The sequence below is a fragment of the Isoptericola sp. MSGPD8_1_ISO-PGPR-S23-394 genome, assembly GCF_058072785.1.
This window is the reverse complement of sequence record NZ_CM176517.1, coordinates 2,326,275-2,382,203: the sequence shown is the minus strand read 5'-3', so window position 1 is coordinate 2,382,203 and position 55,929 is coordinate 2,326,275. Positions and strand designations below refer to the sequence as shown.

Genomic DNA, 55,929 nt, shown 5'->3' with positions numbered 1-55,929 from the left:
AACGGGCCCGTGCGGTCTCCGGGCGCGCCCAGGGGCTCGCGCGGGCCGCCGCCCAGGAGCGGCGCGCCCGGGAGCAGGCCGCTGCACGGGCACGGCGCCGGGCTGCCGAGGCCGACCGCGCCGCCACGGTGCGCACGCACGTCGCCACCGCGCTGGACGTGCTGTCCCGCTCGGCTGAGCGCGCGGCGGCTGAGCGTGCTGCCGCCGAGGCCGACCGCGACGCGCAGCGGGTCGAGGTCGACACGGTGCGGGGCGACGTCGACCGGCTCGCCCGCGAGCTGCGCGACCTGACCGACGTCGCCCACCGTGACGAGGTGGCCCGTGCCCAGCAGGTCGCCCGTCTGGAGCAGCTGCACGCCCGGGCGGTCGAGGAGCTGGGGACGGACCCCGAGGCGCTGGTGGACGAGTTCGGGCCCCACCGGGAGGTGCCGGTGCCGCGGCCGCCCGACGCCGCCGAGGAGGACCCGGACCCCGAGCCCGTGCCGTACGTGCGGGCGGAGCAGGAGAAGCGTCTCGCCGCGGCGGAGCGTGCGCTGAAGCGGATCGGGACGGTGAACCCCCTGGCGCTGGAGGAGTTCGCTGCCCTGGAGGAGCGGCACCGCTTCCTCACCGAGCAGCTGGCGGACCTCAAGGGCTCGCGCGAGGACCTGCTGCAGATCGTCGCGGAGATCGACGAGCGGGTCCAGCAGGTGTTCGCCGAGGCGTACCAGGACACCGCCGCACAGTTCGAGCGGGTCTTCTCTCGCCTGTTCCCCGGTGGGGAGGGCCGGCTGGTCCTCACCGAGCCCGGCGACCTGCTCACCACGGGGATCGAGGTCGAGGCCCGGCCCGCCGGCAAGAAGGTCAAGCGGCTGTCGCTGCTCTCCGGCGGCGAGCGGTCGTTGACGGCCGTGGCGTTCCTCGTGTCGATCTTCAAGGCCCGGCCCAGCCCGTTCTACGTGATGGACGAGGTGGAGGCCGCGCTGGACGACGTCAACCTCGGTCGCCTGCTGGAGATCTTCCGCGAGCTGCAGGAGGACTCCCAACTCGTGGTCATCACGCACCAGAAGCGCACCATGGAGGTCGCGGACGCGCTCTACGGCGTCACGATGCGCGGTGACGGTGTGACCACCGTCATCTCGCAACGCCTGCGCGAGGCGGCGGAGACGGGGTGACAATGGGTGCCATGGCTCTCGTCGTGTGGATTCTCGTGTCGTTGCTGGTCGCGGCGGCCGTCTTCCTCGTCGCCAACGTCATGGAGAAGCGCGACGACGACGACGTGCGTGGCGTGCGCGCCTTCCTGCGCGACTTCCGTGCGGGGCTGAGCCGGGGCCGGCGCACCGCGGCGCCCGAACCCGTGGACACCGACATGGACGCGTTCTTCGCGGGAGCGGTGGAGGACGCTCCGGCGTACGTCGACGCCGACGAGCTGTCCGACGTGCTCCAGCGGGCCCAGGACCGGATGAGCACGCCGTTCCACGGCACCCCGCGCGCCGACGGTGGCAGACCACGCGGCTGAGGCGCCCCGCACGGCCCTCGTCTGGGAGACTGGGGGACCGTGACTGACCTTCTCTGGCTCTGGATCGTCCTCGGTGTCCTGCTGCTCGCGGCCGCCGGCTCCGCGCTCGTCGTCCCCCGGCTGCGTCGCCGCGACCGCGACCGTGCTGCCGAGGGAGGCGACGCCACCACCCTCGCGCCGGAACGGGACCGACCCGACGTCCCGGAGACGGCGACCGTCGACACCGCCTCACCGCCCTCGGCCCCGGTCCTCGAGACGCCGGCACCGGTGGCCGGCCGGATGGTCCGGCTGCGTGACCGGCTGGCCCGCTCGGGGTCCCCGCTGGGCGCCCGGCTGCTCTCCGTCCTGTCGCGGGACCACCTCACCGAGGACGACTGGGACGAGCTGGAGGAGACCCTCCTGCTGGCGGACATCGGTGCCGGGCCGGCCGGCGAGCTGCTGGAGGCCCTGCGCACCCGTGTGCGGGTCGAGGGCGCGCGCGAGCCCGGGGCCGTGCGTGAGCTGCTGCGCTCGGAGCTCCTCAAGGTCGTCGACCCGACGGCCGACCGCACCCTGGCGACGACACCGCGGCAGGTCGACGGCGTGGCCCGGCCCGCCGTCGTGCTCGTCGTCGGGGTCAACGGCACGGGCAAGACGACCACGGTGGGCAAGCTGGCCCGCGTGCTCGTGGCCGAGGGTCGCAGCGTCGTGCTGGGCGCCGCCGACACCTTCCGCGCCGCGGCGGCCGAGCAGCTCACCACCTGGGGTGCGCGCGTCGGGGTCGAGACGGTGCGCGCGGACCGTGAGGGCGCCGACCCGGCCGCCGTCGCCTACGACGCGGTGGCCACCGGCGCCCGGGACGGCGTCGACGTCGTCCTGGTCGACACCGCGGGCCGCCTGCAGAACAAGGCGGGGCTCATGGACGAGCTCGGCAAGATCACCCGCGTCATCACCCGGGAGGCTCCCCTCGGCGAGGTCCTGCTCGTGCTGGACGCCACGACCGGGCAGAACGGGATGCAGCAGGCCAAGGTCTTCGGCGAGGTGGCCGGCGTCACCGGCATCGTGCTGACCAAGCTGGACGGCACCGCCAAGGGCGGCATCGTCGTGGCGGTGCAGCGCGAGCTCGGGGTGCCGGTCAAGCTCGTCGGCCTCGGCGAGGGGCCGGACGACCTGGCCCCGTTCGACCCGGAGCAGTTCGTCGACGGCCTGCTCGGCTGACCCGCCGGCCCGGGTCGGCGCGCCGCTCGTGAGCGCACTCCCGTCAGGTCACGGGAACGTCACGGCGGCCCCGATTCGTCTCGTCATCTGGACGGAAACCCGATGTTTACGCGGGTGAGAGGTCTGTCACACGGACGTAACACCACTTCACTCGGGATGAAACGCCGCGCCGCCACGGTGGTCCTCGACCGGCCACACGGGCTGGCGAGGGGAGTAAGACAATGGAGCTGGATACCGGGGCAACCGCGTGGATGCTGACGTCAGCGTCTCTCGTGCTCCTGATGACGCCGGGACTGGCGTTGTTCTACGGGGGCATGGTCCGCGGCAAGTCCGTCCTGAACATGATGATGATGTCGTTCGGCGCGATCGCCGTCACGGCCGTGATCTACGTCCTGTGGGGCTGGTCGATGTCCTACGGCAGCGACATCGGCGGCGGGATCGTCGGCAACCCGTTCGAGCAGTTCGCGCTGCAGGGGGCGATCTACGACGACGCCGGTGCCTTCCTCATCGACGACTACGGTGTCCCGGGCATCGTCGGCGTCGGCTTCCAGGCGACGTTCGCGATCATCACCGTCGCCCTCATCTCGGGTGCCATCGCGGACCGCGTGAAGTTCGGCACCTGGATGGTCTTCGTCGCCCTGTGGGTCACCTTCGCCTACTTCCCGATGGCGCACATGGTCTGGGGTGGCGGCCTGCTCTCCGGTGACGGCCCCTTCGCGTCCATCGCGGCGCCGATCGACTTCGCCGGCGGCACCGTGGTCCACATCAACGCCGGGGCTGCGGCCCTCGTGCTGGCGCTCGTCGTCGGCAAGCGCAAGGGTTTCGGCACCGAGCCGATGCGCCCGCACAACCTGACGCTCGTCATGCTCGGCGCGGCCCTGCTGTGGTTCGGCTGGTTCGGCTTCAACGGTGGCTCGGCCTTCACCGCCGACGGGTTCGCCGGTCTCGCGTGGGTCAACACCACCACCGCGACCGCGGCCGCCGTCCTCGGCTGGCTGGTCGTCGAGAAGTTCCGCGACGGCTCCGCGACCTCGCTGGGTGCGGCCTCGGGTGTCGTGGCCGGTCTGGTCGCCATCACGCCGGCCGCCGGGTCGGTCAGCCCGCTCGGCTCGATCGCGATCGGTGTGGTCGCGGGTGGTCTGAGCGCCCTCGCCGTGGGCCTGAAGTACAAGCTCGGCTACGACGACTCGCTCGACGTCGTCGGCGTCCACCTGGTCTCCGGCCTGTGGGGCACGCTCGCGATCGGCTTCCTCGCCACGGAGACGGGCCTGTTCTACGGTGGCGGCATCAACCAGCTCGCCGTGCAGGCGATCATCGCGGTGGTCGCCATCGTGTTCTCGGCAGTCGTCACCTACGTCCTGGCGATCATCCTCAAGCCCACGATGGGCTGGCGCGTCTCCGAGGAGGTCGAGGTCAACGGCATCGACCTCGCCGTCCACGGCGAGTCCGCGTACGAGGGGATCCAGCAGGGTTCCGTCATCAAGGAGGTCCGCGCATGAAGCTCGTCACCGGAGTCATCCAGCCCCACCGTCTCGACGACGTGAAGTCGGCCCTGGAGGCCGCCGGCGTCCGGGGGATGACCGTCAGCGAGGCCAGCGGCTACGGCCGGCAGAAGGGCCACACCGAGGTCTACCGCGGTGCGGAGTACACCGTGGACCTGGTCCCCAAGGTCCGTATCGAGATCCTCATCGCCGACGAGGACGCCCCCGCCATCGTCGACGTCGTGGTGGGTGCCGCCCAGACCGGCAAGATCGGTGACGGCAAGGTCTGGACGGTCCCGGTCGACGACGTCGCCCGCGTCCGGACCGGCGAGCACGGCGACGCCGCGCTCTGACGCGATGACCGACCACCCGACCACGGGCGGCGGTCCCGCGGAGCAGGCCCCGTACCCCGGCACCGGGGTGCGGGGCCCTGTCGTGGGTCTGCGCGACGACCTGCTTGCCGTCGCCACCGACCTCAGCGGCCCGCGGCGATCCGGCGTCGCCCGTCGCGCCACCCTGCAGCAGGTCGTCACCGACCGGCTCGCCGCCCTCTACGCCGAGGCGACCGCCGGCGTCGACCCCGCGGGGCTGGCGCTGGCTGCCGTCGGATCACTGGGCCGGGGCGAGCTCGGCCCCCTGTCGGACCTCGACCTGGTGCTCGTGCACGACGGCCGCTCCCACAAGCCTGCGGAGCTGGCCGAGGTGGCGGAGCGTCTCTGGTACCCGCTGTGGGACTCCGGGGTCGACATCGACCACGCCGTCCGGTCGCTCACCCAGACACGCCAGCTCGCCGGACGCGACCTGCCCGCCGCCGTCGGCTGGCTCGACGTGCGCCCGGTGGCGGGCGACGCCGTCGTCGTGCACCGCGCGGCCTCGGGGATCCTCACCGACTGGCGGTCGGCGTCGCGCCGCCGGCTGCCCGAGCTGCTGTCCAGCGTGCGGGAGCGGGCGGAGCGGTCGGGCGAGCTCGCCTACCTCATCGAGCCTGACCTCAAGGAGGCCCGGGGCGGCATCCGCGACGCCGTCGTGCTGTCCGCTCTCGCCGCGACCTGGCTGACCGACCGGCCGCACGGCCGGGTGGACACGGCCTACGCGCACCTGCTCGACGTGCGCGACGCGCTCCAGGTCGTCACCCGGCGCCGCTCGACCCGCCTGCTCCTGGCGGACCTGGACGAGGTGGCGGACCTCACCGGCTACCCGGATCCCGACGAGCTGCTGGCGAGCCTGGCCGCGGCCGGACGCGAGATCTCCTTCGCCCTCGACTCCACGGTGCGCCGGGCACGTCAGGCGCTGCAGCGCCCCGCGGTGCGCAGGCCCGTGCTCGTCCGAGGTCGGCGCCAGCCGCCGCGGCTGCGGTCGGTCGGCGAGGGGCTCGTGGAGCACGACGGCGAGCTCGTCCTGGGCGTCACGGCCCGGCCGGCGGAGGACCCGCTGCTGTCGCTGCGGGCCGCGGCCACGGCCGCTCGCACCGGCCTCGCGCTCTCGCCCGTGACCGTCCACTCCCTCGCCGAGTGCCCACCGCTGCCCGAGCCCTGGCCGCGGTCCGCCCGGAGCCACCTGCTGACACTCCTGGGTTCCGGCCCGGCGCAGGTGCACGTGTGGGAGGCCCTCGACCTGGCCGGAGCCGTCACGACGTGGATCCCCGAGTGGGCCGACGTCCGGAACAAGCCGCAACGGGCCGCCGTGCACCGGCACACCGTGGACCGGCACCTCGTCGAGACCGCCGCGCTGGCCACGGCGGTGCGCAAGCACCGGCTCGCCCGCGGCGTGGCCGCCGAGCACCTGCCCGCCGACCTGCTGCTGGTCACCGCGATCCTGCACGACATCGGCAAGCGCCGCCGCGCCGAGAGCTCCGACCACTCGGTGGAGGGAGCGCGCATCGTCCCCGGGATCGTGCGACGCATGGGGTTCGACGAGACGTTCGTCGCCGACGTCACGACGCTGGTGCGCCAGCACCTGACCCTGGCCCAGCTCGCCACGTCGGCGGACCCCGACGACCCCGGCACGGTGCAGCGACTGCTCAAGGTGCTCGACCACCGCCCGGACCTGCTGGAGGTGCTCCGGGCGCTGACCGAGAGCGACTCCGCGTCCCTGGGCCCGGCGGGGTGGACGGGATGGCGGGCCAGCCTCGTCGACCAGCTGACGGGCAACGCCCGCGCCGAGCTCGGCGGGGCGAGCGGGTCGCCCGGGTGAGCGGGGCGTCCAGGGCGACCGGAGGGGGCCGGTAGGCTAGGGGACCGCACGTCATCCACCCCGCGAAGAGGACCACCTGGTGTTCAACTCCCTGTCGGACCGGCTCACCGCGACCTTCAAGAACCTGCGCGGCCGGGGACGCCTCTCCGAGGCCGACATCGACGCCACCGTGCGCGAGATCCGTCGCGCCCTGCTCGACGCGGACGTCGCGGTCCCCGTCGTGCGCCACTTCACGGCGGCCGTGCGCGAGCGCGCGCTCGGCGCCGAGGTCTCGGGAGCGCTCAACCCGGCCCAACAGATCGTCAAGATCGTCAACGACGAGCTGGTGACGATCCTCGGGGGGCAGACGCGCGCGCTCCAGCTCGCCAAGAACCCGCCGACCGTCATCATGCTCGCCGGCCTCCAGGGCGCGGGCAAGACGACCCTGGCGGGCAAGCTCGCCTTGGCCCTGCGCGAGCAGGGGCACACGCCTCTGCTGGTCGCGGCGGACCTGCAGCGACCGAACGCGGTCACCCAGCTGTCGGTGGTGGCCCAGCGTGCCGGGGTGCCGGTCTACGCGCCGCACCCCGGCAACACCTCCGACCAGGACACGGCCGACGACGCGCTCGTGGGCGACCCGGTCGGGGTCGCGCGCGACGGCGTCGCCGAGGCGCGCACCAAGCAGCACGACGTCGTGATCGTCGACACCGCGGGTCGTCTCGGTGTCGACCAGGTCCTCATGCAGCAGGCCGCGGACATCCGGGCCGCGATCACCCCCGACGAGGTCCTGTTCGTCATCGACGCGATGATCGGCCAGGACGCCGTCAACACCGCGCAGGCCTTCGCCGAGGGCGTCGACTTCACAGGCGTCGTGCTCTCGAAGCTCGACGGCGACGCCCGCGGTGGCGCCGCCCTCTCGGTCGCGCAGGTCACCGGGCGGCCGATCATGTTCGCCTCCACCGGTGAGAAGCTCACCGACTTCGAGGTCTTCCACCCGGACCGGATGGCGTCGCGCATCCTCGACATGGGCGACGTGCTGACGCTTATCGAGCAGGCCGAGAAGGCGTTCGACGCCGAAGAGGCCGAGAAGATGGCGGCGAAGGTCGCCGGCGGCGAGGACTTCACCCTCAGCGACTTCCTGGTGCAGATGCAGCAGATGAAGAAGCTCGGCTCGATGAAGAAGATGCTCGGCATGATGCCGGGCATGGCGCAGATGCGCGAGCAGCTCGAGAACTTCGACGAGCGTGAGGTCGACCGGGTCCAGGCGCTCATCCAGTCCATGACCCCGGCCGAGCGGGAGAACCCGAAGATCATCAACGGCTCGCGGCGGGCACGGATCGCCCGCGGCGCGGGCCAGACCACCGCCGCCGTCAACGGGTTGCTCGACCGGTTCTCCCAGGCCCAGAAGATGATGCGCCAGATGTCGCAGGGCGGGGGCGGTGTGCCGGGGATGCCCGGAGGCATGCCGGGCATGCCGGGGATGCCGGGCGGCGGCAAGAAGTCGCGCGGCAAGCAGCAGCCGAAGAAGAAGGTCAAGGGCAAGTCCGGGAACCCCGCCAAGCGGGCCCAGCAGGAGCGCGAGGCCATGCAGCGGGCGCTGGGCGGCGGGGCGAAGAAGTCGGCGCCCGCCGGCTCGGCGTTCGGGATGGGCGCCGCCGACGGCGAGCAGCCGACCGCGGCCGACCTCGAGAACCTCGAGCTGCCCGGCAACCTCGGCAAGCTGCTCGGCGGCGGACGCTGACGCCCCGGTAGGCTGCCGTCATGTCGGTGCCTCACGTCCCCCTGCACGTCACGGGTCACATCCTGCTCGACGGGGACCGCGAGGTCGGCGAGATGTGGGTGCGCGACGGGCGGCTGAGCCTTCTGCGGCCGACGCCGCAGGGCAGCGCCGCCACGGAGGTCGAGGGCTGGGTGCTGCCCGGGCTGGTGGACGTCCACTGCCACGTCGGTCTCGACGCCGGGGGCGCGGTCGACGAGGCCGCCGCGACCAGGCAGGCGCTCGCGGACCGCGACACCGGGGTCCTGCTGATCCGGGACGCGGGCTCCCCGCTGGACACCTCGTGGGTGGCCCAGCGGACCGAGCTGCCGAGACTGGTGCGGTCCGGGGCACACCTGGCCCGCCCCAAGCGGTACCTGCGCCACTACGGAATCGAGCTCGACGACGTGGCCGACCTGCCGCGCGTCGTCGCCGAGCAGGCACGGGCCGGGGACGGCTGGGTCAAGCTGGTCGGCGACTGGATCGACCGGGACCTGGGCGCCGACGGCGACCTGCGACCGCTGTGGCCCGTCGACGTGCTCACCGAGGCGGTCGAGGCCGCCCACGCCGAGGCCGCCCGCGTCACGGTGCACGCCTTCTCCACGGAGGTGATCGAGGACCTGCTCACCGCCGGGGTCGACGGTATCGAGCACGGTACGGGCATCACCGCGGACCTGATGCCGGAGATCGCCCAGCGAGGCATCCGCGTCACCCCGACGCTGCTCCAGGTGAACCAGTTCGAGGCCATCGCGCAGCAGGCCGACGGCAGGTACCCGGTGTACGCGGCGCGCATGCGACGCATGCACGAGCGTCGCCACGAACAGGTGCGGGCGATGTACGACGCCGGCATCCCGCTCCTGGTGGGGACGGACGCCGGCGGCACGATCGATCACGGCAGGATCGCCGACGAGTGCTCCGAGCTCGTGGCGGCCGGGCTCCCGGACGCCGAGGTGGTGGCGATGGCGACCTGGCAGGCGCGCGCCTACCTCGGCCACGGCGCGATGGTCGAGGGTTCCAGCGCCGACTTCGTCGTCTACCCGTCCGACCCGCGCGAGGACGTCGAGGTCCTGCGCCACCCGAGCGCCGTCGTCCTGCGCGGACGTGTGGTCGCGCCCTGAGGGCTGTGACGCGGTCGGGGGTTGGGGCACCGGCGCGCGTCTGGCACAATAGCGGGGTACTCGGCGTGCCCAGGCCCCTCTCACCTGCGCAGGCCCAGTCCTGACCCGCCCACCCGCAGGACCCCACCCGCAGGTGTCCCGGGTCGCACCCACAGAACCAGGAGAGTCCACACCAGTGGCCGTCAAGATTCGTCTGAAGCGCCTCGGCAAGATCCGGGCACCGTACTACCGCGTCGTCGTCGCCGACTCGCGCACCAAGCGCGACGGTCGGGTGATCGAGGAGATCGGCAAGTACCACCCCACCGAGGAGCCGTCGCTCATCGAGATCAGCTCGGAGCGCGCCCAGTACTGGCTCGGTGTCGGCGCCCAGCCGACCGAGCAGGTCGCCGCCCTGCTGAAGGTCACGGGCGACTGGCAGAAGTTCAAGGGTCTGCCGGGTGCCGAGGGCACGCTGCGGACCAAGCAGGCCGCGGGCGACAGCGCCGCCGCCATCGAGGCCGTCCACGCCGAGGCCGAGAAGGCCAAGGCGAAGGCCGCCGAGAAGAAGTCCGCCGAGAAGGCCGACGAGGCTGAGGCCGAGGCCTGATGCTCGCGGACGCTCTCGAGCACCTGGTGCGGGGCATCGTGGACAACCCGGACGACGTCCGGGTCACGGCACGCACCCAGCGGCGCGGTGACCTGCTGGAGGTCCGGGTGCACCCCGAGGACCTCGGGCGGGTGATCGGCCGTAGTGGCCGCACGGCCAAGGCGCTGCGCACCGTCGTCGGCTCGCTGGCCACCGACGGTCCGGTGCGGGTCGACGTCGTGGACGTCGACCGCCGCTGACACCGAGAGCGACGAGCAGCACCGACGAGGCCCGGTCCCGCCACGGGACCGGGCCTCGTCGCGCTTGCCGGGCGATGCTCGGCCGGACACCGGGGCGACCGGCCCCAGGAACGAGGAGGAGACATGGAGCTCGTGGTGGCTCGCATCGGCAAGGCCCACGGACTGCGGGGCGAGGTCGCCCTCGACGTCCGCACGGACGTGCCCGAGGAGCGGTTCACCGTCGGCGCGGAGCTCAGGACCGTACCGGCCGACGCCGGGCCCCTGACCGTCACCGCGACGCGCGTCCACCAGGGCCGCTGGCTCGTCGCGTTCGCCGAGTCGCCGGACCGCACGACGGCGGAGGGCCTGCGAGGCGTCGAGCTGGTCGTCGAGGCCGGCGACTCGCAGGACGACGACGCCTGGTACCCCCACGAGCTGGCCGGACTGCGCGCGGAGCTCACCGACGGCACGGTCGTCGGCGAGGTCGTCGGGCTCGAGCACCTTCCCGCGCACGACGTCCTGGTGCTGCGCGAGACCGGCGGCGAGCGCACCCTCGTGCCGTTCGTGCACGCGATCGTGCCCGAGGTCGACGTGCCCGGCGGGCGGGTCCGGCTCAGTCCTCCGGGCGGGCTGCTGGCGCGCGACGCCGACGCCGCCGTCGTCGACCGGCCCGAGGACGAGGCCTGACGTGCGCATCGACGTCGTCACGATCTTCCCGGACTACCTCGCCGCGCTCGACCTGTCGCTCGTCGGCAAGGCCCGCCGTGCCGGTCTGCTCGACCTGCGCGTCCACGACCTGCGGGACTGGACGCTCGACCGCCACCGCACCGTCGACGACACCCCGTTCGGCGGCGGAGCGGGCATGGTCATGCGTCCCGACGTGTGGGGCCGTGCCCTGGACGACCTCCTGCCGGAGCCGTCGCCCGACGTCGGTGGCCCGGGTCCCGCGGCGGTGCCGGCCGGTGCGCACCTGGTCGTCCCGACGCCCTCGGGCGAGGTGTTCACGCAGCGCCGCGCCGAGGAGCTCGCGACCGAGGACGGGATGGTGCTCGCCTGCGGCCGCTACGAGGGCATCGACGCCCGGGTCGTGGAGCGGTACCGTGCGGCCGGTCACCGGGTGAGCGAGCTCTCCATCGGCGACTACGTGCTCAACGGCGGAGAGGTCGCCGCCCTGGTCATGGTCGAGGCCGTGGCGAGGCTGCTGCCCGGTGTCGTCGGCAACCCGCAGTCGTTGGTGGAGGAGTCGCACGGGGCGGCCGGGCTCCTGGAGTACCCCGTCTACACCAAGCCGCCGCGGTGGGGCGACGCGGAGGTGCCCGAGGTGCTCCTGTCGGGGCACCACGCGCGGATCGACCGGTGGCGGCGCGACCGTGCCCTCGAGCGGACCGCCGCCCGACGTCCGGACATGATCGCCGCGCTGGACCCCGAGATGCTCGACGCTCACGACCTCGAGGTGCTCGCCGGTCTCGGCTGGCGGGTGACGCGTGACCCTCGCCACCTCGCGGGCTCTCGGCACGCTGCGCGCTGGGAGCATGTGGCAGAATAGCTGGTCGGTGTGCCGCAGCCCGGACTCTGCCACAGGGGAGACCGTCGGGCCGAGGACGGTGCACCACCTCTACACGACTTCGGTCCGCCGCGTGCGGGCCCCAGAGCTTGCTCTGACCTGTGGCAGGGTGGGGAGACAACCATGAAGACGCTCGACTTCGTCGACGCGGCAGCGATGCGCGACGACATCCCGGACTTCCGCGCCGGCGACACCGTGAAGGTCAACGTGAAGGTCGTCGAGGGCAGCCGCTCGCGTGTCCAGGCCTTCCAGGGCGTGGTCATCGCCCGGCGCAACAGCGGCGTGGGCTCGACGTTCACCGTCCGCAAGGTCAGCTTCGGCGTCGGCGTGGAGCGCACCTTCCCGGTGCACGCCCCGACCGTGGACTCCGTCGAGGTCGTCACCCGTGGTGACGTCCGCCGTGCCAAGCTCTACTACCTGCGCGCCCTGCGCGGCAAGAAGGCGAAGATCCGCGAGAAGCGCGAGACCCCGGCCAAGTGAGCCGTGCCGGACGGTCCCTCCAGCGGGGGACCGCCGGCCCTGACGGGCGGTCCCTCCTGCGAGAGGGGCCGCCCGTCGGCGTTTCGCGGGGTACCGGTGCGTCTGGCAGGGTGAGGACGTGGCAGACTCCGACCCTGTGACATCCGCAGAGCGCCGCCCTGACCCCGAGGGCACCCCGGACCCCGAGACCGTCGAGGGTCCGTCGGTCGACGCCCCACGGTCCGCAGGAGCGCCTGCGCACGCCGCGGGCCCGCGGGCCCGGTCGGGAGGCGGCCTCGGTCTGCTGCGCGAGACGGCGATCATCGTGGTCAGCGCGCTGGTCCTGTCGTGGCTCATCAAGACGTTCCTCGTCCAGGCCTTCTACATCCCGAGCGCGTCGATGGAGGAGACCCTCCAGGTCGGCGACCGGGTGATGGTGTCCCGGCTCGTGCCGGACGCCCTCGACGTGCACCGCGGCGACATCGTGGTCTTCAAGGACCCCGGCGGCTGGCTGCCGCCCACCGAGGAGCCGGACGACGGCCCGGTGGGCAACGCCCTGCGGGATGCTGCCACCTTCGTGGGGCTGCTGCCCCAGGACACCGGCGAGCACCTCATCAAACGGGTCGTCGGGACGCCGGGGGACACGGTCGTGTGCTGCGACGCCGAAGGCCGAGTCAGCGTCAACGGGGTCGCGATCGACGAGACCGACTACATCGCGCCGGGGTCGCAGCCCAGCGAGAAGGAGTTCGAGGAGGTCGTCCCCGACGACATGCTCTTCGTCATGGGCGACAACCGCCAGAACTCGCGGGACTCGCGGTACAACACCGGCAACCCGGGCGGCGGCTTCGTGCCGATGGACAACGTCGTGGGTTCCGCCTTCGTGATCGTGTGGCCGTTCGGGGACGCGCGCGTGCTGCGCAACCCGGGCGACGTCTTCGCCGAGGTGCCGGAGCCGTGACCGCGCGCGGCGCCCGGCGCAGCCCCACCCTGCGGACCGAACGCTCCCTGCTGGGCGACGGCGCGCTGCTCGTCGGCGGCATGGACGAGGTCGGGCGGGGCGCGCTCGCCGGGCCGGTCAGCGTGGGTCTCGTCGTCGTCGACGCGAGCACCCGCACCGCCCCCCGCGGGTTGACCGACTCCAAGCTGCTCTCGCCGGCGGCCCGCGAGAACATGATCGACCCGCTGCGGCGCTGGGCCGTCGCCTGGGCGGTCGGCCACGCGGGACCGGCAGAGATCGACGCGCACGGCATCGTGGCGGCGCTGCGGCTCGCGGGCCGGCGCGCGCTGGCGCAGGTTCGCCGGTCCGCCGGCGACGTCGACGTGGTCCTGCTGGACGGCTCGCACGACTGGCTCAGCCGTCCGGCCGCCGATCTGTTCGAGGCCACGGACCACGACCCGAGCCGGACGCTGGACGCACCCGAGCCGGGCGTGCGCACGCTCGTCAAGGCCGACCTGCAGTGCTCGTCCGTCGCGGCGGCCAGCGTGCTCGCCAAGGTCGAGCGCGACGGGCTGCTGCGACGGCTCGCCGCCCAGTACCCGGCCTTCGCCTGGGAGCAGAACAAGGGCTACTCCGCGCCGGCCCACCTCGAAGCACTCCGGCGGCACGGCCCGACGCCGCAGCACCGCCGGTCGTGGAACCTGCGGGTCCTCGACGAGACCCCGGCGGGGCCGGGCGCCGGCGCGGCGGGCGACGGTGCCGTGCCGGGTGACGGCGCGGCGGAGCCGACCCTGCCCACCCTGGCCGAGGTGAGCGTCGGCTCGGGCGTGCCCCTGCGCTCCCGGGTGGGATGATGTCCGCGTGAGTGCCGAGGATCTCGAGAACTACGAGAACGACATGGAGCTCGCGCTGTACCGCGAGTACCGCGACGTCGTCGGGCTCTTCTCCTACGTGGTGGAGACCGAACGGCGCTTCTACCTGGCGAACCAGGTCGACCTGCAGGTGCGGTCGGCTGCGGGCGAGGTCTACTTCGAGCTGCGGCTGGCCGACGCCTGGGTGTGGGACGTGTACCGGTCCGCGCGGTTCGTGAAGTCGGTGCGGGTGGTGACGTTCAAGGACGTCAACGTCGAGGAGCTCGCCAAGGCGGACATCGCGTTGTAGGGGTCACGGTGCGCCGCCGCAGGGTCGCGTGGCCCCGAGCCCGTCCACAGGCGAGGGACGTCCACGGGTCGGCTCCGGGCCGTGGACCGCGTGTCGCCGCGGCCCGCAGGCTGGGCGCGGAGGTGGTTCCGTGCAGGCAAAGGACGCCGTCGGGCGATACGGAGAACGGGTGGCGACGCGCTACCTGAGCGACCGCGGGTACGAGGTGCTCGACCGCAACTGGCGCGGGACGCGCGGCGAGCTGGACCTCGTGGTCCGCCGGGGCGGCACGCTCGTGGTCGTCGAGGTCAAGACGCGTCGGGGCGAGGCCTTCGGCCACCCGGCCGAGGCGGTGAACCACGCCAAGCTGGCCCGGATCAGACGGCTGACCGGCGAATGGTTGCACACCCATGACATGCCACGGTGCGAGGTCCGCATCGACGTCGTCGCGGTCGTGGTTCCACGCTCCGGTGCGGCCCGTGTGGAGCATCTGCAGGGGGTCGTCTGATGGGGCTGGGGACCACCGCCGCGGTCGCGCTCAGCGGGATGGAGGGCCACGTCGTCGAGGTCCAGGCCCAGCTCGCGGCGTCGGTGCCCGGGTTCACGCTGGTGGGCCTGCCGGACGCCGCCCTGGCGGAGTCGCGCGACCGGGTCCGGGCCGCGGTGCTCTCGAGCGGGGTGCGGTGGCCGCAGCGCAAGATCACCGTGAACCTGTCGCCCGCGTCCTTGCGCAAGTCGGGCACGGGGTTCGACCTGGCGGTGGCGGTCGCCGTGCTGGCCGGTGCCGGGGTGGTGCCGCACCAGGGTCTCGAACGGGTGGTGCACCTCGCCGAGCTCGGGCTGGACGGCCGCCTCCAGCCGGTCCGCGGGGTGCTCCCGGCGGTCGCGTCCGCCGTCGCCGGCGGGTGCACCGACGTCGTGGTGTCGGCCGCCGACGCGGCCGAGGCCCGTCTCGTCCCCGGCGCCACCGTGCACGAGGCGACCCATCTCGGTGACGTCGTCCGTCTCCACGGCGGCGAGCTGCAGGGCGGTGGCGCCGTCGTGGCGGTGCCGCGCACGACGACGGTGGTCGCCCGGCGGCCGGAGGGCGACCTGCAGGACGTCGTCGGGCAGAGCGAGGCGCGCATGGCGCTGGAGGTGGCCGCCGCGGGCGGCCACCACCTGTTGATGATCGGCCCACCGGGAGCGGGCAAGACCATGCTCGCGGCGCGGTTGCCGGGCATCCTGCCCGACCTCACGGAGGCCGAGGCCGTGGAGGTGACGGGCGTGCACTCGGTCGCCGGGACGTTCGACCCCGGGGGAGGGCTGCTGCGGCGACCGCCGTTCGAGGACCCGCATCACACCGCCACCCCGAGCGCGATCGTGGGGGGCGGTACCGGCCTGGCGCGGCCGGGCGCGGTCTCCCGGGCGCACCGTGGGGTTCTGTTCCTGGACGAGGCACCCGAATTCGCACCCCGGGTGCTGCAGACGTTGCGCCAGCCCCTGGAGGCCGGTGAGCTCGTCCTGCACCGCACCGGTGGGGCGACCCGCTACCCGGCCCGGTTCCAGCTCGTGCTCGCCGCGAACCCGTGCCCGTGCGGGATGGCGAGCACGAACGCCGGGCTGGAGTGCACGTGCACCCCGGTGGCCCGCCGGCGCTACGTGGGCCGCCTGTCCGGACCGCTGTTGGACCGGGTGGACCTGCAGGTCCACCTGGCCGGGCTGACCCGGGCCGAACGGGTGCTCGGAGGCACGGGCGAGTCGAGCGCGGCCGTGGCCGAACGCGTGCGCCAGGCGCGGGCTGCGGCCCGGGAACGGTGGACCGGGACCCGCTGGAGCACCAACGTCGAGCTGCCCGGACCGTGGTTGCGTGAACGCCTGCGCGGACAGCCGGGCGTGCTGGCGCAGGTCGAGCGGCAGATCGACGCCGGCGACCTGTCGATGCGCGGGGCCGACCGGCTGCTGCGGGTCGCCTGGACCGTGGCGGACCTCGACGGGCGGGAGATCCCGACGACGACCGACGTGGACGCCGCCATGCTCTTCAGGACGGGGGAGCGTCGTGGCTGACGGACTCTTCGATGTCGACCCGCCGCGCCGACCCGTGCGCCTCCGCTTCGACGTCGACGACCCCCGGCTCGCGGCCGCCGCGTGGAGCCGGCTGGCGGAGCCCGGGGACACGGTGGCAGGCGCACTGGTGGCGCACCTGGGGGCTCCCGGCGCCCTCGCCTGGCTCGTGGAGGTCGCCTCCGAACCCGCTCGGACCTTGCGCGGCGAGGAGCTCGAGCGTCTCGAGGCGGCTGTCCGGCAGAGCACGCTGCGGCGGCTCGCCGACGCCGTGGGGCGCTGGTCGCAGCGGTTGGCGAGTCTCGACCCGCGGCGGGAGCTGCGCGTGCTGGACCGCTGCGGTGGGGTGCTGCTGACGCCCTCGGACGCCCGGTGGCCGGTCGCGCTGACCGACCTGGGCGCGGCCGCACCGTTCGCCCTGTGGGTGCGAGGAGACCCGGAGCCCGCGCTCACGGCACCGCGATCGGTCGCGCTCGTCGGAGCCCGTGCCTCGACCTCGTACGGCGAGCGGGTCGCCGAGGAGCTCGCGTCCGGACTGGTCGACCGCGGCTTCGTCGTGGTGTCCGGAGGGGCCTACGGGATCGACGCGGCCGCGCACCGCGGTGCGCTGGCGGCGGCGGGCGTGACGTGCGCCGTGCTCGCCGGCGGGGTCGACCGGTTCTACCCGCAGGGCAACGACGCGCTGCTGCGCCGCGTCCTCGACCGCGGCGGTGCGGTGGTCAGCGAGGTCCCGCCGGGCTCGGCACCGTTCCGCCAGCGCTTCCTGTCCCGCAACCGCCTGATCGCTGCGACCACCGGCGCCACGGTGGTGGTCGAGGCCGCCCGGCGGTCGGGTGCCCTGTCCACGGCGCGACGTGCCGCCGAGCTCCTGCGACCGGTCGGCGCGGTCCCCGGGCCGGTGACCTCGATGGCCTCGACGGGCTGCCACGCGCTGCTCCGTGACGGCGCGGCGGTGTGCGTCACCGATGCGAGCGAGGTCGCCGAGCTGGCGGGGGACATCGGCCCCGACGCGGTGCCCTCGCGGTCCGAGAGCGACGCGCCGTCCGACGCCGACGCGGGGGGCGTCGACCCGCGCCGCGGCCTCGGCCCGGACGACCTGCTCGTGCTGGACGCGTTGCCGGCGCGCGCCGCAGCGACCGTCGACGCGCTGGCGAGGACGGCCGGTCTGCCGCCCCGGCAGGTCATGGGCGTCCTCGGTGGGCTGGAGCGGCGCCGGCTCGCCCGTCGTGACGGCGCCCGGTGGCGCGGCGCCCCGCGGTGAGCCGAGCAGCGAAACGCCGCGTCACCTGCGCAGTCGTCCTCTCGTGACGCGGCAGACTGAGGGAGATGACCAGCCCGGACGTCCCGCCGCTCCCCGCCGCGCTCGCCGACGCGGTGGACGGCTTCACGCGGTACCTGGCCGCACGGCGTGGCCACTCGGCGCACACCCGGCGCGCCTACCGCGCCGACGTCACCGGGTTGCTGCGGCACGCGGTGCGCCACGGGACGACCGACCTCGCGGACGTCGACCTGGGAGTGCTGCGGGCCTGGCTCGGGACACAGGCGGACCGAGGGCTGTCACGGGCGACGCTCGCGCGCCGGAGCGCCGCCGCGAGGGCCTTCCTGCGGTGGGCGCACCGCGAGGGGCTGATCGACGCCGACCCCTCCGTCCGGCTCGCCAGCCCACGCGTCCCGCGATCGTTGCCGACCGTGCTCACGGCGGAGGCTGCGGGCCGGTTGCTCGACACCGCACGGCAGCAGGCCGACGAGTCGGACCTGCCACGACGTCCCGGGGCGCTGCGGGTCTGGGCCGCCGCCGAGCTGCTGTACGGCTCGGGTGTGCGCGTGGGCGAGCTCGTCGCCTGCGACGTGCGGGACGTGGACACCCGCGAACGACTCCTCCGCGTGCTCGGCAAGGGCGGCAAGGAACGGGTCGTGCCGTTCGGTGTGCCCGCGGCCCGTGCCGTGGAGCGGTGGCTCGCCGAGGGGAGGCCGGAGCTGGACCGGGCGGACTCCCCGGCAGCGCTGTTCCTGGGCGACCGCGGCGGGCGGTGGGGGCAGCGTCAGGCCCGTGAGTCCGTGCACCGGCTGGCGGCCGGGGCCGGGGTCGACGACGTGGCCCCGCACGCGCTGCGGCACTCGGCGGCCACCCACCTCCTGGCGGGCGGGTCCGACCTGCGCTCGGTGCAGGAGGTGCTGGGGCACGCCGACCTGGGGACGACACAGCGGTACACCCACGTGGACGCCGCACGACTGCAGAAGGTCTTCCGGCAGGCCTTCCCGCGGGCCTGACCACGCGACCGCGCGACCGACCCTGGTGACCCGGGCGACCGACTCGGCCGGTCACCCCGCCGGCTGCGGCAGCAGCACGACGGGCACCGCGCGACCGAGCAGGACGAGCGGGTCGAGGTACGCCTCACCGCGGCGGACGCCCCAGTGGAGACAGGCGGTGGCGACGCAGTGGTGCGCCACGGTGTCGTCGGTCGTCACCCCCACCACGTCGCCGCGCGCCACCCGGTCGCCGACCGTTCGCCGGGCCTCGACCGGTTCGAGGGTCGAGCGGAGGTCGCCGTGGGACACGACGACGACCGGCTTGCCCCCGACCTGGCCGGCGAAGGTCACCGTCCCGTCGGCAGGGGCCGTGACCGGCGTGCCCCGCGGCGCGGTGAGATCGACCCCTCGGTGCCCGGGCAACCAGGGCTGCGCCGGCGGGTCGAACGTTCGCACGACCGCGCCGCCGACGGGGGCGTGCCAGGGTGCGTCCCGGGGCACGTCGAGTGCGCGGCCCGCGCCGGCTCCCGTGACGACCAGCGCGGTCGTGGCGAGGAGGACGCTCCAGGCCGTCGCGACCGCGGGACGGGGCGGACGCCGGGGCGTGCGGTGACGTGGGTGCGAGAGCATCGCCCCACCGTGGCATCGGTCACCGGGCGCGGCGCCCTGCGCCGGTCGGGCCGTGGACGGCGGGCACGGTGGACGAGCACCGAGGCGTCCGTCGCCGCGCCGGCGACCGGCGCTCGACCGCCGGCGCCCCGTGGCCCGACGCCCGCTGCGCGGTGGCTGGTGCTCGGTGGCTGGTGCTCGGTGGCCGCGCCGCCGCCCCCCGTCGGGTAGACTCACCTCTGCGACCACCCCTGTCTGCCCGGACCCGTCACCTGCTGGTGCCCGGCCGGGCGTCGGACGTGGTCGACATCGCGCGTCACGGACGTGCCCTCGCGAACCGGACCGGTGGTCGAGGGTGCGGTCGAACCGGCAGCGGTCCGTACGCCCCTGAGGGGCGACGGTGCCGGCTCGGCGTGACGCCAGGGGTGCCGGGTCAGATGCCCGTCGCCGACAACCGAAGCACTGCGACCGCCCGCACCGCGCGCGGTCGCCTGATGCGCGCGGACGCCGGGAGGATCCCGTGCCCGCGCGGCGAAAGGACCAGTCATGGCCGTCGTGACCATGCGCCAGCTCCTCGAGAGCGGTGTCCACTTCGGGCACCAGACCCGCCGTTGGAACCCGAAGATGAAGCGGTTCATCTTCACCGAGCGCAACGGCATCTACATCGTCGACCTGCAGCAGTCGCTGTCGTACATCGACCGCGCCTACGAGTTCGTCAAGGAGACCGTCGCCCACGGCGGCACCATCCTGTTCGTCGGCACGAAGAAGCAGGCGCAGGAGCCGGTCGCCGAGCAGGCCGCCCGTGTCGGCATGCCGTACGTCAACCACCGCTGGCTCGGTGGCATGCTCACCAACTTCACCACCGTGCACAAGCGTCTCCAGCGCCTCAAGGAGCTCGAGGAGATCGACTTCGACGACGTCGCCTCCTCGTCCCTGACGAAGAAGGAGCTGCTCGTCCTGCGTCGCGAGAAGGACAAGCTCGCCCGCACGCTCGGCGGCATCCGCGACATGGCCAAGACGCCGTCGGCCGTGTGGATCGTGGACACCAACAAGGAGCACCTCGCCGTCGACGAGGCCCGCAAGCTGGGCATCCCCGTCGTGGCGATCCTCGACACGAACTGCGACCCCGACATGGTCGACTACGCCATCCCGGGCAACGACGACGCGATCCGCTCCGTCACGCTGCTCACCCGCGTGGTCGCCGACGCCGCCGCCGAGGGTCTGATGCAGCGCGCCTCCGGCAAGAAGGGCGACGCCCCCGCGGCCGAGGCCGAGCCGCTGGCCGAGTGGGAGCGCGAGCTCCTCGCCGGCGCCGAGGCCGAGGCGGAGAAGACCGAGGACGCCGTGGAGGCTGCTGAGCAGGCTCCGGACGCCGCTGCGACCGAGGGCGCCTCCGGAGCCGAGGACGCCGTCGCGCCGGGCGCCGACGCGGCACCGGCCGCCGACGCCACCGCCGTGGCGGAGCCCGAGGCCGAGGCCAAGACCGAGAAGTCCGAGTGATCGGCGGCGGGCCGGGCGCTCGCCGCCCGGCCCGCCGGTCCACCACACCGACACCAGCACGGAGGACATCCCCCATGGCGAACTACACCGCCGCTGACATCAAGGCCCTGCGCGAGCGCACCGGCGCCGGCATGCTCGACGTCAAGAAGGCGCTCGACGAGGCTGACGGCAACACCGACAAGGCCGTCGAGATCATCCGCAAGAAGGGCCTCGCCCGCGCGGCCAAGCGTGAGGGCAACGCGACCTCCGAGGGGCTCGTCGCCGTGAAGGTCGCCGACGGCGACGCCGGCCAGACCGCCACCATGATCGAGCTCAACTCGGAGACGGACTTCGTCGCGAAGAACGACCAGTTCATCGCGCTCGCCGACGCCGTGCTCGAGGCCGCCGCCGCGGCCGGGGCGGCCGACCTCGACGCCGCGCTCGCCGCACCCGCCGAGGGCGGGACCGTCGCCGACCTCGTCGCCGCCCAGGGCGCGACCATGGGCGAGAAGATCGTCCTGCGCCGCGTCGCGCGTGCCGAGGGCCCGAAGGTCACGGCCTACCTCCACAAGACCGCCAAGGACCTGCCGCCGTCGATCGGCGTCCTCGTGGTCACCGACGAGGCCGCCGAGCCCGTCGCGAAGGACGTCGCCCAGCACGTCGCCGCCATCGCGCCGACGTTCCTGACGCGTGACGACGTCCCGGCCGACACGGTCGCCAAGGAGCGCGAGATCGCGCTCGAGACCTCGAAGAACGAGGGCAAGCCCGAGGCGGCGCTGCCCAAGATCGTCGAGGGCCGGCTGAACGGCTTCTTCAAGGAGGTCGTCCTGCTGGACCAGCCGCTCGCGAAGGACCCGAAGACGACGGTCGCCAAGCACGTCGCCGCCACCGGTGGCGAGCTGCAGGGCTTCGTCCGCTTCCGCGTCGGCAACTGACGCGCCCTCGGCCCGGCCGTACCTCCGTGGTGCGGCCGGGCCGTCGCATGCTCGCTCGCGGACCGGTGCAGGACGGCCGGGAGAGCGGGTGGGTGCATCCGGTGCCAGGATGCGCGAGGAGACCGGACCCGGGCGGACGCCCGGGCCATGCAGAGAGACGGACGGTGGCATGACCCAGATCGACCAGAACCAGCGTGTCCAGACCGAGGTCCCGCTCAAGGAGTCCGGGACCCGGCGGGTGCTGCTCAAGCTGTCGGGGGAGACCTTCGGCGGGGGGAACGTCGGTCTGGAGACCGGTGTCGTGCGTCGCGTCGCCCAGGAGATCGGCGACGCCGTGCGCCAGGGCGTCCAGGTGGCCATCGTCGTCGGCGGTGGCAACTTCTTCCGCGGTGCGGAGCTCTCGCGCGCCGGCCTGGACCGGGCACGGGCCGACTACATGGGGATGCTGGGCACGGTCATGAACTGCCTGGCGCTGCAGGACTTCCTCGAGCAGGACGGCGTCAAGACCCGCGTGCAGACCGCCATCACGATGGGCCAGGTCGCCGAGCCGTACATCCCGTTGCGTGCGATCCGCCACCTGGAGAAGGGCCGCGTGGTCATCTTCGGCGCGGGCGCCGGCATGCCGTACTTCTCGACCGACACCGTCTCCGTGCAGCGTGCGCTCGAGACCCACTGCGACGAGGTGCTGATGGGCAAGAACGGTGTGGACGGGGTCTACACCGCCGACCCGCGCACCGACCCCGGCGCGGAGCGGCTCGAGCACCTCACCTACACCGACGCCCTGGTACGCGGGCTGAACGTCATGGACGCCACCGCCCTGTCGCTGTGCCGGGACAACGACGTGCGGATGCGCGTCTTCGGGCTCGAGGAGACCGGTAACGTGACCCGTGCACTGCTCGGCGACCAGATCGGGACCTCGGTCACGACCCGCTGAGACGTCCTGACGAAGCCACACCACACGAACAAGGAGCACCGGGTGATCGACGACACCCTCCTCGAGGCCGAGGAGAAGATGGACACGGCGATCGAGTTCGCCAAGGAGCAGTTCGCGGGCATCCGCACCGGCCGCGCGAACGCCGGGATGTTCTCCTCGATCGAGGTGGACTACTACGGGGCGCCCACGCCGCTGCAGCAGCTCGCCTCCTTCAACATCCCGGACGCCCGCACCGTGCTGATCTCCCCGTTCGACAAGGGGTCGATGGCCGCGATCGAGAAGTCGTTGCGCGAATCTGACCTCGGGGTCAACCCGTCGAACGATGGCAACGCGATCCGCATCATCATGCCGACGCTGACCGAGGAGCGCCGCCGCGACTACGTGAAGCTCGCCAAGACCAAGGCGGAGGACGCCCGGATCTCGGTGCGTGGCGTGCGGCGCAAGGCCAAGGAGCAGATCGACCGGCTCGTCAAGGACGGCGACGTCGGTGAGGACGAGGGAGCCCGGGCCGAGAAGGAGCTCGAGTCGTTGACGAAGAAGCACGTCGACCTCGTGGACCAGCTCCTCGCCGGCAAGGAGAGCGAGCTGCTCGAGGTCTGATGTCACCCGTCGACGCGCAGCGCGGTCCGTCCCGCGCCGGGCGCAACCTCCCGGCGGCCGTCGCGGTCGGTGTCGGTCTGCTCGTGGCCCTGGGGGCGTCGCTGTGGTTCCGCCCGGAACCGTTCGTCGCGTTCGTCGTCGTGGCGCAGAGCGCCGCCCTGTGGGAGCTGCGGACGGCGTTCGCGCGACGCGACATCATCATCCCGCTGACGCCGTTGCTGCTCGGCGGCGCCGGGATGGCGGTGTCGGCCTATGCCGCGGGCGCGGAGGCGCTGCTGGTGGCCTTCGTGCTGACGGTGGGTGCCGTCGTCGTCTGGCGGGTGCTGGACGGGTCGGGGCCGCGAGCGCTGCGCGACGCCGCCGCGGGGGTGTTCGCGGCGACCTACCTGCCGTTCCTGGCGGGCTTCGTGCTCCTCATCCTCGACGAGCCCGACGGTGAGCTGCGGGTGGTGCTGTTCGTGCTGCTGGCCGTGGCGAACGACGTCGGCGGCTACGTCGCGGGCGTATTCTTCGGCCGTCACCCGCTGGCTCCGTCGGTGAGCCCGAAGAAGAGCTGGGAGGGCCTCGGGGGATCGGTCGCGCTCGCCGTCGTCGTCGGCGTCGCGGGTGCCCTGTTCGTCCTGGACGCTCCCTGGTGGGTCGGTGCGGGTCTCGGTGTGCTCACCGCGGTGACGGCGACCGCCGGCGACCTGGCCGAGTCCCTCATCAAGCGGGACCTAGACTTGAAGGACATGGGTTCGCTGCTCCCGGGTCACGGGGGCGTGCTGGACCGACTCGACTCGCTCGTCGTCACCGCGCCGTTCGTCTATCTCGTCCTGCAGGCGACCGTCTGAGCCCCGAAGGAACCGTCATGGCCACACCCCCCGCCCGCACCTCGACCGCGCTCGGCGTCCCCGCCGTCCGGCCGTCGGACGAGACGAAGCCCCTGCCGTTGCAGATGGCGCCCAAGCGCCGCGGCAAGCCGCCGAAGCACTTCGCGGACCTGACCCCCGAGGAGCGGGTCGCCTCCGTGGTGGAGATGGGGGAGAAGCCGTTCCGCGCGAAGCAGCTCGCGGCGCACTACTTCACGCACTTCACCTCGGACCCTGCCGAGATGACGGATCTGCCGAAGGCGACCCGTGAGTCGCTCGCCACGACCATGTTCCCGCCGCTGATCCGGCCCACCCGGCGCATGGAGGCCGACGGCGGCACGACGGTCAAGACGCTCTGGCACCTGTTCGACGACGCGAAGGTCGAGTCGGTGCTGATGCGCTACCCGAACCGGACGACGTTGTGCGTGTCCTCGCAGGCGGGCTGCGGGATGGCCTGCCCGTTCTGCGCCACCGGTCAGCTCGGTCTGACGCGCAACCTGTCCACGGCCGAGATCCTGGAGCAGGTGCGGGCGGCCTTCCGGTCGCTGGACCGGGGTGAGATCCCGGGCGGGCCGGCCCGCCTGAACAACCTGGTGTTCATGGGCATGGGCGAGCCGCTGGCGAACTACAAGGCGGTCATCGAGACGGTCCGCGCGCTCGTGGCGCCGGCGCCGCAGGGCCTGGGCATGTCGGCCCGCAACGTGACGGTCTCGACGGTCGGCCTCGTGCCCGCGATGCGCCGGCTCACGGACGAGGGGATCCCGGTCACGCTGGCCCTGAGCCTGCACGCCCCGGACGACGACCTCCGTTCGGAGCTGGTGCCGATCAACACCCGCTGGAGCGTCGACGAGACGCTCGACACGGCCCGCCGGTACTTCGAGGTGACGGGTCGTCGGGTCTCCATGGAGTACGCCCTGATCAAGGACATGAACGACCACGCGTGGCGTGCCGACCTGCTCGGCGAGAAGCTCAACGCGCGCGGCAAGGGCTGGGTGCACGTCAACCCGATCCCGCTCAACCCGACGCCCGGCTCCATCTGGACCGCGAGCGAGCGTTCCGTCGAGGACGAGTTCGTGGCACGATTGCGCGGGCACGGGATCCCCACCACGATCCGTGACACCCGCGGGAGCGACATCGACGGCGCTTGCGGGCAGCTGGCCGCCGAGGAGGACGACGAGTGAGCAGCACCCTCTTTTCCACCGTGTCTAAGATGCGCTCGGGCTACGACCCGGACGAGGTCGACGAGTTCTTCGACCACGCCCGTCAGGCGTACGAGGGACGCACACCCGAACCGATGACGAACGCCGACATCGCGACGTCGACGTTCGAGCTGGTGCGGGGCGGGTACAACACCCACGAGGTGGATGCCGCGCTCGACCGGCTGGAGGGTGCCTTCATCGCCCGCCAGCGGGCCGACTTCGTCAACCAGCACGGTCAGGAGGCGTGGATGGGGGCGCTAGCCGAGCGTGCCCGCACTCTCTACGGCCGGCTCGGGCGCCCCGACGGCGCGAAGTTCGCGCCGGCCGAGCGTGGCCAGCAGGGCTATGACATCGACGACGTGGACGCCCTGTGCGACCGGCTGGTGGGGTACTTCGACCGTCAAGAGCCGTTGACGGCGGCCGACGTGCGGTCGGCCACCTTCGGCCGGGCCAAGGGTGCGGACGCCTACGCCGAGGCCTCGGTGGACAAGTTCCTCGCCCGGGCGATCGAGGTGCTGCTCGGCGTCGAGTGACCCCGGGCGGTGCGGGATGATGTCGCCCATGCGTTCAGTCACACTGCTCGGCTCCACCGGCTCCATCGGCACACAGGCGATCGACGTCGTCCGGTCCCATCCGGGCCGGTACCGGGTCGAAGCCCTCAGCGCGGGCGGCTCGGACGTCGCGGCGCTGGCCGACCAGGCTGCCCTCCTCGAGGTGCGGGCGGTCGCCGTCGCGGACGCGACGCGCGCCGGGGACCTGCGGGCGGCCCTGTCCGACCGTCTCGGGGAACGCGCCCGGGAGGTCGAGGTCCTGGCCGGTCCGGATGCGGCGACCGAGCTGGCCGGCCGCGGGAGCGATGTCGTGCTCAACGGCATCACCGGCTCGGTGGGCCTGCGGCCCACGCTGGCCGCGCTGGAGGCGGGCTCGACGCTCGCGCTCGCGAACAAGGAGTCGCTCGTCGTCGGGGGGCCGCTGGTCAAGGCCGCCGCGCGGCCCGGTCAGATCGTGCCCGTCGACTCCGAGCACTCGGCGATCGCCCAGGCGTTGCGCGGTGGCGCCCACACGGCCGAACGCAGCGAGGTCCGCCGGCTGGTGCTGACGGCCTCGGGCGGGCCGTTCCGCGGGCGTACGCGCGACGAGATCAAGGCCGTGACGGCCGACCAGGCGCTCGCGCACCCCACCTGGGCCATGGGTCCCGTGGTCACCGTGAACTCGGCGAGCCTGATGAACAAGGGGCTCGAGCTCATCGAGGCGCACCTGCTGTTCGACGTGCCGACGCAGGACATCACCGTGGTGGTGCACCCGCAGTCGGTGGTGCACTCCATGGTCGAGTTCCGCGACGGCTCCACGATCGCCCAGGCCTCCCCGCCGGACATGCGCCTGCCCATCGCGCTGGGGCTGTCCTGGCCCGACCGGCTCGACGCCGTCAGCCCGCCCTGCGACTGGACCCGGGCGGCGAGCTGGACCTTCGAGCCGCTCGACGACGCCACCTTCCCGGCCGTGCGGCTGGCGCGGGCCGCGGCCGCGGCGTCGGGTACCCACCCGGCGGTCTACAACGCGGCCAACGAGCAGGGCGTCGCGGCGTTCCTGAGCGGTCGGGTCGGCTTCACCGACATCGTGGACACGGTGGAGAGGGTGCTGGGCGAGCACGACGGCGTCGCCCCGGCGGACGTGACGCTCGCGGGCGTCGAGGACGTGGAGCGCTGGGCCCGCGCCCGCGCGGACGAGCTGCTCGCCCGGCGCTGACCGGTTCCCAGGCTCGTCGCCTACCCTGCTGGTGTGGACATCCTTCCCGTCGTCGTCGGCATCGTCGTCATCGTGCTCGGCATCCTCGTGTCGATCGCCCTGCACGAGGTGGGTCACATGGTGCCCGCCAAGAAGTTCGGCGTGCGCGTCAGCGAGTACATGGTCGGGTTCGGCCCGACCCTGTGGTCACGGAAGCGGGGCGAGACCGAGTACGGGCTGAAGGCGATCCCGCTCGGCGGGTACGTCCGCCTGGTCGGCATGATGCCGCCGGCGCGGCCGGGGACCCGCACCCGGGGCGGCATGTTCGGCCAGGTGATCGCCGACGCCCGCGACGCCAGCGTCAGCGAGATCCGGCCGGGGGAGGAGCACCGCGCCTTCTACCACCTTTCGACGCCCAAGAAACTGGTGGTGATGCTCGGCGGGCCGGTGATGAACCTCGTCATCGCCGTGGTCCTGCTGGCGGTGGTGTTCCTCGGCATCGGGATGCCTGCGGCGACGACGACGGTCGCGGAGGTCGGCGAGGACTCGGCGGCCGCCACGGCGGGCGTGCAGGCCGGTGACGAGGTCGTGGCGTTCGACGGCGTGCCGGTCGAGGCGTGGCCGCAGCTCGTCGGGATGGTCAACGACTCCGCGGGCGAGGAGGTCCCACTCACGGTGCTGCGCGGCGGTGAGGAGCTCACGCTGCCGGTGACACCTACGCCGGCGGAGCGACCGCTCACCGACGACGAGGGCTATCCCGTGACGGACGACGCCGGCGAACCGGTCCTCGTCGACGGCGCGCTGCTGGGCGTCTCCTCGAGCGTGGAGCGGCAGCCGCTGCCCGTCTCCAGCGTGCCGGAGGCGGTGTGGATGCAGGTCTCCGGCACCGCGCACGCGATCGTCACGTTGCCGGTGCGCATCTACGACGCGGCCTACCAGGCCTTCTCCGACGAGCCGCGCGCCCAGGACTCCGTGATGTCGGTGGTCGGCGTCGGTCGGGTCGCGGTGGACGCCGCCGGTGCGGAGGACTACTCGGTGCTGGCCCGCGTCCAGCTCATGCTGAGCCTGCTCGCGGCGCTGAACATCGCGTTGTTCATGTTCAACCTGATCCCGCTGCTGCCGCTGGACGGCGGCCACGTCGTCAACGCGCTGTACGAAGGCGCGCGGCGCACCGTCGCGCGTGTCCGAGGCGCGGCCCTGCCGGGCCCCGCCGACGTCGCCAAGATGATGCCGGTGGCCTACGTCGTGTTCGTGGTGCTCATCGGCGTCGGCGTCGTGCTCATGGTGGCGGACGTGGTGGATCCCGTCCGGCTGCTGTGAAGTTCGTGTGACCACCCGGGCCTGGCAGGGTGAGGTCCCTCTCCCGCGTGCGAACCACACCCCGGGACGCGCGATACTGGGCAGGTGACTGCAGTGAACCTCGGCATCCCTGCCGCTCCCGCCCCCGTGCTCGCCCCTCGCCGCAAGACCCGGAAGATCCGGGTGGGCAAGGTCGAGGTCGGCGGTGACGCGCCCGTCAGCGTCCAGTCGATGACGACGACGAAGACGACGGACATCAACGGCACGCTCCAGCAGATCGCCGAGCTGACGGCGGCCGGGTGCGACATCGTCCGCGTCGCCTGCCCGACGCAGGACGACGCGGACGCCCTGCCGATCATCGCCAAGAAGTCCCAGATCCCCGTCATCGCGGACATCCACTTCCAGCCGAAGTACGTCTTCGCGGCGATCGAGGCGGGATGTGCGGCGGTCCGGGTCAACCCGGGCAACATCAAGAAGTTCGACGACCAGGTCAAGGAGATCGCGCAGGCCGCGAAGGACCACGGCACCTCGCTGCGCATCGGCGTCAACGCCGGGTCGCTCGACAAGCGGCTGCTCGAGAAGCACGGCAAGCCGACGCCGGAGGCTCTGGTCGAGTCGGCCGTCTGGGAGGCCAGCCTGTTCGAGGAGCACGACTTCCACGACTTCAAGATCTCGGTCAAGCACAACGACCCCGTGGTGATGGTGCGTGCCTACGAGCTGCTCTCCCAGGCGGGGGACTGGCCGCTGCACCTCGGTGTCACCGAGGCCGGGCCGGCGTTCCAGGGCACGATCAAGTCAGCGACGGCCTTCGGCGCCCTGCTCAGCCAGGGGATCGGCGACACGATCCGGGTCTCGCTCTCGGCGCCGCCGGTGGAGGAGGTCAAGGTCGGTACGCAGATCCTCCAGGCGCTCAACCTGCGACCGCGCAAGCTCGAGATCGTGTCGTGCCCGTCGTGCGGGCGCGCGCAGGTCGACGTCTACACGCTCGCCGAGAAGGTCACCGCGGGCCTCGAGGGCATGGAGGTCCCGCTGCGGGTGGCCGTCATGGGGTGCGTGGTCAACGGTCCGGGGGAGGCTCGCGAGGCCGACCTCGGTGTCGCCTCCGGCAACGGCAAGGGCCAGATCTTCGTCAAGGGCGAGGTCATCAAGACCGTCCCCGAGGCGATGATCGTGGAGACGCTCATCGAGGAGGCCATGCGCATCGCGGAGTCGATGCCGGCACCCGAGAACGACGCGCAGGCCGGCGCACCGGTCGTTTCGGTGTCCTGACGCGTCGTCGAGGACGGACGAAGGAGGCGGGGCGGATGGGCTGGCGACCGGCGTTGCGGGACGCTCACGCCACGTCGCCCGTCGGCCGCCGCGGTCCGACGGCCCGTCTGCTCGGTCCCGCGGACCTCGCCGCCGCCCGTCGCGTGTGCGCCGCCGAGCCCGTCGGCTCCGTGCTCGCCGCGGCTCGTGTCGACGTCGCCGACCGCGCGGGTCTCGCCGCGGCCGGCGGCGAGCTCTGGGGCTACCCGGCGTCCGGGGCGCCGGTGGCGGTGTGCTGGGCCGGAGCGAACCTGGTTCCCGTGGTGCCGGCCGGGCTGGGGCGCGAGACGGCCGCGGAGGCGGTCGAGGCCTTCGCGGCGACGGCCCGTGCCCGGGGCCGGCGCTCCAGCTCGATCGTGGGGGACCGGGGCGTCGTGGAGCGGCTGTGGGGGCTGCTGTCGCGGACGTGGCCGGCCCCGCGCGAGGTGCGGGTGGACCAGCCCTCGATGGCCATCGACCGCGACCCGGACGTCGACCCCGACCCGTCGGTGCGCAGGTCGCGCACCGACGAGCTCGGCCTCGTCCTGCCGGCCTGCGTGCGGATGTTCACCGAGGAGGTCGGCTACTCGCCGGTCTCCGGCGGGGGAGCGGCGTACGCGGCGCGCGTGCGGTCGCTCATCGCCGAGGGGCGGTCCTACGTCCGCGTCGCGCCGAGCACGCACGACGACGGCCCGTCCGTGGAGTTCAAGGCCGAGCTCGGTGCGGTCGCCGGTGGCGTCGCCCAGGTGCAGGGCGTGTGGGTCGACCCGCGTCGCCGTGGCGAAGGGCTCTCCGTCACGGGGATGGCCGCCGTCGTCGCGCTGACGCGACGTGACGTCGCCCCGACGGTGTCGCTGTACGTCAACGCGTACAACGCTCCCGCGCTGGCCGCGTACCGCCGCGTCGGCTTCGAACGGGTCGGTACCTTCTCGACCGTCCTGTTCTGAGCGGGGTCGGGTCAGCGGGTGCCGGCGCACCCGTCCGGCGTCAGCGCAGGAACTTCGACGTGCGCCGGTCGGCCAGCACCTGCCCGTCGGTCTGGCAGCTCGCGCAGTACTGCAGGGAGCTGTCCGCGAAGCTCACCTCGCGCACGACGTCGCCGCACACCGGGCAGGAGTCGCCGGTGCGGCCGTGCACCCGCATCTGCGCCCGTTTGGCGTCCTTGAGCTGGGTCGCGGGCCTGCCCACGGCGGCGGCCACGGCGTCGTGCAGCGTCGTCACGACGGCGTGGTGCAGGGCCGCGACCTCGTCGTCGGAGAACGACCGGGTCAGCCGGAAGGGCGACACGCCTGCGACGTGCAGAATCTCGTCGGAGTACGCGTTGCCGATGCCGGCGATCGCGTGCTGGTCGCGCAGCAGGCCCTTGACCTGCTGGTTGCGCGCGCGCATGAGGTCGGCGAGCGCGGCCGGGTCGAACTCCGGCGACAGCGGGTCGACGCCGAGGGTGCGCACCTGCTCGACGTCGAGGGGATCGCGGACCACGTGGACCGCGAGCCGTTTGCGGGTTCCCGCCTCGGTGAGGTCGATGCCGGAGCCGTCGTCGAACCGCAGCCGCAGCGCGAGCGCCGCACCCCGGGACGAGCCTCCCATCCGTGGCCGTACCGGCGCGGTGGGCGCGGAGTCGTGCCGGCGCACCCACCCGCCGCGAGCCAGGTGGAAGACCAGGTGGAGCACGGCCTCGTCGTCGGCGCCGGAACGGCCTTCCCCGGCCACGGCGAGGTCGATCCACTTGCCGTACCGGACGACCCGGCGCACCGTGCCGCCGACCAGGTCCGACACCGGCGGGTCGTGCGTCTTGAGCGCGGCGATCGCCGCGACGTCGGCCGCCACCAGGGTGCGGCCCGACGTCCGATCGTCGAGGAAGCGGGTCAACGCCTCGACCTCGGGCAGCTCGGGCATGCACCCAGTGTCGCCGAAGCATCCCGTGCGCGCCGCTAGGCTGGGCCGCATGTCGATCGTGTTCGCCCGCACCGCCGCTCGCCGCGGTGACCTGCTGAGGCTCTCCTCCCTGTTCGTCCGCACCCTGCGCGAGGACCCTGCCGACGCCGAGGTGGCGAGCCACCGGTTGCTCGTGCGTGCGGGCTACATCCGCCGCGCCGCTCCCGGCGTGTACTCCTGGCTGCCGCTGGGCCTGCGGGTCCTCGCGAAGGTCGAGGCCATCGTCCGCGAGGAGATGGACGCGATCGGCGCGCAGGAGGTGCACTTCCCGGCGCTGCTGCCGCGCGAGCCGTACGAGGCGACCGGCCGGTGGAGCGAGTACGGCCCCAACCTCTTCCGGCTGCAGGACCGCAAGCAGACGGACTACCTGCTCGCCCCGACGCACGAGGAGATGTTCACCCTCCTCGTCAAGGACCTGTACTCCTCGTACAAGGACCTCCCGCTGGCGCTGTACCAGGTGCAGACCAAGTACCGCGACGAGGCGCGGCCCCGGGCGGGGCTGATCCGCGGCCGCGAGTTCATCATGAAGGACGCGTACTCGTTCGACATCGACGACGAGGGACTGGCCGCGGCGTACGAGCGTCAGCGCGGCGCCTACCAGCGCATCTTCGACCGCCTGGGGCTGGACCACGTCATCGTGTCGGCGACGTCCGGCGCCATGGGCGGCTCCCGCTCGGAGGAGTTCCTCTCGCCGTCCCCCATCGGCGAGGACACGTTCGTGCGGTCCGCGGGTGGCTATGCGGCCAACGTGGAGGCGGTCGTGACCCCCGTGCCCGCGGACCTGCCGTACGACGACGCCCCGGCTGCGCACGTCGAGGACACCCCGGACACACCGACGATCGCCACGCTGGTCGAGGTCGCCAACGCGAAGCACCCGCGGCCGGACCGGCCCTGGACGGCGGCCGACACGCTGAAGAACGTCGTGCTGGCCGCGACGCAGCCCGACGGGACCCGCGACCTCCTGGTCGTGGGCGTGCCCGGCGACCGGGACGTCGACGTCAAGCGCCTGGAGGCCGGCCTCGCGCCTGCCGAGGCGGAACCGGCGACGGACGCCGACTTCGCCGCGCACCCCGAGCTGGTCAAGGGCTACATCGGGCCGGGCGTGCTGGGTCCGCAGGGCAAGCAGGTCCTCGACGAGTCCCGCGCCGACGGCGCGCCCGGTGACGGCGCCCCGACCCGTCCGGCGATCCGCTACCTCCTCGACCCGCGCGTGGTCCCCGGCACCCGCTGGATCACCGGCGCGAACGAGGAGGGCAAGCACGTCTTCGACCTCGTGGCCGGCCGCGACTTCACCGCCGACGGCACGATCGAGGCCGCGGAGGTGCGCGCGGGTGACCCCGCGCCGGACGGGTCTGGTCCGCTCGAGCTGGCTCGCGGCATCGAGATCGGCCACATCTTCCAGCTGGGACGCAAGTACGCCGAGGCCCTGGGGCTGAACGTGCTCGACCCGCACGGCAAGCAGACCACCGTGACCATGGGTTCTTACGGGATCGGGGTCACGCGCGTGCTCGCCGCGCTCGCCGAGGCGCACCACGACGACCGCGGGCTGGCCTGGCCGGCCCAGGTCGCGCCCGCCCACGTGCACGTCGTCGCGACCGGCAAGGGCGCCGAGGTGTTCGAGGCCGCCGCCGGCCTCGCCGAGGCGCTGGCTGATCAGGGCGTGGAGGTCCTCTACGACGACCGGCCGAAGGTGTCGCCCGGCGTCAAGTTCAAGGACGCCGAGCTGTTCGGCGTCCCGCTGCTGGTGGTGGTCGGTCGGGGGCTGGCCGACGGTCTGGTCGAGGTCCGCCCGCGCAGCGGCGAGGCCGTGCAGGTGCCCGTGGACGACGCCGTGACGACGGTGGTCGAGCGCGTCGAGGAGCTCCTGGCCGGGTAGGGCTGCTCGCCGCCCGCTCGCCGCCCGCTCGGCGGCCGCTCGGCGGCCGCGACCTCGGCCCGGCGGCTCCGGCCGCCGGGCCTCAGTCCTCCAGCTGCTCGGGCAGGCCGGGGAACGGCACCGGCTCGGCGCCCCACTCGTCGCGCGTGATCGCCGACTCGACGAGGAGGTCCACGAGGACCGCACGGGTGTCCGGGGCGGTGGTGCCGATCAGGCTGGCGTAGCCGGTGGCCAGGCTCTCCTCCACCGACCGCACCAGGGCGGCGTCGCCGGGTCCGCGAGGCACGGCGTAGGCGACCTGCCGGGGGTCCTGGTCCGTGCGGCTCGTCCCCGCCACGAGCGCCCAGGCCTCGCCGCGGGCCCCGTGCTGGTCGGCACGGTCGACCAGGCGCTCGCGCAGGTCGCCGGAGGCGAGCGCGGCCCGGAGCCGGAGCGCGTACCCGGCCGAGTCCTCCGACTCGACGAGCGTGCGCAGGTCGGCGGCCGTGAGCCCGCGGGGGATGACGGCCGGTTCGTCGGAGTCGGGGACGGTGCTGGAGACGCCGTCCTCCTCGGCCTCGTCGTCGGCGGGCTCCTGCGACGGGTCCTCCTCGGCAGGGGCGGCGAGCAGCGACAGCGCGGACCCGGCGTCGTCGGCCGGTGGGTCGTCGACGCCCTCCGTGCCGTCGGCGTCGTCCTCGCCCCCGCCGTCGGCGACGGCGTCCGGTGCGGGGACCACCGGGACGACCGGCGCGGGCAGGTCGCCGTCGGTGTAGTCCACGACCCGCCGTGCCGAGACCGCCTGGGCGGCGCCGACGGAGGCGAGCAGTCGTGCCAACGGGCCGTCGATCGTCGTGCCGGCAGCGGTGCGGCTGCGACCCGAGGCGTCGACGAGCGCCACGACGACGTCCTGCGGGGACACCTGCTCCTCGCTCGGCGAGGCCTCCGGGGACCCGTCGGGGCCCTCCTCCGGCTCCAGGCCGGAGTCGTACTCGCCCCCGAGCTCCTCCGCCTGCGCGCGGGACTCCGCGGCGACCCGTCCCAGCTCGTCGGTGAGCCTCGGCCGCCGGCCGTCGAGCCCTTCGACGGCGGCCTCGGCCTGCTCGGCGACGTAGAGGGCGTCGGACACGGCGGTCCGGCGCACGATCTCGACGGTGTCCGGGACCGGCTCGGCGGGCGGTGGTGTCTCCAGCCGCAGCCCGCACCCTGTCAGCAACGCGGCGGCGACCACGCCGACGACGACGGCCCGGGAGCGACGTCGGAAGACCGGGGCAGGGACAGGATGCGGTTCCATCGTGCCTGATCTTGCCATGTCGCGGTGTGACGTTCCTCCACCCGCCCGCGCGGGTCGTTCGGCACGCGAGCGGTGCGGCGTTCGTTACGCTGGACGACGCACCACGCACGACGTACAACGACACACCGGCCGCGGGACGTCCCGGCGCGGGAGAACCCACGGGAGGCATCCATGCCAGCAGAGCGGAGCCATACCTCGGACGACCGTGTCCGGTCGGTGGTCGCGCCGGTCGTCGAGTCGGCCGGACTGCACCTGGAGGACGTGCGGGTGGCGCGCGCGGGCAGCCGGTCGACGGTGCGGGTCACCCTCGACCTGCCCGACGACGAGATCGGCAGCCTCGACTCCGACCGGCTCGGCGACGCCTCGAGAGCCGTCTCGGCCGCCCTCGACGACGCCGACGTCGTCCGTGGCCAGTACACCCTCGAGGTGTCGACGCCGGGGGTGTCCCGGCCGCTGACGGCGCCCCGGCACTTCCGCCGCGCGCGGACGCGGCTCGTGGGTCTCGCCCTCGTGGACGGCGGGACGACGACGGGTCGACTGGTCGACGTGGTCGACGGGCCGGATGGCGAGGTGCTCGTGCTCGACGACGGGACGCACGTCGCGCTGTCGCGGGTGCGCGAGGGCAAGGTCGAGGTCGAGCTGAAGCGGCTCGAGGACGACGAGGCGGGCTCCGCCCGCCACGGTGACGACGAAGCGGGCTCCGCCCGCCATGGTGAGGAGGGCTGACGATGGACATCGACATGAGCACGCTGAGGCTGTTGGAGCGCGAGAAGGAGATCAGCCTGGACGTCCTGGTCGAGGCCATCGAGCAGGCGCTGCTGTCCGCCTACCACCGGACGCCGGACGCGTACCAGAACGCCCGGGTCGAGCTCGACCGCCGGTCGGGGCACGTGACGGTCTTCGCCCGCGAGGAGATCCGGACCCCGGACGCCGAGGACCCGGAGGGTCGCGACCTGGTGGAGCTCGGCCCCGAGTTCGACGACACGCCGGCCAACTTCGGTCGCATCGCCACCGCGACGGCGCGCCAGGTGATCGTCCAGCGCCTGCGGGACGCCGAGGACGACCAGGTCCTGGGGATGTTCCGCGGCAAGGAGGGCGAGGTGCTGGCGGGGGTGATCCAGCAGGGCCGGGACCCCCGGGTCGTCCTGGTCGACCTGGGCGGCACGGAGGCGGTCCTGCCTCCGCACGAGCAGGTCCCCGGTGAGGACTACTCCCACGGCGAGCGGCTGCGCGGGTACGTCGTGGAGGTGTCGCGCGGCATGAAGGGGGCGCAGGTCACGCTGAGCCGCACGCACCCCGGGCTCGTGCGGAAGCTCTTCGAGCTCGAGGTGCCGGAGATCGCCGACGGGTCGGTGGAGATCACCGCCGTCGCGCGCGAGGCGGGGCACCGCACGAAGGTCGCGGTGCGTTCGCGGGTGGCCGGGCTCAACGCCAAGGGCGCCTGCATCGGGCCGATGGGTTCGCGGGTGCGGGCGGTGATGGCCGAGCTGCACGGGGAGAAGATCGACCTGGTCGACCACCACGACGACCCCGCCCGCTTCGTGGCCAACGCCCTGTCACCGGCCCGTGTGAGCTCCGTCACGGTCGTGGACGCCGATGCGCGGGCCGCGCGCGCCGTCGTCCCCGACTACCAGCTGTCCCTGGCGATCGGCAAGGAAGGGCAGAACGCCCGGCTTGCCGCGAAGCTGACGGGATGGCGGATCGACATCCGGTCGGACGAGGAGACCACCCGGCCCGTCACCGAGGCCGTGCCGGGCGGGGACGCCTGAGCTGGTCGAGAGCCGTGAGCAGTCACGTTAGACTGACAGGGACCGGGCCACGCGCCCAGTACTCGGCACGCTCGCACCCCACCCCGCCCTCGTCGGCGGGACCGGTGCGTACCTGCGTCGGGTGCCGGGCCCGTGACCTGCGGTCGGACCTCCTGCGGCTCGTGATCGCGGCGGCCGACGGCGTACCTGCGGGCGAGCCCCAGGTGGTCGTGGACCCCCGTGGGAACCTGCCGGGGCGAGGAGCCTGGATCCATCCGGACCTCGCCTGCCTGGATCTCGCCGTCCGACGGCGGGCCGTGCCGCGCGCACTGCGTGTCGCGGGCCCGCTCGACCTGGCGGGCGTCCGGGCATATCTGGAGCAGCAGGACAGTTGAGCCCCTGGGCGGCACCGTCGGTGCCGCCCACGACACGACCGGACGTCTTCGTCCGGCCGCACCACGCGTACATCGACAAGGAAGCGGGTCAGAAGCCGATGGGCACCCGATGAGTCCCCAGCGATGAGTACTCGGTACTAACGACGGTCCTGCCTGTCTCGGTGGGGCCGAGACAGGAGAGATGTGGCGAAGATCCGCGTCCACGAGCTCGCGAAGCAGCTCGGAGTGGAAAGCAAGACCCTGATGGCCGAGCTGAAGGCGTCAGGAGAGTTCGTCCGTTCGGCGTCCTCGACGCTCGAGGCACCGGTCGAGCGCACGATGCGCAGCAAGTTCCAGGGCGCCGGTGGCGAGCAGGGTGCGAAGAGCTCCCAGCCCACGCCGAAGAAGCCGGGAGCGCCCAAGCCGGGTGCTCGGAACGCACCGGCCAAGCCGGCACCGGCCGAGCCCGCGTCCCCGCCGGCCCCGACGCCGGACGCCGCTCCGCAGCAGGAGTCGGCGCCCGTGGCGGAGGCCCCCAAGCCGGACGCCGCCCCCAAGCCGGGTGCGGCGCCGAAGCCCGGTGCCGCCCCCAAGCCTGGTGCGGCCCCGAAGCCCGGTGCGGCGCCCAAGCCCGGTGGCAAGTCCGGTGGTCAGCAGCGTTCCGGCGGACGCGGCGGCTCGCCGCGTCCGGGCAACAACCCGTACGCCTCCCAGCAGGGGATGCAGCGCTCGGGTGGCCCTCGTCCCGGCAACAACCCGTACGCCTCCCAGCAGGGGATGCAGCGTCCGCAGCGCGGCGAGGGCGCCCCGGCCCAGGGTGAGCGCCCCGGCGGTCCGCGTCCGGGCGGTCCCCGTCCGGCGGCGCCGCGTCCCGGTGGCCCGCGTCCCAACCCGGGCATGATGCCGGGCAAGACGAGCATGCCGCGTCCGGGCGAGCGCCCGGCGGCCGGTGGTCGCGGTGGCGGCGGCGGTCGTGGTCGTGGTGGCCAGGGCGGCGGTCCGGGTGGACCCGGTGGCGCCCCCGGTGGCGGCGGTCGCGGTGGTTTCCGCCCCGGCGGTGGCGGCGGTTTCCGCGGCCGCGGTGGCGCGGGTCGTGGCAGCACCCAGGGTGCGTTCGGTCGCGCCGGCGGTCGTCCCGTCCGCGGGCGCAAGTCCAAGCGGGCGAAGCGCCAGGAGTTCGAGCAGATGCAGGCGCCGTCGCTCGGCGGCGTCAGCGTCCCCCGCGGCAACGGCAGCACCACGGTGCGCCTGCGCCACGGGGCCTCGCTCAACGACTTCGCGGACAAGATCGATGCGAACCCGGCCTCCCTCGTCACGGTGCTGATGCACCTCGGCGAGATGGCCACGGCCACGCAGTCGCTCGACGAGGACACGTTCGCTACGCTGGGCGTCGAGCTCGGCTACCGGATCGAGATGGTCTCGGCCGAGGAGGAGGACCGCGAGCTGCTCGGGTCCTTCGACATCGACCTCGAGGCGGAGGAGGCCGGCGAGGACGACGAGGACCTGATGCCTCGTCCGCCGGTCGTGACCGTCATGGGTCACGTCGACCACGGTAAGACCAAGCTGCTCGACGCGATCCGGTCCACGGACGTCGTCGCCGGCGAGGCCGGCGGGATCACCCAGCACATCGGTGCGTACCAGGTGCACACCGAGCACGAGGGTGCCGACCGTGCGGTCACGTTCATCGACACCCCGGGTCACGAGGCGTTCACCGCCATGCGTGCGCGTGGTGCGAAGGTCACGGACATCGCGATCCTCGTGGTGGCCGCGGACGACGGCGTGATGCCGCAGACGATCGAGGCGCTGAACCACGCCCAGGCGGCCGACGTGCCGATCGTGGTCGCGGTGAACAAGGTGGACAAGGAGGGCGCGAACCCGGACAAGATCCGCCAGCAGCTCACCGAGTACAACCTGGTCGCCGAGGAGTACGGCGGCGAGACCATGTTCGTCGACGTCTCCGCGCTGCGGCGCCAGGGCATCGACAACCTCCTCGAGGCGGTGCTGCTCACGGCGGACGCCGCGCTGGACCTGCGGGCCAACCCGGAGAAGGACGCCCGTGGTGTGGCGATCGAGGCGCACCTGGACAAGGGCCGCGGTTCCGTCGCGACGGTGCTCGTGCAGTCCGGCACGCTGAACGTCGGCGACGCGATCGTCGCCGGCACGGCGCACGGCCGGGTGCGTGCGATGTTCGACGAGCACGGCGAGTCCGTCCGGCAGGCAGGTCCGGCACGTCCGGTCCTGGTGCTGGGTCTGGCGTCCGTGCCGGGCGCCGGTGACACCTTCCTGGTGGCACCGGACGAGCGCACGGCCCGCCAGATCGCCGAGAAGCGGGAGGCCGCCGAGCGTGCCGCCCTCCTGGCGAAGCGCCGCAAGCGCATCAGCCTCGAGGACTTCACCAAGGCGCTCGAGCAGGGCAAGGTCGAGACTCTCAACCTGGTCCTCAAGGGCGACGTCTCCGGTGCCGTCGAGGCGCTCGAGGACGCGCTGCTCAAGATCGACGTGGGCGACGAGGTGGACCTGCGGGTCATCCACCGCGGCGTCGGCGACATCACGCAGAACGACGTGAACCTGGCCACGGTCGACAACGCCGTGATCATCGGGTTCAACGTCCGCTACGGCGAGCGTGTCGAGGACCTGGCGGAGCGCGAGGGCGTGGACGTCAAGTTCTACTCGGTCATCTACCAGGCGATCGACGACATCGAGGCAGCCCTCAAGGGCATGCTCAAGCCGGAGTACGAGGAGGCGACCCTCGGTTCCGCCGAGATCCGCCAGGTCTTCCGCTCCTCGAAGTTCGGCAACATCGCCGGTTCGATCGTCCGGTCCGGCACCATCCGACGGAACTCCAAGGCGCGCGTGCTGCGCGACGGCAAGGTCGTCGGGGACAACCTCACGGTGGAGTCGCTGCGGCGCGAGAAGGATGACGTCACGGAGGTCCGCGAGGGCTTCGAGTGCGGTATCGGCCTCGGGTCCTACAACGACGTCACCGAGGGTGACATCATCGAGACCTTCGAGATGCGCGAGATCCCGCGCGACTGAGGTCGACATCGCCGACGGCGTCCCGCCCGTCCCGCTGTTCCAGCGGTGGTGGCGGGGCGCCGTCGGCGTCAGGAGAGGGAGCACGGATGAGTGAGAACCCACGGGCCCGCAAGCTGGCGGACCGCATCAAGGAGATCGTCGCGCAGCTGCTCGACACCCGGATCAAGGACCCGCGCCTCGGGTTCGTCACGATCACCGACGTCCGTGTCACGGGCGACCTGCAGCAGGCGTCGGTGTTCTACACGGTCTACGGCAGCGAGGAGGAGCACGTCGGCACGGCCGCGGCGCTGGAGAGCGCGAAGGGCATGATTCGCTCGGAGGTCGGCAAGCAGACCCAGATGCGGCTGACCCCGACGGTCGAGTTCCACCTGGACTCGGTGCCGGAGACGGCGGCGCACCTCGACGCCGCCCTCCTCGAGGCCCGGCGGCGCGACGCCGAGCTGGCGGCGCTGCGCGAGGGCAAGCAGCCCGCCGGCGACGCGGACCCGTACCGCACCGACGACGAGTGACACCGGCAGACCGGTCGGGCGCGGGGGAGCAGCGGGCCGCGCGGCCCCCGCGCCGGCCGACCGCGCCCGACGGTCTCCTCGTGGTCGACAAGCCCGCGGGTCTGACCAGCCACGACGTCGTCGCGCGCTGCCGACGTCTGGCAGGGACCCGCAAGGTCGGCCACGCCGGCACGCTGGACCCCATGGCGACCGGCGTCCTCGTCGTCGGCGTGGGCCGGGCGACGCGCCTGCTGACCTACGTCGTCGGCGCGGACAAGGCGTACGACGCCACGATCCGGCTGGGCGTCGGCACGACGACGGACGACGCCGAGGGCGTGGTCACGACGACGCCGGGCGTCGGGGCCGGCGTGGAGCGCGCGGCCCTCGACCGCGAGGTCGTGGCACTCACCGGAGAGATCCAGCAGGTGCCCACGACCGTCAGCGCGATCAAGGTCGACGGCCGCCGCGCCTACGACCGTGCCCGCGCGGGCGAGGACGTCGAGCTGGCGGCCCGGCGCGTCACGGTCAGCAGCTTCGAGGTGCTCGCGACCCGTCCCGGGACGGCCGACGACGGCACGCCCGTGCTGGACGTCGACGCCCGGGTGGTCGTCTCGTCCGGGACGTACGTCCGCGCGCTCGCGCGCGACCTCGGCGCGGCCCTCGGGACCGCCGGTCACCTGACCGCGTTGCGCCGCACGCGCGTCGGCGGGTACGAGCTGGCCGGGGCCCGGACGCTCGAGGCGATGGAGGCCCAGGCGGACGGCGACGGCGTGCTGTCCACGATGCCGCTCGCCGACGCGGCCCGGGCGACCTTCACGGTGCGCGAGCTCACCGAGGCGGAGGCGCGCGCGCTCGGCTACGGGCAGTGGGTGCCGCCGTCGGGCAGCGGCGGCACGGTCGCGGGGATCGGGCCGGACGGTGCGCTCGTCGCGCTCCTGGAGGACACCTCGCGGCGGGGCGAGCGCCTGGCCAAGCCGGTGCTCGTGCTCGCCCCGGCCGGCTGACGAGAGGATCGGACGGCCGCCGCGAGGCGTACCTCACGGTGCGCGGCGGCGTCGTCGTCGCCGCTGCCGGTCCCACCCGGACTATCCTGGTCCGTCGGTGCCGGTGACGGCGCCGTCCCGACGAGCGAGGAGCACGAGCGGCGTGCAGGTGTTCACGGACCTGGAGCAGGTCCCCGACGGCTTCGGCCCGTCCGCCGTGACGATCGGCAACTTCGACGGCGTGCACCGGGGGCACCAGGCGGTCCTCGGCCGGCTGGTCCGGCTGGCCCGGGCCGACGGCCTCGCGGCCGTCGCCGTGACGTTCGACCCGCACCCCGCGGTGGTGCACCGGCCGGAGGCCGCGCCCGAGCTGCTGACAGGGCCGGCCGACCGCCTGGAGCTGCTCGCTGCCACGGGGCTGGACGCCGTCCTCGTGATCCCGTACTCGCTCGGCTTCGCTGGCCAGGGTCCCGAGGAGTTCGTCACGCGGTACCTCACGCGCGCGCTGGGCGCGCGCAGCGTGGTGGTGGGCCACGACGTCCGGTTCGGCCGCGACAACTCCGGCACGCTCGCGACGATGGTCGAGCTCGGTGGCGAGCACGGGTTCGAGGTCGTGGCGATCGACGACGTCGGCGAGTGCCTCGTGGAGTCGGCCGGTGCGCGGCAGCGCTGGTCGAGCTCGGCGGCCCGTGCGCTCCTCGCGGAGGGTGACGTCGCCCAGGCGGCCGACGTCCTCGGCCGCCCGCACAGGGTGCGCGGCACCGTCGTCCACGGCGACGCGCGCGGCCGCGAGCTGGGCTTCCCCACGGCGAACCTCGGCCGGATCGCCGGCATGGTCCCCGCCGACGGCGTGTACGCGGGCTGGCTGCGCCGTCCGGCGCTGGCGGCACGCGAGCCCGGGCACGCGGACGTGCGGTTGCCGGCCGCGATCTCGATCGGGACGAACCCGACGTTCGACGGCGTCGAACGTCGCGTCGAGGCCTACGTGCTCGACCGCACGGACCTCGACCTGTACGACGAGGAGGTCGTCCTCGAGCTCGTGGAGCACCTGCGCCCCACCCTGCGCTTCGACGGGATCGAGCCCCTGGTCCGCCAGATGCACGACGACGTCGCCCGCGCGCGGGAGATCCTCGCCTGAGCAGGTGGCCGGCGGGCGACGGACCGGTCTGCGGGTGAGGAGCGTCTCGCGGGAGCGACCAGGTGCGCTGGTAGCATGGGCGGTGCCGTAGTTCGGCCGCGGACCCAGAGCGCCCGGTGAAGAAGTCCCGGAGCACCGCGCAACGACACCAGAAGGAGAGCCATGCCGCTCGACGCTGCCACCAAGCAGTCCATCATCACCGAGTACGCGACTCACGAGGGTGACACCGGCTCGCCGGAGGTGCAGATCGCGCTGCTGACGCAGCGCATCAACGACCTCAACGAGCACCTCAAGGAGCACAAGCACGACCACCACTCGCGTCGTGGCCTGCTGCTGCTCGTCGGCCAGCGCCGACGCCTGCAGGGCTACCTGCAGAAGGTCGACATCGTGCGCTACCGCGCGCTCATCGAGCGCCTCGGCCTGCGCCGCTGACATCCCCGGACCGCCCGGCCCCCTCGCAGGGGCCGGGCCGGTCTGATGTGATGTCCTGGTAAGAACACCATCGCGCCGCCGGACCGTCGTCCGGTCCTCGGTAGTGGCCCCCCGAACCGCCCGGTCCGTCCGGTGCGCGGCTCCGTGGGCCTCGATCGAAGACCGTCGAGCGGAGGAGCGGCGCCTTCGAGAATCAGGAGGGCACCCGTGGAGGGTCCCGAGATCCAGTTCGCCGAGGCCGTCATCGACAACGGTCGGTTCGGCACCCGCACCATCCGCTTCGAGACGGGCCGACTCGCCCGCCAGGCCGCCGGCTCCGTCGCGGCCTACCTCGACGGCGACACCATGCTGCTGTCGACCACCGCGGTCGGCAAGCACCCCAAGGACCAGTTTGACTTCTTCCCGCTGACGGTGGATGTCGAGGAGCGCATGTACGCCGCGGGACGCATCCCCGGCTCGTTCTTCCGTCGCGAGGGCCGCCCCTCGACCGAGGCGATCCTCACCTGCCGCCTCACGGACCGCCCGCTGCGCCCGCTGTTCGTCAAGGGGCTGCGCAACGAGGTCCAGATCGTCATCACCGTCATGGCCCAGCACCCCGACGACGCCTACGACGTCCTGGCGATGAACGCCGCGTCCGCGTCGACGCAGATCTCCGGCCTGCCGTTCTCCGGCCCGGCCGGTGCGGTGCGCATCGCCCTGGTCGACGGCCAGTGGGTCGCGTTCCCGAAGCACTCCGACAAGGAGCGCGCCGTCTTCGAGATGGTCGTCGCGGGTCGCAAGGTCACGGCCGCCGACGGTTCCGCCGACGTCGCCATCGCGATGATCGAGGCCGAGGCCACGGACGACGCCTGGAACCTCATCACGACCGAGGGCGCCACGGCTCCCACGGAGCAGGTCGTCGCGGAGGGTATCGAGGCGGCCAAGCCGTTCATCGCCGCGCTGTGCGACGCGCAGCTCTCCCTGGCCCAGCAGTCGGCCAAGGAGGTGCGGGAGTTCCCGCTGTTCCCGGACTACGCCGACGACGCCTACGCGGCCGTCGAGTCCGCGGTGTCCGCGCCGGCGACCGAGGCGCTGGCCATCGCCGACAAGCAGGAGCGCGAGAACCGCCTCGACGCGATCAAGGCCGACCTGCTCGACCAGCTCGGTGCCCGGTTCGAGGGCCGTGAGAAGGAGCTGTCGGCCGCGTACCGCTCGTTGCAGAAGCAGCTCGTGCGCCAGCGTGTGCTCACCGAGGGCGTGCGCATCGACGGCCGCGGGCTCGCGGACATCCGCACCCTGTCGGCCGAGGTCGAGGTGCTGCCACGCGTGCACGGCTCGGCGCTGTTCGAGCGCGGCGAGACCCAGATCCTGGGTGTCACCACGCTGAACATGCTGCGCATGGAGCAGCAGATCGACTCGCTCGGGCCGGTCACGCGCAAGCGCTACATGCACAACTACAACTTCCCGCCGTACTCGACGGGCGAGACGGGCCGCGTCGGCAGCCCCAAGCGCCGCGAGATCGGCCACGGAGCGCTCGCCGAGCGTGCCCTGGTGCCGGTCCTGCCGAGCCGCGAGGAGTTCCCCTACGCGATCCGCCAGGTGTCCGAGGCGCTCGGCTCCAACGGGTCGACGTCGATGGGCTCGGTCTGCGCCTCGACGCTGTCGCTGCTCAACGCCGGTGTGCCCCTCAAGGCCCCGGTCGCGGGCATCGCGATGGGTCTGGTCTCGGACACGGTCGACGGGGACACCCGCTACGCCGCGATGACCGACATCCTGGGCGCCGAGGACGCGTTCGGCGACATGGACTTCAAGGTCGCCGGTACCCGCGAGTTCGTCACGGCCATCCAGCTCGACACCAAGCTCGACGGCATCCCCGCCTCGGTGCTGACGGCCGCGCTCGGCCAGGCGCGCGACGCCCGTCTGACGATCCTCGACGTGCTCGCCGAGGCGATCGACACCCCGGACGAGATGTCGGTGAACGCTCCGCGCGTCATCGCGGTGAAGGTCCCCGTGGACAAGATCGGCGAGGTCATCGGGCCCAAGGGCAAGATGATCAACCAGATCCAGGAGGAGACCGGCGCCGACATCTCCATCGAGGACGACGGCACCGTCTACATCGGCGCGACGGACGGCCCGTCCGCCGAGGCCGCGCGCGCGGCGATCAACGCGATCGCCAACCCGCACGTGCCGGAGGTCGGCGAGCGCTTCGTCGGCACGGTCGTCAAGACGACGTCGTTCGGTGCCTTCATCTCGCTCTCCCCGGGCAAGGACGGGCTGCTGCACATCAGCCAGCTCCGCAAGCTCGTGGGCGGCAAGCGGGTGGAGAACGTGGACGACGTGCTCTCCATCGGCCAGAAAATCCAGGTCGAGATCGGTGAGATCGACCCGCGCGGCAAGCTCTCGCTCGTCGCGGTCACCGAGGACGAGGAGTCGGTCGAGACCGCCGACGCAGGCTCCGAGCAGCCGAGCGAGGCCTGACCGACCGTATGAGCCAGCACCTCCCGCTCGTCGGAGCGGGCCAACCGGGTGCCGAGCTGACCGCCGGGCAGGACGGTGCGACGATCCGTCGCAGCGTCCTGCCCGGCGGTGTGCGTGTGCTCACCGAGCACATGCCCGGCCTGCGCTCCGCCACCGTCGGGGCGTGGGTCGGCGTCGGGTCCCGGGACGAGACCGACGGCCACCACGGCTCCACCCACTTCCTCGAGCACCTGCTGTTCAAGGGCACGCACCGGCGCACCGCGCTCGACATCGCCGAGGCCTTCGACGCCGTCGGTGGCGAGGCCAACGCCGCCACCGGCAAGGAGCACACGTGCTACTACGCACGGGTGCTCGACGAGGACGTGCCGATGGCCATCGAGGTCATCGCGGACATGGTGACGTCGGCGCGCCTGGACGCCGACGAGCTCGAGACCGAACGTGGCGTGATCCTCGAGGAGATCGCCATGACGGACGACGACCCCGGGGAGGTCGTCCACGAGGAGTTCGCCGCCGCCGTGCTCGGGGCGCACCCTCTCGGTCGCCCCATCGGGGGCACTCCCGACACGATCCGCGCCGTCCCGCGCGAGGCGGTGCTGGAGCACTACCGGTGGCACTACCGGCCGGAGACGCTCGTGATCGCGGCGGCCGGGGGCGTGGACCACGACGAGATCGTCCAGCAGGTGGGCGACGCCCTCGTCGCCGGCGGATGGGACCTCGACCCGGCGGCGGTCCCGCGAGACCGTCGTTCGAGCGCCGCGGAGTCGGACGGCGTCCCGACGGCGGGCGTCGAGCTGAGCGTCCGGCGGCAGGTCGAGCAGGCCAACGTGATCGTCGGCGGGACGGGCCTCAGCGCGTCCGACGACCGCAGGTTCGCCTCGACCGTCCTGCACGCCGTCCTGGGCGGGGGGATGTCGTCCCGGCTGTTCCAGGAGGTCCGCGAGAAGCGCGGCCTGGCGTACGCGACGTACTCCTTCGCCCAGGGTCACGGCGGGCTCGGCCTCTTCGGGCTCTACGCCGGGTGCACCCCGGCGAAGATCGACCAGGTCATCACCCTGATGGTCGCCGAGCTCGAGCGGCTCGCCACCGACGGCATCACCGGGGCGGAGCTCGAGCGTTCGGTGGGCCAGCTCTCGGGAGGGCTGGTGCTGGGCCTGGAGGACTCCGGCTCGCGCATGAGCCGCCTGGGACGCGCGGAGCTGGTGCTCGGTGAGCTCCTGACGGTCGACGAGTCCCTGGAACGTGTCCGTGCCGTCACCGCCGCCGACGTCCGCGAGCTGGCCGCCGACCTCGCGTCGCGGCCCCGCTCGGTCGTGCGGGTCGGCCCCTTCGGAGAGTGAGGTAGTGCCAGTGAGCACCAGCAGCATCATCAGGGTGGCCGTGGTCGGCGCCGCCGGGCGCATGGGAGCCCAGACCTGCGACGCCGTCGAGGCGGCGCAGGGTGTCGAGCTCGTCGCGCGGCTCGACGCCGGTGACGACGTCGCGGCGGGGATCCGAGACGCCGGCGCACAGGTCGCGGTCGACTTCACGGTGCCGGCCGTCACCGAGGACAACGTGCACGCGGCCCTCGACGCCGGTGCCCACGTGGTCGTGGGCACCACCGGCTGGGACGACGCGTCCCGGGGGCGCGTCGTGGAGCACCTCGGACGTCTCAACGCCGGGAGGCCGGACGGCCAGGGGGTGCTCATCGCCCCCAACTTCGGGCTCTCGGCGGTCCTGGCGATGACGTTCGCCGCGAAGGCGGCGCGCTACTTCGAGTCGGCCGAGGTCGTCGAGCTGCACCATCCGAACAAGGTCGACGCCCCGTCCGGGACCGCCCGTCACACGGCCGCGGCGATCGCGGCGGCGCGCGCGGAGGCCGGCCTCGCACCGTCCCCGGACGCGACGCAGGACGGCTGGGACGCCCGGGGGGCCGACGTCGACGGCGTGCGGGTGCACGCGGTGCGGTTGCGGGGGCTCGTGGCGCACGAGGAGATCCTCTTCGGCAACGAGGGCGAGCAGCTCACGATCCGCCAGGACTCGTTCGACCGGGCCAGCTTCATGCCGGGCGTGCTGCTGGCCGTGCGCGAGGTCGGATCGCGGCCGGGGCTCACGGTGGGTCTCGAGAACGTGCTGGACCTGTCGTGACCGACGGCGCACCCGCCTCGCCCGCCCGGCGGCGGGTGCCCCGCGGGCTCGTGGGAGCCCTGGCCGTCACCGCGCTGCTCGCCCTGTACGTGTGGGCCATCGCCGGCCGGGGCGCGGCCATGCTGGCCAGCGGTGAGCCGGTCCTCATCGGCATCGGGGTCGCCGTGCTCATCATCCCGCTGCTGGTCCTCGGCCTCGTCGCCCGCGAGTTCTGGCTGGCCGCACGGGTGCAGCGGATGGCGGACGAGCTCGCCGCGGCGGGGGAGCTGCCGGTGGACGACCTGCCCCGGTCGCCGGGAGGTCGGATCGACCGCACGGCGGCGGACGAGGCGTTCGCCGCGTACCGGGACGCGGCCGACGCGGCGCCCGAGGACTGGCGGTCCTGGTACCGCCTGGCGTTCGCCTACGACGCCGCGGGGGACCGCCGTCGGGCTCGCGCAGCACTGCGTCGGGCGTCGGCGCTCTTCACACCGCGCGGCTGAGGGCGCCCGGCAGGGCGGCCCAGCAGTACAGGGCGTGCCGGACGGCGTGGGCTCGTCCGGCCAGGTCGCCGAGGTCGCGCAGCGCGGCGGCGAGCTCCTGAGCCCCGGTGCCGACGGGGCCGGACGGACGCGCCGCACGGGCGGCGACGGCTGCCAGGTGATCCGGCGCCGCCGCGGCGAGCTCCGCGGCGACGACGTCCGAGACGGTGACCACCCATGGCCCCTCGGCCCCGCCGGTGAGCAGCCTGCCGTGCCGGGGGTTCTCGGTGATCTCGCCGTAGGAGCGCCCGCAGAGCAGGCCGCCCAGCCTGCCCAGCGTCACGAACGGTTCGACGGACGGCATCCGGACGGTGTCGAACAGCGCTTCGCCGGAGCCACGGGCTGAGCTCGACGGCCCGTCCGGCTGCTGGGCGACGGTCGCGGCCAGGGCGTCCGTCGGCGCAGCGAAGTACTCGGTGACGATCGACCCGGCATCCCCGCCCACGTGGCCCATGGGGGCAGGCTGGCACGCCCGTGCTACGGCGCGGTCACGCGGCGGTTACCGCACCGGGTCGGCGTCCGCCCGAGCCGCGTCACGCGGGAAGGCGCCGCGTGCCACGACGACGGCGACGCACGCCACCGCGACGACACCCGCACCCGTCAGGGCCAGCGCCTGCATGCCCGGTCCGGCCACGACGGTGGCCCCCAGGGCCGCGCCGAGGCCGATGCCGAGGTTGGAGGTCGCGTTGACGAACGCCCCGGCGACGTCCGCCGTCGCGCCCTGCGTGCGCAACGCCGCCGCCTGGAACGTCGCGGGGATCGCGCCGAACGCCGCGAGCCACACGCCGCCGGCGACGAGGACGCCCGCGGGGTGGGGCAGGACGAGCGCGAGGACCGCCAACGCGCCGACGATCGTGGCCATGGCGGTGATCGTTAGGGCGCGGGGCGTGCGGTCCAGGTAGCGGGCCGCGGCCCACAGCCCGACGAGACCCAGGGCACCGAAGAGCAGGAGCACCGGACCGACCGCGGCCTCGGACAGCCCGGTCGCCAGGAGCAGCACCGAGACGTAGGTGTAGACGGCGTAGTGCCCGCCGAACAGCACGGTGTTGGTGCCGACCACCACCCCGAGCCGCCGGCGTCCCTGGCGGGCGGCCGAACGGTCGCGTGGTGGCGGCGGGTCGACGGCCACGGCGGGCAGCAGCCGGGCCACCAGGAGCGCCGTCAGGGCGCAGACGCCACCGAGCAGGGCGAAGGACCACCGCCAGCCGACGGCGGCTCCCAGGGACGTCGACAGAGGCACCCCCAGGACGAACCCCATGGTCCCGCCCGCCGTGACGAGCGTCAGCGCCCGGCCCGTGTAGAGGGGGCCGACGAGGCGTGCGGCGTACGCGATCGACACCGAGAAGAAGACGGCGTGTCCGATCCCGCCGAGGGTGCGCCCGGCGGCCATGACGGCGAACGACGGCGCCACCGCGACGAGCAGGTTGCCGGCCACGTAGGCAGCCAGCGTGACGAGGAGCAGGGGCTTGCGGGGGAACCGTTGCGTGGCCAGCGTGAGCGGCACGGCGCAGGCCGCGACGACCAGGGCGTAGACGGTGACGAGCAGACCGGCCGTCGACTCCGGGACACCGACACCGCGGGCCAGCTGCGGCAGGAGGCCGACGGGCAGCACCTCGGTGGTGATGGCGACGAAGTTCGCGACCGCGAGGACCGCGATCCCTCCGGCCGCGTCGCGCACGGTGCGGGTGGTGGGGGCTGACGGTGGCACCGCCTCATCCTGCCATCCCGCGGCGTGGGCGCCGTCCGTCGTCGGCCCGTCGTGCACGAGGGTGGCCACGCTCGTAGCCTGACCGCAGGTCAGCAGCCGACGACGAGAGGACCACGCATGGCCACCGACGACGTGGACGCCACCGACGACGTGGACGCCACCGACGACGCCGCTGTCGGCGCGTTCCGCAACCCCTTCCGGCGGGTCTGGTGGCTGCCCGTCGTGCGGGGGGTCGCCCTCGTGGTGCTCGGCCTGCTGCTGATGATCGAACCGCTGGGCGAGCTGGAGGTGCTGCGGCTGCTCGTCGGCGCGTTCCTCGTGCTCGACGCGGTGCTGGTCGTGGTCCAGTGGTTCGTGCACCGCCGACAGGTGGGCTCCGCCTGGTGGCTCGCCCAGGCGGCCGTCAACGTGCTCTTCGGCGTCGCCGTCGCGTTCTGGCCGGACCTGGAGCCGACGCCGCTCTACTACGTCCTCGCCAGCTGGGCGATCGTGCTCGGGATCGTCGCCGTCGTCGGCGGCGCCGCGCTGGCCCGCAACCGCGACCTCGGCTGGCCGTGGATGATCACGTTCGGCATCACGGCGGGCCTGTTCGGCCTGCTGCTGGTCACGCGTCCGCTCGACTCCCTGGACGTGCTGCGCCTCGTGACGATCGTCTTCGCCCTGTTCGCCTTCGTCGCGGGCTCGATCCACCTGGTGTCCGGGTTCGCCGTCCGCTCGGTCTCCCGTGAGCTGTGGGGGCTGCGCGAGCAGGCGGAGAAGATGGGCGTCGTGGTCACGGGCGGTTCGGTGCTGGGCTCGGCGAACCCGCAGGCGGCGCCGGCGGCGGCGGCCGGGCCGTCGGTGCGTCCCGCCGCCCCGGGCACGGCGTCGTCGCCGGGCTCCGTGGGCGGCCCGCCGTCGGTCTCGACCCCGGTGGACGGCCCGGCCGGGGGTGACGCGCCAGAGCACCGCGGTCCGGAGCGCGAGGGGACCGACGACGTCAGATGACGGCCGACCAGCGGCGCTCGACGACGTCCCGTGCGCCGGTGGCGAGCGCCCGCTCGACGCCGTCCGGGCCGAGACCGGACGAGGACAGAAAGCGCTCGCGGCCCTCGTCACCGTCGAGCACCCAGGTGACCACCTCCGTGGCGCCGTCGGTGCGCAGGCGGTCGACGGCGGCGGCCAGCAGCCGGGACCCGTGCCCGGCGAGGCGGTGGTCCGGCGCGACCTCGAGCGCCATCACCTGACCGGGACCGACGGCGGCGAAGCCGACGACCCGCGGGCCGTCGAGGGCGACGAGGACCGCGAAGCCCGGACCGGGTGGGCGGACGATCGCGTCCGTCCACCGTTCCTGCATCCGCGGCACGTCCAGGGCGTCGACGGCGTCACCGAGCGTCTCGGCGTGCGTGGCACGCCAGGCGTCGACCTGGACCCGGGTCACCGCCTCCTCGTCGCCGGGGACGGCCGGGCGGACGGAGACGTCGGCGGTCTCGCGGAACAGTGCCATGGCTCACACCCTAGGCGCTCGTCAGCGGGTCCCGGGACGTCGTGGGGACGTCCCGCGGTGGCCGGACCTGCCCGGCCACCGCGAGACTGAGGACCACGGCGCCGCAGATGACGAGCAGCGCCGAGCGCACCCCGACCTGGTCGGCCAGCAGCCCGAGCAAAGGTGGCGCGGCGAGCATCGACACCGTCGAGAACGAGGTCGCGACGGCGACGCGGGGCGCGGCGTGGACCGGTTCGTCCGACGCCGCCGAGATGGCGATCGGGTTCGCCAGCGCGGCGCCGCACCCCCACAGGACGACACCGCACCAGGCCAGGGCCAGCGTCGGTGCCAGACCGAACAGGAGCAGCCCGGCCAGCGCGGCGAACCCCGAGACGCGCAGGACGGTCACCCGCCCCCACCGGTCGATCAGGCCGGTGCCGGCGAGCCGCACGGCGGTCATCGAGGCCACGAACGTCCCGTAGGCGACGGCGCCGACCGCCTCCCGGGCGGCGAACCCGTCGACGACGGCGAGGGACAGCCACGTCCCGGCCGCCCCCTCGGAGAGGGAGGCGGCCAGCAGCACCAGGCCGACGAGCAGCGTGCGGGGCTCGCGCCAGGCAGCCAGCGCGGCGCGCACCCCGCTGCCGCGCCGGGCGGAGGCCCCGTCGGAGGTCGCGCGCCCGTGGGCGGGAGCCAGCGTCGTCGACGGCACGACGAGCAGGGCGCGCACGAGGGTGACGACGGCGGTGACCACGACGAGCTGGACGGCGACGTGCGCGCCGGACCAGGCGAAGGCAGCCCCGACGAGCGCGCCCAGGGCGGCTCCGACGGAGAACGCCGCGTGGAAGTGGGGCAGGATGGCTCGCCCGACGGCGCGCTCCACCCCGGCCGCGCTGATGTTGATCGGGATGTTGGTCAGGGCGCCGCACATCCCGTTCACGCACGCCCCCAGCGCGAACAGCGGGACGCTGGCCGTGGCGGTCGCGACGGCGAGCACCCCGAAACCGGCGGCGTTGCCCGCCGTGGCCGCGACGAGCGTCCGCCGACTGCCGAAGCGGGCGACGACGGCGCCGGTGACGAGGACCGCGAGCAGCGTGCCGACGCCGCCCACGACCAGGAGCGACCCGAGCTGTCCGGCGCTGAGTCCCAGCTCCGACCGGATCGAGGGCAGGCGGCTCATCCACGACGTGCCCAGCACGCCGAACAGCGAGAACTGCACCAGGAGCGTCCACCGTGCCCGGGTGACCTCGAGGCGCGGGGAGGCGGGGCGCGGCGCAGGGCCGGAAGGGGGCATCGGGCCAGCCTAGGCCCGTCTCAGCCCCACCCGAGAGCCCGCAGACCGGCTGCCGAGGCCGCCGCGAGCACCACGACCACGATGAACGGGGCGCGCAGCGCCAGGGCCACGGCGGCCACCGCGAGGGCGGGGACCCGGGCGTCGACGACGACGGACGTGCCGTCGGCGAAGGTCTGCACGACGACGAGGGAGACGAGCAGCGCGACCGTCACGAGGGTGGAGGTGCGCTGCACCCGCTCGGTGGCCAGCCAGTGCTCGGGGACCCGGTGCCCGGCGAGCTTGAGCGCGAGGCTCGCCAGCGAGGCGACGACGACCGTCACCCAGAGCACGGTGATGGTCATCGCCCACCTCCCGCGTCCGGCGTCGGCCGTGCGGTTGCCACGAGGCCGACGACGATCGCCGCAGCCGCCGCGGCGAGCACCGGGACGCCCGACGGGGTCACCGGGACCAGGGCGAGCGTGACCAGCACGGCCAGTCCGGCGACGAGCTGGGCACGGCGGTCGGCGAGCCGCGGCCACACGAGCGCGAGGAACGCCGCCCCGGCCGCCGCGTCGAGACCCCAGGCGCGCGGGTCACCGAGCGCGTCGCCGGCGAGCGCACCCACCAGGGTGAACGCGTTCCACAGCACGAAGACCCCGAGCCCTGCCGTCCAGAACCCGGCTCGCACCGCCGCGGGCGTGCGCTGGCCGACCGCCACCGCCGTCGACTCGTCGATCGTGACCTGGGCGGCGGCGAGCCGACGCCAGCCGGTCAGGGACAGCAGCGGCGACACGACCGCCCCGTAGAGCATGTTCCGTACCCCGAGCAGCGTCGACGTCGCGATCGCCGCGACCGGCGACCCGCCCGCCGCGACGACGCCGATGAGCGCGAACTGCGAGCCCCCGGAGAACAGCAGCAGGCTCAGCGCGGCGGTCTGCGCCACCGAGAGCCCGGCGACGACGGCCAGGGCTCCGAAGGAGATGCCGTACAGGCCGGTCGCGACGGCGACGCTCGCGCCCTGCCGGACGGCGGCGGCGACCTCGGGGGAGGCTCTTGGTGAGAACTGTCGGTCCACGAGCCACAGGAAACCACGCGCGCCCGTGAGGGCTCACATCGCGACGTACACCGTCTCGAGGTACTCCTCCAGGCCGGCAGCGCCGCCCTCGCGTCCCAGGCCCGACTGCTTGACACCGCCGAACGGGGCGCTGGCGTCCGAGACCATGCCGCGGTTGACCCCGATCATGCCGGCGTCGATCTCGTGGGCCGCCCGCATCGCCAGGTCGAGGTCCCGGGTGTAGGCGTAGGCGGCGAGCCCGTACTCGGTGCCGTTGGCCAGCGCGAACGCCTCGTCGGCGTCGTCGAAGGCCACCACGGGTGCGACGGGGCCGAAGATCTCCTCGGTGACGCAGCGCGCGTCGGCGGGGGTGCCTGCGAGCACGGTGGGGGAGTAGAAGTAGCCCCTGCCCTCGGGCCGCGACCCGCCGACGAGCGCACGTGCGCCGCGACGGGTGGCGTCGGTGACGAGCTCGTCGACCTTGTCGACGGCGCTCGCACCGATCAGGGGGCCGACGTCGTGGCCCTCGGCACCGGGGCCGACGGACAGTGCGCTGAACCGCTCGGCGAGCCGCTCGGCGAACTCCTGCGCGAGCGACCCGTGGACGAGGAACCGGTTGGCCGCGACGCACGACTGCCCGCCGTTGCGGAGCTTGGCGACCATCGCGCCCTCGACGGCGGCGTCGAGGTCGGCGTCGGCGAACACCACGAACGGGGCGTTGCCCCCCAGCTCCATCGAGCAGTTGAGCACCTGCTCGGCGGCCTGGCCCAGCAGCACGCGCCCCACGCCCGTCGACCCGGTGAAGGAGAGCTTGCGCAGGCGACCGTCCGCGATCACGGGTCCCGTCACGGTCTTCGCCGACGACGTCGGCACGACGTTGACCGCTCCGGTCGGCAGGTCGCGCTCGGCCAGCTCGGCGCGCAGGATCTCCGCGACGGCCATCGTCGTCAGCGGCGTGAGCTGGGCGGGCTTGATCACCACGGGGCAGCCGGCGGCCAGTGCGGGGCCGATCTTGCGCGTCGCCATCGCGATGGGGAAGTTCCAGGGGGTGATGAGCAGCGCGGGGCCGACGGGCCGGCGGTGCACGAGCTGGCGGTTGGCCCCGGCCGGGGCGGTGCGCATCAGGCCCGGCGCCCGGACCGCCTCCTCGGCGAACCAGCGGAAGAACTCCGCCCCGTAGGCGACCTCGGCCCGGGACTCGGCGAGCGGCTTGCCGCCCTCCGCCGTGATGAGGGCGGCCAGCTCGTCGGTGCGTTCGACGATCGCCTCGAAGCACGCCCGGAGGAGCTCGGAGCGGTCCCGGGGGGCGACGGCCGCCCAGGCGGGGGCGGCGTCGTGGGCGGCGGCGAGCGCCGCGGTCCCGTCCTCTCCGGTGCCGTCGGCGACGCTGGTGAGCACCTCCTCGGTGGCGGGGTCGACCACGTCGAAGGTGGCGCCGCCGGTCGCCGGACGCCACTCGCCGCCGACGAGCACCTGGGTGGGGACGTCGCGGGCGGTGGAGGGAGTCGTCGGAGTCATACCGTCCAGTATGTGTCGGTGCCGTGCCGACGCAACAGCCCCGGCCGGCGACGTGCGCACCCTGGGACGACGTCTCACGACACCGGCCCGGGAACGGCTGGACGACGGCGCCCCGAAGCACCCGAGAACGGTACGGTGACCCTATGACGCTGCCCGGTACCCCTGCGCGCCCGTTCGGCGCCGTCCTCACCGCGATGGTCACGCCCATGACGGGCTCGGGGGAGATCGATCTCGATGCCGCGGCGGCGCTCGCCCGCCGCCTGGTCGACGACGGGAACGACGGCCTCGTGCTGTCGGGGACGACGGGCGAGGCGCCGGCCACGCACGCCCCGGAGAAGGCGGCGCTCGTGCGGACCGTCGTCGACGCCGTCGGGGACCGCGCCGCGGTGCTGACCGGGGCCGGATCGAACGACACGGCGCACGCCGTCCGCATGGCCGAGCAAGCGGCCGAGGCCGGTGCGGACGGGCTCCTGGTCGTCTCACCGTACTACTCCCGCCCCACCCAGGAGGGGCTCTACCGGCACTTCGCCACCGTCGCGGACGCGACCGAGCTGCCGGTCATGCTGTACGACATCCCGGGCCGGGCCGGCGTGCGGATCGCGCCGTCGACGTACGAGCGCATCGCCGCGCACCCCCGCGTCGTCGCCACGAAGGACGCCACCGGCGATCTCACCGACGTGCCCGCGCTGCGCGCCGCCACCGGGCTGGCCTGGTACTCCGGCGACGACACCCTGCTGCTGCCCTTCCTCGCCCACGGGGCCGCCGGGATCGTCTCGGTGTCCGCGCACCTGGTGGGTCGTGCCTTCGCCGAGGTCGTGCGCCGCTTCGACGCCGGCGACCACGCCGGCGCGCTGGAGGTCTTCACCACGACGCTGCCCGTGGTCGCGGCCATCAACGGCGCCGGTGCGCAGGCCGTCATGACCAAGGCCGCGCTCGAGGTGCTCGGCGTCCTCGACAACCGCGAGCTGCGCCTGCCGAACGTCGCCGCCACGGACGACGACGTCGCGGCCGTGCGCGCAGCCCTCGTCGCCGGCGGTGTCCTGGACGCCGCCCCCGCTCTCCCGTGACACCCCCAGGCCAGGAGGCCCCGTGAGCCACCCTCACCCCGATCTTCCCCTTCCTCCCGAGCTGCCGGCCGGTGGCCTGCGCATCGTGGCGCTCGGCGGGCTCGGCGAGGTCGGTCGCA

57 protein-coding genes (2 of these 57 running past the window's edge) are annotated in these 55,929 nt (G+C 73.6%); 47 read left to right on the top strand and 10 right to left on the bottom strand.

Translation table 11 applies throughout. The features are described 5' to 3' along the window. From smc to AC3RJ8_RS10850, 20 genes are all read left to right on the top strand, one after another. A protein-coding gene (gene smc / locus AC3RJ8_RS10945) for a chromosome segregation protein SMC (protein WP_489712658.1) crosses the window boundary here: on the top strand, positions 1 to 1,154 show its 3' portion. It extends 2,422 nt beyond the left edge of the window; only the last 1,154 of its 3,576 coding nucleotides appear in the window; the start codon falls outside the window, past its left edge; its stop codon occupies positions 1,152 to 1,154. Positions 1,155 to 1,165: 11 nt separating this feature from the next. Further along, a complete protein-coding gene (locus AC3RJ8_RS10940; protein WP_489712657.1) occupies positions 1,166 to 1,498 on the top strand; it encodes a hypothetical protein in 333 nt (110 codons plus the stop codon). Between the two features lie 39 nt (positions 1,499 to 1,537). Then, complete coding sequence (gene ftsY, locus AC3RJ8_RS10935; protein ID WP_489712656.1) at positions 1,538 to 2,695, top strand: signal recognition particle-docking protein FtsY; 1,158 nt, start codon at positions 1,538 to 1,540, stop codon at positions 2,693 to 2,695. 221 nt (positions 2,696 to 2,916) lie between these two features. Beyond that, a complete protein-coding gene (locus tag AC3RJ8_RS10930; RefSeq protein ID WP_489712655.1) occupies positions 2,917 to 4,194 on the top strand; it encodes an ammonium transporter in 1,278 nt (425 codons plus the stop codon). After that, the gene (locus AC3RJ8_RS10925; protein WP_407318326.1) at positions 4,191 to 4,529 is read left to right on the top strand and encodes a P-II family nitrogen regulator; all 339 of its coding nucleotides are present in this window, start codon (positions 4,191 to 4,193) and stop codon (positions 4,527 to 4,529) included. Before AC3RJ8_RS10930 ends, AC3RJ8_RS10925 begins: the two co-directional genes overlap by 4 nt. Positions 4,530 to 4,533: 4 nt before the next feature. Then, positions 4,534 to 6,369 (top strand): [protein-PII] uridylyltransferase family protein, encoded by a 1,836-nt coding sequence (locus AC3RJ8_RS10920; RefSeq protein WP_489712654.1) that lies wholly within the window; start codon positions 4,534 to 4,536, stop codon positions 6,367 to 6,369. A gap of 79 nt (positions 6,370 to 6,448) precedes the next feature. After that, complete coding sequence (gene ffh / locus AC3RJ8_RS10915; RefSeq protein ID WP_489712653.1) at positions 6,449 to 8,089, top strand: signal recognition particle protein; 1,641 nt, start codon at positions 6,449 to 6,451, stop codon at positions 8,087 to 8,089. A 20-nt stretch (positions 8,090 to 8,109) separates the two neighbouring features. Continuing rightward, positions 8,110 to 9,222, top strand: coding sequence for an amidohydrolase family protein (locus AC3RJ8_RS10910; RefSeq protein ID WP_489712652.1), 1,113 nt, complete (start codon positions 8,110 to 8,112; stop codon positions 9,220 to 9,222). Positions 9,223 to 9,397: 175 nt separating this feature from the next. Next, entirely contained in the window at positions 9,398 to 9,808 is a 411-nt protein-coding gene (gene rpsP, locus AC3RJ8_RS10905; protein ID WP_489712651.1) for a 30S ribosomal protein S16, read from the top strand. Further along, positions 9,808 to 10,047 (top strand): RNA-binding protein, encoded by a 240-nt coding sequence (locus tag AC3RJ8_RS10900; protein ID WP_489712650.1) that lies wholly within the window; start codon positions 9,808 to 9,810, stop codon positions 10,045 to 10,047. Before rpsP ends, AC3RJ8_RS10900 begins: the two co-directional genes overlap by 1 nt. A gap of 123 nt (positions 10,048 to 10,170) precedes the next feature. After that, the gene (gene rimM / locus AC3RJ8_RS10895) at positions 10,171 to 10,713 is read left to right on the top strand and encodes a ribosome maturation factor RimM (RefSeq protein ID WP_489712649.1); all 543 of its coding nucleotides are present in this window, start codon (positions 10,171 to 10,173) and stop codon (positions 10,711 to 10,713) included. 1 nt (position 10,714) lies between these two features. After that, positions 10,715 to 11,572, top strand: coding sequence for a tRNA (guanosine(37)-N1)-methyltransferase TrmD (gene trmD / locus AC3RJ8_RS10890; protein WP_489712648.1), 858 nt, complete (start codon positions 10,715 to 10,717; stop codon positions 11,570 to 11,572). 141 nt (positions 11,573 to 11,713) lie between these two features. Continuing rightward, positions 11,714 to 12,070: a 50S ribosomal protein L19 gene (gene rplS, locus AC3RJ8_RS10885; RefSeq protein ID WP_407318317.1), complete on the top strand. Its 357-nt coding sequence runs from the start codon at positions 11,714 to 11,716 to the stop codon at positions 12,068 to 12,070. A gap of 136 nt (positions 12,071 to 12,206) precedes the next feature. Next, positions 12,207 to 13,007: a signal peptidase I gene (gene lepB, locus AC3RJ8_RS10880; RefSeq protein WP_489712647.1), complete on the top strand. Its 801-nt coding sequence runs from the start codon at positions 12,207 to 12,209 to the stop codon at positions 13,005 to 13,007. After that, positions 13,004 to 13,840, top strand: a complete 837-nt coding sequence (rnhB, locus tag AC3RJ8_RS10875; protein WP_489712646.1) for a ribonuclease HII — start codon at positions 13,004 to 13,006, stop codon at positions 13,838 to 13,840. The genes lepB and rnhB overlap by 4 nt, the downstream gene beginning before the upstream one ends. Before the next feature lie 7 nt (positions 13,841 to 13,847). Beyond that, positions 13,848 to 14,147: a DUF2469 domain-containing protein gene (locus AC3RJ8_RS10870; RefSeq protein WP_106268126.1), complete on the top strand. Its 300-nt coding sequence runs from the start codon at positions 13,848 to 13,850 to the stop codon at positions 14,145 to 14,147. Between the two features lie 130 nt (positions 14,148 to 14,277). Beyond that, positions 14,278 to 14,634 (top strand): YraN family protein, encoded by a 357-nt coding sequence (locus AC3RJ8_RS10865; protein ID WP_489712645.1) that lies wholly within the window; start codon positions 14,278 to 14,280, stop codon positions 14,632 to 14,634. Further along, positions 14,634 to 16,172 carry a YifB family Mg chelatase-like AAA ATPase gene (locus AC3RJ8_RS10860; protein ID WP_489712644.1) on the top strand — a complete coding sequence of 513 codons (1,539 nt, stop codon included), beginning with the start codon at positions 14,634 to 14,636 and terminating at the stop codon, positions 16,170 to 16,172. Before AC3RJ8_RS10865 ends, AC3RJ8_RS10860 begins: the two co-directional genes overlap by 1 nt. Then, entirely contained in the window at positions 16,165 to 17,430 is a 1,266-nt protein-coding gene (gene dprA, locus AC3RJ8_RS10855; protein WP_489712643.1) for a DNA-processing protein DprA, read from the top strand. Before AC3RJ8_RS10860 ends, dprA begins: the two co-directional genes overlap by 8 nt. Before the next feature lie 65 nt (positions 17,431 to 17,495). Next, positions 17,496 to 18,440 (top strand): tyrosine recombinase XerC, encoded by a 945-nt coding sequence (locus tag AC3RJ8_RS10850; protein ID WP_489712642.1) that lies wholly within the window; start codon positions 17,496 to 17,498, stop codon positions 18,438 to 18,440. 51 nt (positions 18,441 to 18,491) lie between these two features. On the opposite strand, the gene AC3RJ8_RS10845 is transcribed toward AC3RJ8_RS10850, so the two are convergent. After that, positions 18,492 to 19,049 carry a murein hydrolase activator EnvC family protein gene (locus AC3RJ8_RS10845; RefSeq protein ID WP_489712641.1) on the bottom strand — a complete coding sequence of 186 codons (558 nt, stop codon included), beginning with the start codon at positions 19,047 to 19,049 and terminating at the stop codon, positions 18,492 to 18,494. Positions 19,050 to 19,574: 525 nt separating this feature from the next. Here AC3RJ8_RS10845 and rpsB point away from each other — a divergent pair. The 11 genes from rpsB to AC3RJ8_RS10790 all read left to right on the top strand — a co-directional run bounded on the left by rpsB (position 19,575) and on the right by AC3RJ8_RS10790 (position 30,284). Further along, positions 19,575 to 20,528: a 30S ribosomal protein S2 gene (gene rpsB, locus AC3RJ8_RS10840; RefSeq protein ID WP_489712640.1), complete on the top strand. Its 954-nt coding sequence runs from the start codon at positions 19,575 to 19,577 to the stop codon at positions 20,526 to 20,528. Positions 20,529 to 20,602: 74 nt separating this feature from the next. Next, complete coding sequence (gene tsf / locus AC3RJ8_RS10835) at positions 20,603 to 21,442, top strand: translation elongation factor Ts (RefSeq protein WP_489712639.1); 840 nt, start codon at positions 20,603 to 20,605, stop codon at positions 21,440 to 21,442. 169 nt (positions 21,443 to 21,611) lie between these two features. Further along, positions 21,612 to 22,376, top strand: a complete 765-nt coding sequence (pyrH, locus tag AC3RJ8_RS10830; protein WP_407318306.1) for a UMP kinase — start codon at positions 21,612 to 21,614, stop codon at positions 22,374 to 22,376. A 42-nt stretch (positions 22,377 to 22,418) separates the two neighbouring features. After that, positions 22,419 to 22,976, top strand: coding sequence for a ribosome recycling factor (gene frr / locus AC3RJ8_RS10825; protein ID WP_489712638.1), 558 nt, complete (start codon positions 22,419 to 22,421; stop codon positions 22,974 to 22,976). After that, a complete protein-coding gene (locus tag AC3RJ8_RS10820; RefSeq protein ID WP_489712637.1) occupies positions 22,976 to 23,809 on the top strand; it encodes a phosphatidate cytidylyltransferase in 834 nt (277 codons plus the stop codon). The genes frr and AC3RJ8_RS10820 overlap by 1 nt, the downstream gene beginning before the upstream one ends. A gap of 17 nt (positions 23,810 to 23,826) precedes the next feature. After that, on the top strand, positions 23,827 to 25,008 hold the full coding sequence (gene rlmN / locus AC3RJ8_RS10815; protein WP_489712636.1) for a dual-specificity RNA methyltransferase RlmN: 1,182 nt from the start codon (positions 23,827 to 23,829) through the stop codon (positions 25,006 to 25,008). Positions 25,009 to 25,037: 29 nt separating this feature from the next. Next, positions 25,038 to 25,559: a DivIVA domain-containing protein gene (locus AC3RJ8_RS10810; protein WP_489712635.1), complete on the top strand. Its 522-nt coding sequence runs from the start codon at positions 25,038 to 25,040 to the stop codon at positions 25,557 to 25,559. A 28-nt stretch (positions 25,560 to 25,587) separates the two neighbouring features. Next, complete coding sequence (gene dxr / locus AC3RJ8_RS10805) at positions 25,588 to 26,772, top strand: 1-deoxy-D-xylulose-5-phosphate reductoisomerase (RefSeq protein ID WP_489712634.1); 1,185 nt, start codon at positions 25,588 to 25,590, stop codon at positions 26,770 to 26,772. Between the two features lie 33 nt (positions 26,773 to 26,805). After that, the gene (locus AC3RJ8_RS10800; RefSeq protein ID WP_489712633.1) at positions 26,806 to 28,071 is read left to right on the top strand and encodes a M50 family metallopeptidase; all 1,266 of its coding nucleotides are present in this window, start codon (positions 26,806 to 26,808) and stop codon (positions 28,069 to 28,071) included. Positions 28,072 to 28,155: 84 nt separating this feature from the next. Beyond that, positions 28,156 to 29,319 (top strand): flavodoxin-dependent (E)-4-hydroxy-3-methylbut-2-enyl-diphosphate synthase, encoded by a 1,164-nt coding sequence (gene ispG / locus AC3RJ8_RS10795; protein WP_489712632.1) that lies wholly within the window; start codon positions 28,156 to 28,158, stop codon positions 29,317 to 29,319. Positions 29,320 to 29,354: 35 nt separating this feature from the next. Then, positions 29,355 to 30,284 carry a GNAT family N-acetyltransferase gene (locus AC3RJ8_RS10790; protein ID WP_489712631.1) on the top strand — a complete coding sequence of 310 codons (930 nt, stop codon included), beginning with the start codon at positions 29,355 to 29,357 and terminating at the stop codon, positions 30,282 to 30,284. Positions 30,285 to 30,324: 40 nt separating this feature from the next. Here AC3RJ8_RS10790 and AC3RJ8_RS10785 read toward each other — a convergent pair whose 3' ends face one another. Continuing rightward, positions 30,325 to 31,236 carry a DNA-formamidopyrimidine glycosylase family protein gene (locus AC3RJ8_RS10785; RefSeq protein WP_489712630.1) on the bottom strand — a complete coding sequence of 304 codons (912 nt, stop codon included), beginning with the start codon at positions 31,234 to 31,236 and terminating at the stop codon, positions 30,325 to 30,327. Between the two features lie 49 nt (positions 31,237 to 31,285). On the opposite strand from AC3RJ8_RS10785, the gene AC3RJ8_RS10780 reads away from it, so the two are divergent. Beyond that, the gene (locus AC3RJ8_RS10780) at positions 31,286 to 33,151 is read left to right on the top strand and encodes a proline--tRNA ligase (RefSeq protein WP_489712629.1); all 1,866 of its coding nucleotides are present in this window, start codon (positions 31,286 to 31,288) and stop codon (positions 33,149 to 33,151) included. Between the two features lie 82 nt (positions 33,152 to 33,233). On the opposite strand, the gene AC3RJ8_RS10775 is transcribed toward AC3RJ8_RS10780, so the two are convergent. Beyond that, complete coding sequence (locus AC3RJ8_RS10775) at positions 33,234 to 34,424, bottom strand: DUF4439 domain-containing protein (protein ID WP_489712628.1); 1,191 nt, start codon at positions 34,422 to 34,424, stop codon at positions 33,234 to 33,236. A 171-nt stretch (positions 34,425 to 34,595) separates the two neighbouring features. Here AC3RJ8_RS10775 and rimP point away from each other — a divergent pair, with 171 nt between their 5' ends. The 12 genes from rimP to AC3RJ8_RS10715 all read left to right on the top strand — a co-directional run bounded on the left by rimP (position 34,596) and on the right by AC3RJ8_RS10715 (position 47,686). After that, positions 34,596 to 35,150, top strand: a complete 555-nt coding sequence (gene rimP, locus AC3RJ8_RS10770) for a ribosome maturation factor RimP (protein WP_489712627.1) — start codon at positions 34,596 to 34,598, stop codon at positions 35,148 to 35,150. A gap of 2 nt (positions 35,151 to 35,152) precedes the next feature. Then, positions 35,153 to 36,193 carry a transcription termination factor NusA gene (nusA, locus tag AC3RJ8_RS10765; protein ID WP_489712626.1) on the top strand — a complete coding sequence of 347 codons (1,041 nt, stop codon included), beginning with the start codon at positions 35,153 to 35,155 and terminating at the stop codon, positions 36,191 to 36,193. Further along, the gene (locus tag AC3RJ8_RS10760) at positions 36,118 to 36,567 is read left to right on the top strand and encodes a YlxR family protein (RefSeq protein WP_489712625.1); all 450 of its coding nucleotides are present in this window, start codon (positions 36,118 to 36,120) and stop codon (positions 36,565 to 36,567) included. The genes nusA and AC3RJ8_RS10760 overlap by 76 nt, the downstream gene beginning before the upstream one ends. A 183-nt stretch (positions 36,568 to 36,750) precedes the next feature. Beyond that, positions 36,751 to 39,582 (top strand): translation initiation factor IF-2, encoded by a 2,832-nt coding sequence (gene infB, locus AC3RJ8_RS10755; protein ID WP_489712624.1) that lies wholly within the window; start codon positions 36,751 to 36,753, stop codon positions 39,580 to 39,582. A gap of 86 nt (positions 39,583 to 39,668) precedes the next feature. Then, positions 39,669 to 40,091, top strand: a complete 423-nt coding sequence (rbfA, locus tag AC3RJ8_RS10750) for a 30S ribosome-binding factor RbfA (RefSeq protein WP_407318288.1) — start codon at positions 39,669 to 39,671, stop codon at positions 40,089 to 40,091. An 80-nt stretch (positions 40,092 to 40,171) separates the two neighbouring features. Beyond that, complete coding sequence (gene truB / locus AC3RJ8_RS10745; protein WP_489712623.1) at positions 40,172 to 41,074, top strand: tRNA pseudouridine(55) synthase TruB; 903 nt, start codon at positions 40,172 to 40,174, stop codon at positions 41,072 to 41,074. A 142-nt stretch (positions 41,075 to 41,216) separates the two neighbouring features. Beyond that, positions 41,217 to 42,191, top strand: a complete 975-nt coding sequence (locus tag AC3RJ8_RS10740; RefSeq protein ID WP_489712622.1) for a bifunctional riboflavin kinase/FAD synthetase — start codon at positions 41,217 to 41,219, stop codon at positions 42,189 to 42,191. 162 nt (positions 42,192 to 42,353) lie between these two features. Next, the gene (rpsO, locus tag AC3RJ8_RS10735) at positions 42,354 to 42,623 is read left to right on the top strand and encodes a 30S ribosomal protein S15 (protein WP_106268080.1); all 270 of its coding nucleotides are present in this window, start codon (positions 42,354 to 42,356) and stop codon (positions 42,621 to 42,623) included. A gap of 207 nt (positions 42,624 to 42,830) precedes the next feature. Then, positions 42,831 to 45,080 (top strand): polyribonucleotide nucleotidyltransferase, encoded by a 2,250-nt coding sequence (locus tag AC3RJ8_RS10730; RefSeq protein WP_489712621.1) that lies wholly within the window; start codon positions 42,831 to 42,833, stop codon positions 45,078 to 45,080. Between the two features lie 8 nt (positions 45,081 to 45,088). Next, the gene (locus AC3RJ8_RS10725; protein ID WP_489712620.1) at positions 45,089 to 46,417 is read left to right on the top strand and encodes a M16 family metallopeptidase; all 1,329 of its coding nucleotides are present in this window, start codon (positions 45,089 to 45,091) and stop codon (positions 46,415 to 46,417) included. 10 nt (positions 46,418 to 46,427) lie between these two features. Further along, a complete protein-coding gene (dapB, locus tag AC3RJ8_RS10720) occupies positions 46,428 to 47,204 on the top strand; it encodes a 4-hydroxy-tetrahydrodipicolinate reductase (protein WP_489712619.1) in 777 nt (258 codons plus the stop codon). Beyond that, positions 47,201 to 47,686, top strand: coding sequence for a tetratricopeptide repeat protein (locus tag AC3RJ8_RS10715; protein WP_489712618.1), 486 nt, complete (start codon positions 47,201 to 47,203; stop codon positions 47,684 to 47,686). Before dapB ends, AC3RJ8_RS10715 begins: the two co-directional genes overlap by 4 nt. Here the strand turns inward: AC3RJ8_RS10715 and AC3RJ8_RS10710 are convergent. Both AC3RJ8_RS10710 and AC3RJ8_RS10705 read right to left on the bottom strand, forming a co-directional pair. Then, the gene (locus tag AC3RJ8_RS10710; RefSeq protein ID WP_489712617.1) at positions 47,670 to 48,179 is read right to left on the bottom strand and encodes a hypothetical protein; all 510 of its coding nucleotides are present in this window, start codon (positions 48,177 to 48,179) and stop codon (positions 47,670 to 47,672) included. The two genes, AC3RJ8_RS10715 and AC3RJ8_RS10710, sit on opposite strands and share 17 nt — an antisense overlap. Positions 48,180 to 48,224: 45 nt before the next feature. Next, positions 48,225 to 49,502, bottom strand: a complete 1,278-nt coding sequence (locus AC3RJ8_RS10705; RefSeq protein WP_489712616.1) for an MFS transporter — start codon at positions 49,500 to 49,502, stop codon at positions 48,225 to 48,227. 48 nt (positions 49,503 to 49,550) lie between these two features. Between AC3RJ8_RS10705 and AC3RJ8_RS10700 the strand changes: the two genes are divergently transcribed. After that, a complete protein-coding gene (locus tag AC3RJ8_RS10700; protein ID WP_489712615.1) occupies positions 49,551 to 50,420 on the top strand; it encodes an HdeD family acid-resistance protein in 870 nt (289 codons plus the stop codon). Here AC3RJ8_RS10700 and AC3RJ8_RS10695 read toward each other — a convergent pair. The 5 genes from AC3RJ8_RS10695 to AC3RJ8_RS10675 are packed head-to-tail and all read right to left on the bottom strand — an operon-like array spanning position 50,413 to position 54,743. Beyond that, entirely contained in the window at positions 50,413 to 50,919 is a 507-nt protein-coding gene (locus AC3RJ8_RS10695; protein ID WP_489712614.1) for a GNAT family N-acetyltransferase, read from the bottom strand. The two genes, AC3RJ8_RS10700 and AC3RJ8_RS10695, sit on opposite strands and share 8 nt — an antisense overlap. 10 nt (positions 50,920 to 50,929) lie before the next feature. Next, positions 50,930 to 52,192: an MFS transporter gene (locus tag AC3RJ8_RS10690; RefSeq protein WP_489712613.1), complete on the bottom strand. Its 1,263-nt coding sequence runs from the start codon at positions 52,190 to 52,192 to the stop codon at positions 50,930 to 50,932. Between the two features lie 20 nt (positions 52,193 to 52,212). Then, on the bottom strand, positions 52,213 to 52,533 hold the full coding sequence (locus tag AC3RJ8_RS10685) for an AzlD domain-containing protein (RefSeq protein WP_489712612.1): 321 nt from the start codon (positions 52,531 to 52,533) through the stop codon (positions 52,213 to 52,215). Then, a complete protein-coding gene (locus tag AC3RJ8_RS10680; protein WP_489712611.1) occupies positions 52,530 to 53,246 on the bottom strand; it encodes an AzlC family ABC transporter permease in 717 nt (238 codons plus the stop codon). Before AC3RJ8_RS10680 ends, AC3RJ8_RS10685 begins: the two co-directional genes overlap by 4 nt. Positions 53,247 to 53,279: 33 nt before the next feature. Continuing rightward, positions 53,280 to 54,743: an NAD-dependent succinate-semialdehyde dehydrogenase gene (locus AC3RJ8_RS10675; protein WP_489712610.1), complete on the bottom strand. Its 1,464-nt coding sequence runs from the start codon at positions 54,741 to 54,743 to the stop codon at positions 53,280 to 53,282. 143 nt (positions 54,744 to 54,886) lie between these two features. Here AC3RJ8_RS10675 and dapA point away from each other — a divergent pair, with 143 nt between their 5' ends. Together dapA and AC3RJ8_RS10665 are read left to right on the top strand one after the other, a co-directional pair. After that, positions 54,887 to 55,810 (top strand): 4-hydroxy-tetrahydrodipicolinate synthase, encoded by a 924-nt coding sequence (gene dapA, locus AC3RJ8_RS10670; RefSeq protein WP_489712609.1) that lies wholly within the window; start codon positions 54,887 to 54,889, stop codon positions 55,808 to 55,810. Positions 55,811 to 55,832: 22 nt separating this feature from the next. Beyond that, positions 55,833 to 55,929, top strand: the start of a protein-coding gene (locus AC3RJ8_RS10665) for a ribonuclease J (RefSeq protein ID WP_489712608.1). Its footprint extends 1,589 nt past the window's final position; the window shows 97 of its 1,686 coding nt (coding positions 1–97); it begins with the start codon at positions 55,833 to 55,835; the stop codon falls past the right edge of the window.

Coding starts and splice junctions, on each gene's coding strand:
- AC3RJ8_RS10760 (WP_489712625.1), top strand. CDS start 36,118: ATGGCGGATCGACATCCGGTCGGACGAGGAGACCACCCGGCCCGTCAC.
- AC3RJ8_RS10900 (WP_489712650.1), top strand. CDS start 9,808: ATGCTCGCGGACGCTCTCGAGCACCTGGTGCGGGGCATCGTGGACAAC.
- dxr (WP_489712634.1), top strand. CDS start 25,588: ATGCGTTCAGTCACACTGCTCGGCTCCACCGGCTCCATCGGCACACAG.
- AC3RJ8_RS10700 (WP_489712615.1), top strand. CDS start 49,551: ATGGCCACCGACGACGTGGACGCCACCGACGACGTGGACGCCACCGAC.
- AC3RJ8_RS10790 (WP_489712631.1), top strand. CDS start 29,355: ATGGGCTGGCGACCGGCGTTGCGGGACGCTCACGCCACGTCGCCCGTC.
- dapA (WP_489712609.1), top strand. CDS start 54,887: ATGACGCTGCCCGGTACCCCTGCGCGCCCGTTCGGCGCCGTCCTCACC.
- AC3RJ8_RS10910 (WP_489712652.1), top strand. CDS start 8,110: ATGTCGGTGCCTCACGTCCCCCTGCACGTCACGGGTCACATCCTGCTC.
- AC3RJ8_RS10775 (WP_489712628.1), bottom strand. CDS start 34,424: ATGGAACCGCATCCTGTCCCTGCCCCGGTCTTCCGACGTCGCTCCCGG.
- AC3RJ8_RS10845 (WP_489712641.1), bottom strand. CDS start 19,049: ATGCTCTCGCACCCACGTCACCGCACGCCCCGGCGTCCGCCCCGTCCC.
- tsf (WP_489712639.1), top strand. CDS start 20,603: ATGGCGAACTACACCGCCGCTGACATCAAGGCCCTGCGCGAGCGCACC.
- AC3RJ8_RS10860 (WP_489712644.1), top strand. CDS start 14,634: ATGGGGCTGGGGACCACCGCCGCGGTCGCGCTCAGCGGGATGGAGGGC.
- nusA (WP_489712626.1), top strand. CDS start 35,153: ATGGACATCGACATGAGCACGCTGAGGCTGTTGGAGCGCGAGAAGGAG.
- AC3RJ8_RS10710 (WP_489712617.1), bottom strand. CDS start 48,179: ATGGGCCACGTGGGCGGGGATGCCGGGTCGATCGTCACCGAGTACTTC.
- AC3RJ8_RS10685 (WP_489712612.1), bottom strand. CDS start 52,533: ATGACCATCACCGTGCTCTGGGTGACGGTCGTCGTCGCCTCGCTGGCG.
- rimM (WP_489712649.1), top strand. CDS start 10,171: ATGGAGCTCGTGGTGGCTCGCATCGGCAAGGCCCACGGACTGCGGGGC.
- rbfA (WP_407318288.1), top strand. CDS start 39,669: ATGAGTGAGAACCCACGGGCCCGCAAGCTGGCGGACCGCATCAAGGAG.
- rpsO (WP_106268080.1), top strand. CDS start 42,354: ATGCCGCTCGACGCTGCCACCAAGCAGTCCATCATCACCGAGTACGCG.
- rpsB (WP_489712640.1), top strand. CDS start 19,575: ATGGCCGTCGTGACCATGCGCCAGCTCCTCGAGAGCGGTGTCCACTTC.
- AC3RJ8_RS10850 (WP_489712642.1), top strand. CDS start 17,496: ATGACCAGCCCGGACGTCCCGCCGCTCCCCGCCGCGCTCGCCGACGCG.
- rlmN (WP_489712636.1), top strand. CDS start 23,827: ATGGCCACACCCCCCGCCCGCACCTCGACCGCGCTCGGCGTCCCCGCC.
- AC3RJ8_RS10930 (WP_489712655.1), top strand. CDS start 2,917: ATGGAGCTGGATACCGGGGCAACCGCGTGGATGCTGACGTCAGCGTCT.
- AC3RJ8_RS10785 (WP_489712630.1), bottom strand. CDS start 31,236: ATGCCCGAGCTGCCCGAGGTCGAGGCGTTGACCCGCTTCCTCGACGAT.
- AC3RJ8_RS10820 (WP_489712637.1), top strand. CDS start 22,976: ATGTCACCCGTCGACGCGCAGCGCGGTCCGTCCCGCGCCGGGCGCAAC.
- AC3RJ8_RS10920 (WP_489712654.1), top strand. CDS start 4,534: ATGACCGACCACCCGACCACGGGCGGCGGTCCCGCGGAGCAGGCCCCG.
- AC3RJ8_RS10690 (WP_489712613.1), bottom strand. CDS start 52,192: ATGCCCCCTTCCGGCCCTGCGCCGCGCCCCGCCTCCCCGCGCCTCGAG.
- AC3RJ8_RS10725 (WP_489712620.1), top strand. CDS start 45,089: ATGAGCCAGCACCTCCCGCTCGTCGGAGCGGGCCAACCGGGTGCCGAG.
- AC3RJ8_RS10940 (WP_489712657.1), top strand. CDS start 1,166: ATGGCTCTCGTCGTGTGGATTCTCGTGTCGTTGCTGGTCGCGGCGGCC.
- AC3RJ8_RS10925 (WP_407318326.1), top strand. CDS start 4,191: ATGAAGCTCGTCACCGGAGTCATCCAGCCCCACCGTCTCGACGACGTG.
- AC3RJ8_RS10810 (WP_489712635.1), top strand. CDS start 25,038: ATGCGCTCGGGCTACGACCCGGACGAGGTCGACGAGTTCTTCGACCAC.
- rplS (WP_407318317.1), top strand. CDS start 11,714: ATGAAGACGCTCGACTTCGTCGACGCGGCAGCGATGCGCGACGACATC.
- AC3RJ8_RS10675 (WP_489712610.1), bottom strand. CDS start 54,743: ATGACTCCGACGACTCCCTCCACCGCCCGCGACGTCCCCACCCAGGTG.
- AC3RJ8_RS10780 (WP_489712629.1), top strand. CDS start 31,286: ATGTCGATCGTGTTCGCCCGCACCGCCGCTCGCCGCGGTGACCTGCTG.
- AC3RJ8_RS10695 (WP_489712614.1), bottom strand. CDS start 50,919: ATGGCACTGTTCCGCGAGACCGCCGACGTCTCCGTCCGCCCGGCCGTC.
- rimP (WP_489712627.1), top strand. CDS start 34,596: ATGCCAGCAGAGCGGAGCCATACCTCGGACGACCGTGTCCGGTCGGTG.
- pyrH (WP_407318306.1), top strand. CDS start 21,612: ATGACCCAGATCGACCAGAACCAGCGTGTCCAGACCGAGGTCCCGCTC.